At 72.3% G+C, this 55,870-nt stretch carries 52 protein-coding genes, 2 tRNA genes and 1 riboswitch (1 of these 55 running past the window's edge); of the genes, 31 read left to right on the top strand and 23 right to left on the bottom strand.

Annotated elements, in window-relative coordinates; all coding sequences use genetic code 11:
• Positions 1–943 carry the 5' portion of a hypothetical protein gene (locus ACGFNF_RS18535; protein WP_393169255.1) on the bottom strand. It extends 527 nt beyond the left edge of the window, so only the first 943 of its 1,470 coding nucleotides appear in the window; the start codon lies at positions 941–943; its stop codon lies beyond the left edge, outside the window.
• A 124-nt stretch (positions 944–1,067) separates the two neighbouring features.
• Here ACGFNF_RS18535 and ACGFNF_RS18530 point away from each other — a divergent pair, with 124 nt between their 5' ends.
• Together ACGFNF_RS18530 and ACGFNF_RS18525 are read left to right on the top strand one after the other, a co-directional pair.
• Positions 1,068–1,742, top strand: coding sequence for a PASTA domain-containing protein (locus tag ACGFNF_RS18530; RefSeq protein WP_393169253.1), 675 nt, complete (start codon positions 1,068–1,070; stop codon positions 1,740–1,742).
• Between the two features lie 179 nt (positions 1,743–1,921).
• Positions 1,922–2,710 (top strand): PASTA domain-containing protein, encoded by a 789-nt coding sequence (locus ACGFNF_RS18525; protein WP_393169251.1) that lies wholly within the window; start codon positions 1,922–1,924, stop codon positions 2,708–2,710.
• A 22-nt stretch (positions 2,711–2,732) separates the two neighbouring features.
• Here the strand turns inward: ACGFNF_RS18525 and ACGFNF_RS18520 are convergent, their stop codons facing one another.
• Complete coding sequence (locus tag ACGFNF_RS18520; protein ID WP_393169249.1) at positions 2,733–3,185, bottom strand: hypothetical protein; 453 nt, start codon at positions 3,183–3,185, stop codon at positions 2,733–2,735.
• Positions 3,186–3,285: 100 nt separating this feature from the next.
• The gene (locus ACGFNF_RS18515; protein ID WP_132235361.1) at positions 3,286–3,573 is read right to left on the bottom strand and encodes a hypothetical protein; all 288 of its coding nucleotides are present in this window, start codon (positions 3,571–3,573) and stop codon (positions 3,286–3,288) included.
• 625 nt (positions 3,574–4,198) lie between these two features.
• Here ACGFNF_RS18515 and ACGFNF_RS18510 point away from each other — a divergent pair.
• From ACGFNF_RS18510 to ACGFNF_RS18500, 3 genes are all read left to right on the top strand, one after another.
• On the top strand, positions 4,199–5,080 hold the full coding sequence (locus tag ACGFNF_RS18510) for a helix-turn-helix domain-containing protein (RefSeq protein WP_393169246.1): 882 nt from the start codon (positions 4,199–4,201) through the stop codon (positions 5,078–5,080).
• A complete protein-coding gene (locus ACGFNF_RS18505; RefSeq protein ID WP_393169244.1) occupies positions 5,071–5,271 on the top strand; it encodes a DUF397 domain-containing protein in 201 nt (66 codons plus the stop codon). The genes ACGFNF_RS18510 and ACGFNF_RS18505 overlap by 10 nt, the downstream gene beginning before the upstream one ends.
• Positions 5,272–5,471: 200 nt before the next feature.
• Complete coding sequence (locus tag ACGFNF_RS18500) at positions 5,472–5,879, top strand: hypothetical protein (protein WP_311410018.1); 408 nt, start codon at positions 5,472–5,474, stop codon at positions 5,877–5,879.
• Here ACGFNF_RS18500 and ACGFNF_RS18495 read toward each other — a convergent pair.
• Positions 5,847–6,446: a hypothetical protein gene (locus ACGFNF_RS18495; RefSeq protein ID WP_393169242.1), complete on the bottom strand. Its 600-nt coding sequence runs from the start codon at positions 6,444–6,446 to the stop codon at positions 5,847–5,849. The two genes, ACGFNF_RS18500 and ACGFNF_RS18495, sit on opposite strands and share 33 nt — an antisense overlap.
• A 218-nt stretch (positions 6,447–6,664) precedes the next feature.
• Between ACGFNF_RS18495 and ACGFNF_RS18490 the strand changes: the two genes are divergently transcribed.
• On the top strand, positions 6,665–8,527 hold the full coding sequence (locus tag ACGFNF_RS18490) for a S8 family serine peptidase (protein ID WP_393169240.1): 1,863 nt from the start codon (positions 6,665–6,667) through the stop codon (positions 8,525–8,527).
• 73 nt (positions 8,528–8,600) lie between these two features.
• On the opposite strand, the gene ACGFNF_RS18485 is transcribed toward ACGFNF_RS18490, so the two are convergent.
• The 3 genes from ACGFNF_RS18485 to ACGFNF_RS18475 form a co-directional block, all read right to left on the bottom strand.
• Entirely contained in the window at positions 8,601–9,407 is an 807-nt protein-coding gene (locus ACGFNF_RS18485; protein ID WP_311410021.1) for a WecB/TagA/CpsF family glycosyltransferase, read from the bottom strand.
• Complete coding sequence (locus tag ACGFNF_RS18480) at positions 9,404–10,519, bottom strand: NAD-dependent epimerase/dehydratase family protein (protein ID WP_207914176.1); 1,116 nt, start codon at positions 10,517–10,519, stop codon at positions 9,404–9,406. Before ACGFNF_RS18480 ends, ACGFNF_RS18485 begins: the two co-directional genes overlap by 4 nt.
• A 67-nt stretch (positions 10,520–10,586) precedes the next feature.
• Positions 10,587–10,672 (bottom strand) — tRNA-Leu (locus ACGFNF_RS18475).
• A gap of 226 nt (positions 10,673–10,898) precedes the next feature.
• On the opposite strand from ACGFNF_RS18475, the gene ACGFNF_RS18470 reads away from it, so the two are divergent.
• Genes ACGFNF_RS18470 through ACGFNF_RS18435 form a run of 8 tightly spaced genes read left to right on the top strand, consistent with a single transcriptional unit; the run spans position 10,899 to position 20,685 of the window.
• Positions 10,899–11,687 (top strand): DUF3662 and FHA domain-containing protein, encoded by a 789-nt coding sequence (locus tag ACGFNF_RS18470; RefSeq protein WP_088996759.1) that lies wholly within the window; start codon positions 10,899–10,901, stop codon positions 11,685–11,687.
• A 6-nt stretch (positions 11,688–11,693) separates the two neighbouring features.
• Positions 11,694–12,179: an FHA domain-containing protein gene (locus ACGFNF_RS18465; protein WP_121397334.1), complete on the top strand. Its 486-nt coding sequence runs from the start codon at positions 11,694–11,696 to the stop codon at positions 12,177–12,179.
• Positions 12,176–13,618 (top strand): PP2C family serine/threonine-protein phosphatase, encoded by a 1,443-nt coding sequence (locus ACGFNF_RS18460; protein ID WP_357577011.1) that lies wholly within the window; start codon positions 12,176–12,178, stop codon positions 13,616–13,618. Before ACGFNF_RS18465 ends, ACGFNF_RS18460 begins: the two co-directional genes overlap by 4 nt.
• Positions 13,619–13,643: 25 nt before the next feature.
• The gene (locus ACGFNF_RS18455) at positions 13,644–15,137 is read left to right on the top strand and encodes an FtsW/RodA/SpoVE family cell cycle protein (RefSeq protein ID WP_393169237.1); all 1,494 of its coding nucleotides are present in this window, start codon (positions 13,644–13,646) and stop codon (positions 15,135–15,137) included.
• Positions 15,134–16,639, top strand: coding sequence for a penicillin-binding protein 2 (locus ACGFNF_RS18450; RefSeq protein ID WP_151455328.1), 1,506 nt, complete (start codon positions 15,134–15,136; stop codon positions 16,637–16,639). The genes ACGFNF_RS18455 and ACGFNF_RS18450 overlap by 4 nt, the downstream gene beginning before the upstream one ends.
• Position 16,640: 1 nt before the next feature.
• Positions 16,641–18,059, top strand: coding sequence for a protein kinase (locus ACGFNF_RS18445; protein ID WP_393169235.1), 1,419 nt, complete (start codon positions 16,641–16,643; stop codon positions 18,057–18,059).
• Positions 18,056–19,861: a Stk1 family PASTA domain-containing Ser/Thr kinase gene (gene pknB, locus ACGFNF_RS18440; protein WP_393169233.1), complete on the top strand. Its 1,806-nt coding sequence runs from the start codon at positions 18,056–18,058 to the stop codon at positions 19,859–19,861. The genes ACGFNF_RS18445 and pknB overlap by 4 nt, the downstream gene beginning before the upstream one ends.
• An 8-nt stretch (positions 19,862–19,869) precedes the next feature.
• Positions 19,870–20,685 carry a vancomycin high temperature exclusion protein gene (locus tag ACGFNF_RS18435; RefSeq protein WP_393169231.1) on the top strand — a complete coding sequence of 272 codons (816 nt, stop codon included), beginning with the start codon at positions 19,870–19,872 and terminating at the stop codon, positions 20,683–20,685.
• A gap of 815 nt (positions 20,686–21,500) precedes the next feature.
• Here ACGFNF_RS18435 and ACGFNF_RS18430 read toward each other — a convergent pair.
• The 4 genes from ACGFNF_RS18430 to ACGFNF_RS18415 form a co-directional block, all read right to left on the bottom strand.
• Entirely contained in the window at positions 21,501–22,151 is a 651-nt protein-coding gene (locus tag ACGFNF_RS18430) for an aminodeoxychorismate/anthranilate synthase component II (protein ID WP_393169229.1), read from the bottom strand.
• Positions 22,152–22,159: 8 nt separating this feature from the next.
• A complete protein-coding gene (locus tag ACGFNF_RS18425) occupies positions 22,160–22,447 on the bottom strand; it encodes a hypothetical protein (protein WP_151455324.1) in 288 nt (95 codons plus the stop codon).
• 2 nt (positions 22,448–22,449) lie between these two features.
• Positions 22,450–24,000, bottom strand: a complete 1,551-nt coding sequence (locus tag ACGFNF_RS18420; RefSeq protein WP_393169227.1) for a class E sortase — start codon at positions 23,998–24,000, stop codon at positions 22,450–22,452.
• Positions 24,001–24,704: 704 nt separating this feature from the next.
• Complete coding sequence (locus ACGFNF_RS18415; RefSeq protein WP_393169225.1) at positions 24,705–25,511, bottom strand: DUF881 domain-containing protein; 807 nt, start codon at positions 25,509–25,511, stop codon at positions 24,705–24,707.
• A gap of 227 nt (positions 25,512–25,738) precedes the next feature.
• On the opposite strand from ACGFNF_RS18415, the gene ACGFNF_RS18410 reads away from it, so the two are divergent.
• Both ACGFNF_RS18410 and ACGFNF_RS18405 read left to right on the top strand, forming a co-directional pair.
• Complete coding sequence (locus ACGFNF_RS18410; RefSeq protein ID WP_151454344.1) at positions 25,739–26,002, top strand: cell division protein CrgA; 264 nt, start codon at positions 25,739–25,741, stop codon at positions 26,000–26,002.
• A gap of 407 nt (positions 26,003–26,409) precedes the next feature.
• Positions 26,410–28,629 (top strand): (Fe-S)-binding protein, encoded by a 2,220-nt coding sequence (locus ACGFNF_RS18405; protein WP_393169223.1) that lies wholly within the window; start codon positions 26,410–26,412, stop codon positions 28,627–28,629.
• Between the two features lie 60 nt (positions 28,630–28,689).
• On the opposite strand, the gene ACGFNF_RS18400 is transcribed toward ACGFNF_RS18405, so the two are convergent.
• Positions 28,690–29,367 (bottom strand): GPP34 family phosphoprotein, encoded by a 678-nt coding sequence (locus ACGFNF_RS18400; protein WP_393169221.1) that lies wholly within the window; start codon positions 29,365–29,367, stop codon positions 28,690–28,692.
• Positions 29,368–29,489: 122 nt separating this feature from the next.
• Here ACGFNF_RS18400 and ACGFNF_RS18395 point away from each other — a divergent pair, with 122 nt between their 5' ends.
• The 3 genes from ACGFNF_RS18395 to ACGFNF_RS18385 all read left to right on the top strand — a co-directional run bounded on the left by ACGFNF_RS18395 (position 29,490) and on the right by ACGFNF_RS18385 (position 32,979).
• On the top strand, positions 29,490–30,803 hold the full coding sequence (locus ACGFNF_RS18395; protein ID WP_393169336.1) for a hemolysin family protein: 1,314 nt from the start codon (positions 29,490–29,492) through the stop codon (positions 30,801–30,803).
• On the top strand, positions 30,796–31,839 hold the full coding sequence (locus tag ACGFNF_RS18390; RefSeq protein WP_357577001.1) for a hemolysin family protein: 1,044 nt from the start codon (positions 30,796–30,798) through the stop codon (positions 31,837–31,839). Before ACGFNF_RS18395 ends, ACGFNF_RS18390 begins: the two co-directional genes overlap by 8 nt.
• Positions 31,840–31,983: 144 nt before the next feature.
• Entirely contained in the window at positions 31,984–32,979 is a 996-nt protein-coding gene (locus ACGFNF_RS18385; protein WP_393169219.1) for an NlpC/P60 family protein, read from the top strand.
• 78 nt (positions 32,980–33,057) lie between these two features.
• Here ACGFNF_RS18385 and ACGFNF_RS18380 read toward each other — a convergent pair whose 3' ends face one another.
• A complete protein-coding gene (locus ACGFNF_RS18380) occupies positions 33,058–35,082 on the bottom strand; it encodes an N-acetylmuramoyl-L-alanine amidase (protein WP_393169217.1) in 2,025 nt (674 codons plus the stop codon).
• Positions 35,083–35,320: 238 nt separating this feature from the next.
• Positions 35,321–35,454: riboswitch (cyclic di-AMP (ydaO/yuaA leader) on the top strand.
• A 12-nt stretch (positions 35,455–35,466) separates the two neighbouring features.
• On the opposite strand from ACGFNF_RS18380, the gene ACGFNF_RS18375 reads away from it, so the two are divergent.
• On the top strand, positions 35,467–36,507 hold the full coding sequence (locus ACGFNF_RS18375) for an NlpC/P60 family protein (RefSeq protein WP_357576998.1): 1,041 nt from the start codon (positions 35,467–35,469) through the stop codon (positions 36,505–36,507).
• A 54-nt stretch (positions 36,508–36,561) separates the two neighbouring features.
• Here ACGFNF_RS18375 and dcd read toward each other — a convergent pair whose 3' ends face one another.
• A complete protein-coding gene (gene dcd / locus ACGFNF_RS18370) occupies positions 36,562–37,140 on the bottom strand; it encodes a dCTP deaminase (RefSeq protein WP_393169214.1) in 579 nt (192 codons plus the stop codon).
• Between the two features lie 78 nt (positions 37,141–37,218).
• Between dcd and ACGFNF_RS18365 the strand changes: the two genes are divergently transcribed.
• Positions 37,219–37,770, top strand: coding sequence for a pyridoxamine 5'-phosphate oxidase family protein (locus ACGFNF_RS18365; RefSeq protein ID WP_132235313.1), 552 nt, complete (start codon positions 37,219–37,221; stop codon positions 37,768–37,770).
• A gap of 140 nt (positions 37,771–37,910) precedes the next feature.
• On the opposite strand, the gene ACGFNF_RS18360 is transcribed toward ACGFNF_RS18365, so the two are convergent.
• Positions 37,911–38,897: a zinc metalloprotease gene (locus tag ACGFNF_RS18360; protein ID WP_393169212.1), complete on the bottom strand. Its 987-nt coding sequence runs from the start codon at positions 38,895–38,897 to the stop codon at positions 37,911–37,913.
• Positions 38,898–39,234: 337 nt separating this feature from the next.
• Here ACGFNF_RS18360 and ACGFNF_RS18355 point away from each other — a divergent pair.
• Positions 39,235–39,308: transfer RNA gene (locus ACGFNF_RS18355), tRNA-Gly, on the top strand.
• A 207-nt stretch (positions 39,309–39,515) separates the two neighbouring features.
• Here ACGFNF_RS18355 and ACGFNF_RS18350 read toward each other — a convergent pair.
• Both ACGFNF_RS18350 and ACGFNF_RS18345 read right to left on the bottom strand, forming a co-directional pair.
• Positions 39,516–40,718 (bottom strand): MFS transporter, encoded by a 1,203-nt coding sequence (locus tag ACGFNF_RS18350; protein WP_393169210.1) that lies wholly within the window; start codon positions 40,716–40,718, stop codon positions 39,516–39,518.
• A gap of 250 nt (positions 40,719–40,968) precedes the next feature.
• Complete coding sequence (locus ACGFNF_RS18345) at positions 40,969–41,463, bottom strand: DUF1062 domain-containing protein (protein ID WP_393169208.1); 495 nt, start codon at positions 41,461–41,463, stop codon at positions 40,969–40,971.
• Positions 41,464–42,122: 659 nt separating this feature from the next.
• On the opposite strand from ACGFNF_RS18345, the gene ACGFNF_RS18340 reads away from it, so the two are divergent.
• Together ACGFNF_RS18340 and ACGFNF_RS18335 are read left to right on the top strand one after the other, a co-directional pair.
• Positions 42,123–42,419 (top strand): hypothetical protein, encoded by a 297-nt coding sequence (locus ACGFNF_RS18340; RefSeq protein ID WP_393169206.1) that lies wholly within the window; start codon positions 42,123–42,125, stop codon positions 42,417–42,419.
• A 331-nt stretch (positions 42,420–42,750) separates the two neighbouring features.
• Positions 42,751–43,461 (top strand): methyltransferase domain-containing protein, encoded by a 711-nt coding sequence (locus ACGFNF_RS18335; RefSeq protein ID WP_393169204.1) that lies wholly within the window; start codon positions 42,751–42,753, stop codon positions 43,459–43,461.
• Between the two features lie 170 nt (positions 43,462–43,631).
• On the opposite strand, the gene ACGFNF_RS18330 is transcribed toward ACGFNF_RS18335, so the two are convergent.
• Positions 43,632–44,147: a nucleotidyltransferase domain-containing protein gene (locus tag ACGFNF_RS18330; protein ID WP_393169202.1), complete on the bottom strand. Its 516-nt coding sequence runs from the start codon at positions 44,145–44,147 to the stop codon at positions 43,632–43,634.
• 261 nt (positions 44,148–44,408) lie between these two features.
• Between ACGFNF_RS18330 and ACGFNF_RS18325 the strand changes: the two genes are divergently transcribed.
• Positions 44,409–45,188 carry a DUF4253 domain-containing protein gene (locus ACGFNF_RS18325; protein ID WP_393169200.1) on the top strand — a complete coding sequence of 260 codons (780 nt, stop codon included), beginning with the start codon at positions 44,409–44,411 and terminating at the stop codon, positions 45,186–45,188.
• Between the two features lie 32 nt (positions 45,189–45,220).
• Here the strand turns inward: ACGFNF_RS18325 and ACGFNF_RS18320 are convergent, their stop codons facing one another.
• Positions 45,221–46,318: a hypothetical protein gene (locus tag ACGFNF_RS18320; RefSeq protein WP_393169198.1), complete on the bottom strand. Its 1,098-nt coding sequence runs from the start codon at positions 46,316–46,318 to the stop codon at positions 45,221–45,223.
• A gap of 72 nt (positions 46,319–46,390) precedes the next feature.
• Positions 46,391–46,711, bottom strand: coding sequence for a PadR family transcriptional regulator (locus ACGFNF_RS18315; RefSeq protein ID WP_132235558.1), 321 nt, complete (start codon positions 46,709–46,711; stop codon positions 46,391–46,393).
• A 111-nt stretch (positions 46,712–46,822) separates the two neighbouring features.
• On the opposite strand from ACGFNF_RS18315, the gene ACGFNF_RS18310 reads away from it, so the two are divergent.
• On the top strand, positions 46,823–47,704 hold the full coding sequence (locus ACGFNF_RS18310) for an LLM class flavin-dependent oxidoreductase (protein ID WP_393169196.1): 882 nt from the start codon (positions 46,823–46,825) through the stop codon (positions 47,702–47,704).
• Positions 47,705–47,765: 61 nt separating this feature from the next.
• On the opposite strand, the gene ACGFNF_RS18305 is transcribed toward ACGFNF_RS18310, so the two are convergent.
• On the bottom strand, positions 47,766–48,197 hold the full coding sequence (locus ACGFNF_RS18305) for an ASCH domain-containing protein (RefSeq protein ID WP_393169194.1): 432 nt from the start codon (positions 48,195–48,197) through the stop codon (positions 47,766–47,768).
• Between the two features lie 104 nt (positions 48,198–48,301).
• On the opposite strand from ACGFNF_RS18305, the gene ACGFNF_RS18300 reads away from it, so the two are divergent.
• Positions 48,302–48,838 carry an alpha/beta hydrolase gene (locus tag ACGFNF_RS18300; RefSeq protein ID WP_393169192.1) on the top strand — a complete coding sequence of 179 codons (537 nt, stop codon included), beginning with the start codon at positions 48,302–48,304 and terminating at the stop codon, positions 48,836–48,838.
• Here ACGFNF_RS18300 and ACGFNF_RS18295 read toward each other — a convergent pair.
• A complete protein-coding gene (locus ACGFNF_RS18295) occupies positions 48,826–50,034 on the bottom strand; it encodes a hypothetical protein (protein ID WP_393169190.1) in 1,209 nt (402 codons plus the stop codon). The two genes, ACGFNF_RS18300 and ACGFNF_RS18295, sit on opposite strands and share 13 nt — an antisense overlap.
• A 33-nt stretch (positions 50,035–50,067) precedes the next feature.
• Positions 50,068–50,619, bottom strand: coding sequence for a phosphoribosyltransferase (locus ACGFNF_RS18290; protein ID WP_327030105.1), 552 nt, complete (start codon positions 50,617–50,619; stop codon positions 50,068–50,070).
• Between the two features lie 231 nt (positions 50,620–50,850).
• On the opposite strand from ACGFNF_RS18290, the gene ACGFNF_RS18285 reads away from it, so the two are divergent.
• From ACGFNF_RS18285 to ACGFNF_RS18270, 4 genes are all read left to right on the top strand, one after another.
• A complete protein-coding gene (locus tag ACGFNF_RS18285) occupies positions 50,851–51,492 on the top strand; it encodes a septal ring lytic transglycosylase RlpA family protein (RefSeq protein ID WP_393169188.1) in 642 nt (213 codons plus the stop codon).
• 100 nt (positions 51,493–51,592) lie between these two features.
• Positions 51,593–52,720 (top strand): PP2C family protein-serine/threonine phosphatase, encoded by a 1,128-nt coding sequence (locus tag ACGFNF_RS18280; protein ID WP_132235288.1) that lies wholly within the window; start codon positions 51,593–51,595, stop codon positions 52,718–52,720.
• A gap of 151 nt (positions 52,721–52,871) precedes the next feature.
• Positions 52,872–54,728 (top strand): acyl-CoA dehydrogenase, encoded by a 1,857-nt coding sequence (locus tag ACGFNF_RS18275; RefSeq protein ID WP_327030106.1) that lies wholly within the window; start codon positions 52,872–52,874, stop codon positions 54,726–54,728.
• 772 nt (positions 54,729–55,500) lie between these two features.
• Complete coding sequence (locus ACGFNF_RS18270; protein WP_013730795.1) at positions 55,501–55,770, top strand: DUF6458 family protein; 270 nt, start codon at positions 55,501–55,503, stop codon at positions 55,768–55,770.
• The last annotated feature ends 100 nt before the right edge of the window (positions 55,771–55,870 follow it).

Genomic DNA, 55,870 nt, shown 5'->3' with positions numbered 1-55,870 from the left:
CCCGCACGGGCCCCCGGGCCGCGGCCCGTCTGGCGGCCCGCTGGGCGAGGACGGTGACCAGGACGGCGCCGCCGACCCCGACGATCACCGCGTACGGCGCGATCAGGTGTGCCGACACCTGCTCCGGGCTGATCGCGGTCAGCCTCGGCACCGCCAGGAAGTACGCGGTCGCGACGAGCAGCGGCCCGGCCGCACCCGAGGCGGCCGCCCCGACCCGGTGGTCGGGGTCCCGGGCGTCCCGGCGGGCCGCGAGGGCACCGATCACCAGCGCGGAACCGAGGGACAGCAGCGCGCCAGGCCAGTAGAAGTAGTCGCGGATCCAGTACCTCCCGTCGTCGGGGCCGAGCTGCCAGATGCCGAGCTGGGCGCTGGTCAGGCCGCGCCCGGCCAGCACACCGTCCACGACGGCGATCACGGCGAGCAGCCAGAGCCAGCCGACGGTGGCGAGCACGTTGTTCGCGGCGGCCCGCGAGCGCAGCGCCCAGGCCGCCGTCAGCACGCCGACCAGCACGCCGACCGCCGCGTAGGCGGCCGCGACGTTCCGGGGTGAACCGGTGTCGGCCACCGCCACCGCCTGCCGCGCCGGTACGGCCACCAGCAGCACGGTGATCAGCGCGCCCACCCCGGCGGCCACGGCGAGCGCGGCGGAGCCGAGGACGCCGCCACCCGGTCCGGCCGGAGTCGCGTCGGCGGGACCGGTGTCCGGTTCCGGGGCGCGGTCGCGCAGCCGCTGCGCGCAGACCGCGCCGAAGACCGTCGAGGTGGCCGCGATCCAGGTGGCCCAGATCAGGCCCGCCACCCAGGCGGTCGCGCTGGCGGTCGCGTCCGCCGGCGCCCAGTTGATGATGCCCAGCCCGTAGCCGAAGCCCAGTTGGGCCGCGCCCGCGCCGGCAGCGACGCCGACCGCGATCGCGATCGATCCTCCCCAGCCTCGTCTGGCCATGCCGGGGAGCGTAACGTCCCGTGGTCGGCGCGGCGAGTCGTGGCGGTCCGGCCCGGGCAACCGCGATGACGCAGGCGTTGACGGGAGCGGGTACGGTCGCCGGTGATCGAGGCGGGGTGGGCGTATGACGGACGGGGACACGGGCGCGCGGGACGGCGCCGGGCCGGACCGGTCGGCGTTGCTGCTCAGGGGCGGGCTGGCCGTCGTGCTGCTCGCTGCCGTCGGCGCGACCGGCGGCTGGCTCCTGGCCGGCGAGGACGACCCGTCGGCCCCGCCGCCGGCGGCGTCGGAGGGCCTGCCCGCCACCAGCGTGCCCGCCGCGACCCGATCGACCCCGGGCCGGTCCGCGCCGGCGGCGGCTCCCCGGACGACCGCACCTAGCCGCTCCGCCGGGCTGACGATCCCGCCGCTCGTCGGCGAGGAGTTCACGGACGCCCGCGAGGAGCTCCGCGACAAGCGGCTGGGCTGGCGGCTCGTCTTCGGCCGTGGCACCGGGACGACCGTGGAGCGCACCTCCCCGGAGGTGGGCGCCGAGGTGCAGCCCGGGCGCACCGTGACGCTCTACGTGAGCGGTCCGGCGCCGGCCGCCACCGTGCCGGACGTGGTGGGCGACGACTGCGACGACGCGGCGGACGAGCTCGTCGACGAGGGCTTCTACCCGCAGTACCGGACGGGCAGGACCGGCAAGGTCAGCCGCCAGGATCCGCCCGGCGACGGTGCGGGCCGGTGGAACGACCAGGTGTCGATCTGGTGCGGCGACGCGCCGGAGGACGGCGATTCGCCCTCCCCGACGCCGTGACGGAGCGTCCGACACGCTGATCCCGGCCGATGGCCTCCGGGACCGCTAGGTTGGCGGTCAGGGCCCGCGACGCCCGCCCGGGCCGGGAGAGGACGCGCCATGAGTGAGCGTCAGCGAGCGAATCATCGGCACCGTGCGGTGGTGCCTCATGTCGGCACGCAGCGGAGCGGAGTGCAGGCATGAGCGACGACCGCCGGGAGCCGCCCGCCGGGGAACACGACGACCGGACCCGCCCGCTGCCTCCGTCGGGCGATCCCCCGGCCGGGCCGGAACCCGACCGTACGCAGCCGCTGCCCCGCCCCGACCGGAGCGCCCCGGACGCCGGCGACGGCACCCGACCGGTGCCCGGCGATACCGCCCCGCTGGACCGTACGGCCGCCGTGCCGCCGGAGCGGTCCGGGCCGGCGGCGTGGTCCGGCCGGGCGGAGGTGCGGCCCGGCGGCCCGGCCGACCAGCCGGAGGCCGAGTGGTACGCCGAGGAGCAGGACTCGCGGCGCTGGTGGCTGCCGATCCTGTGGGGCGTGATCGTGCTGCTGCTGCTCGGCCTGCTCGGCGCCGGGCTTTGGCTGGCCCTCCAGTCAACGGACGACGATCCGAGCGGGCCGGAGCCGTCGCCGTCGCCGTCGGTGCCCCGCGCGTCGCCGACCACCGCCGCGCCGACCTCGGCGGCCCCCACCAGTTCGTCGCCCTCGGCGTCCCCGACGCCCTCGGCGCCGGCCGAACTGCCGATGCCGCCGGTGGTGAACCTGCCGCTGGAGACGGCGCAGGCCATCCTGGACGACGTCGGGCTGGACCACCGGGTCGAGTACGAGACGTCGGACCGTCCGGCCGGCACGGTGATCCGCACCGAACCGGCGGCGGGGGAACTGGTGCCGGCGGACGAGGAGGTCACGCTGGTGGTGGCCCGCGAGGCCGCCTCGCCGACCGGCGGGGTCACACCGTCGGTCGAACCGACCGCCACCCGGTGAGCCGCCGGCCCGCGCCGCCGCGTCACCACATGCGTCGTCTCGTTCCGACCATGCCGAGCCCGGCCAGCGAGATGGCCAGTCCGAAGATGCCGGACCAGAAGAGGGAACGGTGGACGTCGTCGGGCGCGGGGCGGGCGGCGTGTGCCGCACCGTCCGGGGAGCCCGTGGGAACCCCGGCCCCGGCGGCGGGCCCGGAGTCGCCCGCGGCGCCGAGCGCGTCCGGTTCGTCCGGCCCGGTCAGCGCGTACGGGGGGTCGAGGGCGTCCGGCACGTCGTCGTAGGGCGGGTCCTCGTCCACCACGGTGATCTCCGGTGCCGGGACCGGGGTGGTCAGCCGCGTGGTGGACGAGAGGGCGGGATCGCGGACCACGACCACCAGTGTGGTGGCGGCGCCGATCAGCGCCAGTAGTCCGAAGGCGTAGGCGATACGGGAGCGGTGGTGCCGCCGCGCGGCGGGCTGATTGACCATGGCCATCCCAGGTTCGGGGTCCTGGACGCGCGGGGTGGAAACGTGCCGGGGTGGGCGTACCTCATCCTATGGCGACGGCACGCCCCTCGGCTGCCGATCGCGCAGGTCAGCCCACCCGGACCGGGGTGCGGGCGGCGGGCCGGCGCGGCGCGCGCACGGTGTGCGGACGCGGCTCGGGGGCCGAGCGCAGGTGGCGCAGCCCCTCCCGCTGGACGAAGATCGACCGCCGGCTGACCGCGTCCCCCGATGCGTTCAACTCGTAGCCTTCGAGCCAGATCCAGCCGTCGTAGGTCGGCCAGTCCAGCACCCGGATGACCCGGAACATGATGGGCCTGAGGAACTGGACACTCGCCGCGCGAGTCACGTGCACTACGTCACCGGAGCGGGGAAGCACATGGGCTCCTGGGAAGGGTCGGCCGGCCGACGGGCCGGCGGTGGGGTCGGGGGACGTCGATGGCCCGGTGGCGGGGTCGTGCCTCGTGGACCGGTCTTGCGGGCGGTGGTGGTCGGGCCGTATCCGCTGGTGGCGAACCGCCACCCGACCAACACTCGGCTACTCCGGGTACCGCTCCCGCCGCCGCAGCCAACTGGCGTGCAGCGGCGAGGTCATCAACCCGGGGCAGGTCTGGTTGTCGACTGCCGGGCGCTCCCACCGCCGCGCGTCCCGCGGTCCGTGGGGTCACCACGGCGAGGAAGCGGACGGAGACGGTGAGTAACCCGTGCCATACGGACAGAGTGCATCAGCGACGTGCTTCATGCAAGTTGCACGTCGACTTTTGCCGATACGTGAGCGGCTCGTGCAAAGCTGCGCTTGAAGCCATTCACGTATGCCCGGCACACTGGGAGCGGTTTCGCCCGTCGCGGCCGGCCGATGACCGGCACCACCCCACGCCGCGAACGACGCCCGCCGTACGACGGTCGCGCCCCTGGCGGGTGACGACAGTGGCGCACGGCGAGGCGGAGGTGGACCGGGTGAGGCCTGACAGGCGGTGGTTCCGACCAGCGGGCGGGGTCGTGTCGTGAGCGAGCGGCGCAGCCCCACCATCCGGCGGCGTCGCCTCGGCGCCGAACTGCGCCGGCAGCGGGAGGGGGCCGGCATCACCATCGAGGCGGTCGCCGAGCAGCTGGAGTGCTCGGCGTCGAAGGTCTCGCGGATCGAGACCGGCCACACCACGGCGACGCCACGCGACGTGCGGGACATGCTGCGGATCTACGGCGTGGTGGGTGCCGAGAGCGACGAGCTGGTGCAGATCGCCCGCGAGGCGCGGCAGAAGGGCTGGTGGCACCCCTACAGCACGGTGCTGGTCGGCGCGTACGTCGGGCTGGAGGCGGCGGCCGGTTCGATCCGGGCGTACGAGCAGCAGGTGGTGCCCGGGCTGCTGGAGACCGAGGACTACGCGGGCGCGATGATCCGGGCCGCCCGGCCCGACTTCACTCCCGAACAGGTGCGGCAACGGGTGCGTGTCCGTCTGGGCCGTCAGTCGTTGTTGACGCAGGATGATCCGGTCGATCTGTGGGTGGTGCTCGATGAAGCGGTGGTGAGTCGTCCGGTGGGCGGGGACGAGGTAATGCGTGACCAGCTGAAACACCTGGTCGAGGTGGCGGAACTGCCGAACGTGACGCTCCAGATCCTGCCTTTCGCGGTAGGGGCGCACGCCGGCATGGACGGCACCTTCACGATCCTCAGCTTCCCTGAGCCCGGTGATCCGGATGTCGTGTACGCGGAGAATGCCACGGGTGGGCTCTTCCTGGAGAAGAGTGACGAACTGCAGAAGTACAGCTTCATCTTCGATCACATCCGAGCGGCGGCCATTCGTCCTGAGGAGTCCATCGCACACATCGCGAAACTGGCAGAGGAGCCGATGTGGAAAGGGCGACCAAAAGGTTCCCCGTGGACCTGACGCAGGCGACGTGGTTCAAGAGCTCGAAGAGCGGGCCGAACTGCGACAACTGCGTGGAGGTGGCGTACGTGACGGGGGCGGTCGGTGTGCGGGACTCGAAGGACAAGACGGGCCCGGCCCTGGTCTTCTCCCCGGGTGGCTGGCACGCCTTCGTCGCCGGCGCCAGGGGCGGTGTGTTCGACAAGGGCTGACGGGACCGGAACGTGACGGGATGCCTCCGCCCGGCAGTGGAGCCGGGCGGGGGCATCGTCGTGCCCGCGTCCGGACCGGTCGCGAAGTCGTCCCGCCGTCGGCGTCGCCACATCGGGTCCCGTGTCGTTGTACCCCTCGGCACGGCGGTGGTCGACGAGCCGCCGCCGGGATCGGCAACCGAGCGAGGCAGGCGAGACGGATGACGACGATCGGTTCGGACAACCTCACCAACGGGCCGGGCAAGCCGGAACGGTTCGGGGGCAAGTACCGGGGGGCACGGCGGGACACCGTCCTCACCGAGGTGGTGTCGACCGACACCGAGATGGGTGGCCGGGAGAGCCCGGCCGCGCCGCCGGAGCAGCCCGGTCCGCCGCTCTCCCTGCCCTCGCTGGACCCCAACCCGCTGACCGAGCCGTCGTTCCCGCCCGGCAACTGGTCGGTGGAGCCGCCCGAGTCGCTGGTCGACCATCCGCTGCTGCGCGGGCTGCTGATGGAGCTGCCCCCGAAGGGCAGCGTCCCGCCGCCCGGCTGGCTCGACCGCTGGTTCGAGGCGACCCGGGCGATCCTGGAACTGCTATACGTGCAGGGCCCCGGCCGCTCGCGGTGACGCGGGCCGCACCGGCACGGCCCGCTCCACGAGCCGGCTGTGCCGCAGGGCGTGGCGTACGCCGATGGCGGCGACGCCCAGCACGCCCAGGGTGACCGCCGGCCCGGCCACACCGGGTCCGGAGAGCAGGTCCGGGGCGCTCGCCGCAGCCACCGCGGGCAGGATCACCAGCCCGGTGACCTGCACCGGGAGCCCGATCAGCGGGTGCGCGGCGGAGGCCCGCAGGCCGTGCGGCGCCGGGGTGCCCGGGGCCGACGAGAGCGCGCCCGCGCCCGCCCGCAGCCGGCGTACCCGGCGCACCGTGCAGGCCGCGACCACGAGCGCGGGGGCAACGGCGAGGGTGAGGCCGGCGGCCGCCCGGTCCGCAGGGGTCGCGCCGGCGCTGGAGAGCCCCGCGCCCAGCACGGCGGCCGTCAGGCCCAGGCCGGTCAGCGTCAGGGCGAGCACCCATCCGGTACGCCGGCGCAGGGCCCGGGCGTGGTCCAGCCGGGGCAGCCCGTCCGCGAGCCAGCCGGCGACGAGCCAGACGGCGGCCAGCGACAGCAGCACGGTCAGGTGAATCTCCATGACAGACAGCCTTGCCCGTTTTCGACGACCGTGAATCCGGGCAGGTCCCCGGTTCGTCCCGCAGCCGCCGCCCCTAGGGGGTCATCCCTCCGGTGGTATGGGGAAGTCGACATGTTTGAATTCCCGTTTGCGCCCCCCTACCCTCAGCTTGATCGGCATTCATCGATTCACTCGTCTCGAACAGTTGGACGGTCGGTGCCGGTCGGAGGGAGTAGAAGATGGGTCTTCCACGCAGGTCCGTACTCGTCGGGGTGGCCGCGCTGGCCATGGTGGCCACCGCCACGCCCGCCATGGCCGCCGAACCGGTGGGCACGATCCGCGCCGCTGGCGGCGCCACCGCCGTGGCCGACAGCTACATCGTCGTCTTCAAGGACAGCTCGGTCGCCCGCAGCAGCGTCGGTGACACCGCGCAGCGGCTGGTCGGCCGGCACGGCGGCGCGGTCGCCCGCACCTACGGCGCCGCCCTGCGCGGCTTCGAGGTCCGAGTCGACGCCAGGGCCGCCGCCCGCATCGCCGCGGACCCCGCCGTGGCGTACGTCGAGCAGAACCACACGGTCTCCATCGCCGGCACCCAGACCAACCCGCCCTCCTGGGGCCTGGACCGGATCGACCAGCGCGCCCTGCCGCTGAACAGCTCCTACACGTACCCGAACACGGCGAGCAACGTGCACGCCTACATCATCGACACCGGCATCCGGTTCAGCCACAGCGACTTCGGCGGCCGGGCGGTCTCCGGCTACGACGCCGTCGACGGCGGCTCGGCCGACGACTGCAACGGGCACGGCACGCACGTCGCCGGCACCGTCGGCGGTTCGGCGTACGGCGTCGCCAAGGGCGTCCAGCTCGTCGGCGTACGCGTGCTGAACTGCCAGGGCAGCGGCACGAACGCCGGCGTCATCGGCGGCGTCGACTGGGTGACCGCCAACGCGGTCAAGCCGGCCGTGGCCAACATGAGCCTCGGCGGCGGCGCGAACACCTCGCTCGACACCGCCGTGCGCAACTCCATCAACTCCGGCGTGAGCTACGGCCTCGCGGCCGGCAACGACTCCGGCGGCAACGCCTGCAACACCTCGCCCGCCCGGACCGCCGAGGGCATCACCGTCGGCTCCACGACCAACACCGACGCCCGGTCGTCGTTCTCCAACATCGGCACCTGCCTGGACATCTTCGCGCCCGGCTCGTCGATAACCTCGGCGTGGCACACCAACGACACCGCCACCAACACGATCAGCGGCACCTCGATGGCGACCCCGCACGTGGTCGGCGTCGCGGCCCTGGTGGCCAGCGCCAACCCGACCTGGACGCCGCAGCAGGTCCGCGACTACCTGGTGAACAACGCCACCAGCAACGTGGTGACCAACCCGGGCACCGGTTCGCCGAACAAGCTGCTCTACGTCGTCAACGGCGACACCCCGCCGCCGACCAACGACTTCTCCGTCTCGGTCTCGCCGACGGCCGGCTCGACCGCGCCGGGTGGCTCGGTGACCGCCACGGTCGCCACCGCCACGACCAACGGCTCCGCCCAGTCGGTGAGCCTCTCGGCGAGCGGGCTGCCGTCCGGGGCGACCGCCTCGTTCAGCCCGGCCACCGTCACCTCGGGTGGCTCGTCGGCGCTGACCATCAGCACCTCGGCGAGCACGCCGGCCGGCACCTACTCCGTGACCGTGACGGGCACCGCGGCCTCGGGCAGCAGGACCGCCACCTACTCGCTGACGGTCACCGGCACCGGCGGCGGCTGCTCCGGCACCAACGGCACCGACCTCGCGATCCCGGACACGAACGTCGCGGTGAGCAGCTCGATCGTGATCGCCGGCTGCGCCCGGAACGCCTCGTCGGCCTCCACCGTCGCGGTGAACATCGTGCACACCTACCGCGGTGACGTCGTCATCGACCTGGTCGCGCCGGACGGCTCGGCCTACCGGCTGAAGAACAGCAGCTTCTTCGACGGCGCGGACAACATCAACGCCACCTACACGGCGAACCTGTCGAGCGAGGCGGCGAACGGCACCTGGCAGCTGCGGGTGCGCGACGTCTACTCGGGCGACACCGGCTACCTGAACACCTGGACCCTCACCCTCTGATTTGAGTGCAGGGAAGGGCCCCTTCCTATCGCCTACGCGATAGGAAGGGGCCCTTCCTTACGTCTTGGCGGCGTCAGACCGAAAAGCTGGCGGGGCGCTCCGTGGCCGGGGCCGGCGGCTTCGCCTTCCACAGCCCCGTCTTCTGGCCGGCGAGCCGGGTCAGGTAGGCCGGGTTGAGGATCACGTAGCGCTTCCAGAGCCGCTTGGGCTCCAGACCGAGACGCCAGAACCACTCCAGGCCCGCCCGCTGCATCCACGGCGGGGGCTGGCGCAGCAGGCCGGCGTGGTAGTCGAAGGCCGCCCCGACCGCCATCAGCGGCATGTCCAGCAGCGGCCGCATGGCGTACGTGAATACCTCCTGGCGCGGGCAGCCCAGCCCGACCAGCACGAGCCGGGCCCCGCTGGACCGGATCCGGTCGGCGATCTCCACGTCCTCGCCCGGCTGCACCGCCCGGAACTTGGACGGCTCCACCCCGGCGATCTTCAGCGCCGGGAACATCCGCTCCAGCGCCGGGATCAGCCTGGCCAGGGTCTCCTCGGTCGACCCGTAGAGGTAGACCGGCAGCCCCTCGTCGGCGAAGCGGGCGAGCACGTGCAGGGTCAGGTTCGGGCCGTAGACCCGGTCGGTCAGCCCCGCGCCGTGCAGCAGGTTGAGCGCCCAGCGCACCGGCTGGCCGTCGGGGGTGACCACGTCGAAGGAGTTCAGCCGGGCGTTGTGTGCCGGGTCGAGCACCCCGGTCATCACGCCGTGCACGGCCAGTGCCGTCAGCGCCAGCGGCCGGCGTTCCTGCGCGGCGGCCACCACCTGCTCGGTCGCCTCGGCGTAGTCGGTGGCGTCGACCAGGACCCCGAGGACGTTCCGCTTGCCTCTGCCGGTCATGCGCCCGGCACCCACTTGTCCACGTTGGCCTCGTAGATCTCGCGCATGATCATGGGCACGTCGTAGACCTGCTTCCACTCGGGGTAGTCGGCCTGGAAGGCCTCGTTCGAGCCGATCCACCACTTGTGGTCGCCGATCCGGTTGGCCTCGACGTACTCGGTGACCATCTCCTGGCCGGTGATCTGCTCGGCGAGCGCGAACGCCTCGCGGTTGGAGGTGTTCGAGTGCCGGCCGCCGCCGAGGTTGTAGACCGCCGCCGAGCGCGGGTTGCGGAAGAACGCCTCGAAGGCGCTGACCACGTCCGAGCTGTGGATGGCGTCGCGGACCTGCTTGCCCTGGTAGCCGAAGATCTTGTAGGTGCGGCGCTCCATGTTGGCGCGCATCACGTAGCCGAGGAAGCCGTGCAGCTCCGTCGCGGAGTGCGCCGGGCCGGTCAGCGTCCCGCCCCGGAAGCAGGCCGTCCGCATGTCGAAGTAGCGGCCGTACTCCTGCACCATGACGTCGGCCGCCACCTTGGAGGCGCCGAAGATCGAGTGCAGGCAGGCGTCGATGGACATGTCCTCGCGGATGCCCTGCTCGTACGGGTGCCCGGGCTCGATCTCCCAGCGGGTCTCCAGCTCGACCAGGGGCAGGCTGTTCGGCCGGTCCCCGTAGACCTTGTTCGTGGAGCAGTGGATGAGCGGCGCCTCGACGCAGTGCTCCCGCACGTTCTGCAGGACGTTGAGCGTGCCGGCGGCGTTCACGTCGAAGTCGGTGAACGGGTCGCGCACCGCCCAGTCGTGCGACGGCTGGGCGGCGGTGTGGATCACCACGGCGACGTCGGTGCCGTACCGCTTGAACAGCTTGGCCAGCGCGGCCCGGTCGCGGATGTCGATGCTGTGGTGCGAGTACGCGGACCCCAGCTCGTCGGTCAGCCGGCGGACGTTCCACGCGGTGGACGCCTCCGCGCCGAAGAACTCCTGCCGCATGTCGTTGTCGATGCCGACGACCTCGAGACCGAGGCCGGCGAAGTGCCGGACCGCCTCGGAGCCGATAAGACCGCCCGACCCGGTCACGAACGCGACACTCACACGCCACTCCTGGTCCATCGGAGGCAGAAACCATCGGAGCATAGCGTGACGTACGGCACGCCCCGATACGGCGCGAGGGCCCCGCATCGCTGCGGAGCCCTCGCGTATTTGGTGGGGAAGGGGGGAGTTGAACCCCCACGCCCTTTCGGGCACACGGACCTGAACCGTGCGCGTCTGCCATTCCGCCACTTCCCCGTGGCTTGACCTCGAACACTGTAGTCTGTGCCGGACCTGCTGTCTCCAGCGGGCCCCGGACATTCTAGCCGGTCCGTGGTCGTTGCGACGATCGGTTACCGTCCGAGGAGCGGTTACCGTTCGTGGCGGACGAAAGAGTAGCACGGCATTATCGGCCCGTCCGAACGGGCCGCCGTCAGACGGCCGAGCGGCGTGTGAGCTGCGCGCGCGCCGGCCGGATACCATCATGTCCTCGGGACCCGAGGAGGAGCCGGTGAGCGTGCTGCAACGCTTCGAGAAGCGTCTGGAAGGCCTGGTCGAGGGGGCCTTCGCCAAGGTCTTCAAAGGGGTGGTCCACCCCGTGGAGATCCTCAACGCCATGCAGCGGGAGGCCGAGGCGCACAAGGCGATCCTGGCCGGTGGGCGCACGTTGGTGCCCAACCGCTACGTGATCGATCTCTCGCCCTACGACCACAGTCGTCTGGCGCCGTACGCCGCCGCGCTGGCCCAGGAGCTGGCCCAGTCGCAGGCGGAGTTCATCGGCGAGCAGGCCTGGACGGTCTACGGCGACGTGATCGTCGAGATCGAACGCGGCGAGGGGCTGGACACCGGGATGTTCCGGGTCACCGCCGAGGTCTACACCGGCGGCGAGGTCGCCCCGGTCTCGGCGCCCGGCTACGACGCGGGCCCGCCCGCCTACCCGGCCTACGACCAGGGCGGCGGCTACGGTCCTCCGCCCGGCCACGGCGGCGGCCGCAACGTGCGGCTGGTCTCCGGCGACGGGCGCACCTACCCCCTCCAGATGGGCTCGACCGTGATCGGCCGCGGCGACCAGGCCAACCTGCGCCTGCCCGACGTCGGGATCTCGCGGCGACACGCCCGGCTGGACTTCGACGGTGGTCAGGTCGTGCTGACGGACCTGGGGTCGACCAACGGCACCATGGTCAACGGCCAGCGGGTGTCCGCCGTCGCGCTCAATCCCGGCGACATGATCCAGCTCGGCACCACGACGCTGACCTTCCGCGTGGACGGCTGACCCGCCTTGCCGGAGCTCGTCATCACCGTCGCCCGGTTCGGGTTCCTCATCCTGCTGTGGATCTTCGTGTTCACGGTGGTCGGCGTGATCCGCCGGGACCTGTTCGCGGGCGCCAGGTCGGGCCGGCTGGTGGCCGCCCCCCGGGCCGTCGGCGCCTCGCTCGGGCAGGCGGCGAAACCGACGAAGGCGAAGCGGGGCAGGGCGGCCCACCAGCTCGTGGTAACCGCCGGTCAACTTGCCGGGACCCGGATCACCCTCGGCGAAGCGCAGATCACCATCGGCCGGGCGGAGGATTCCACCCTCGTCATCACCGACGACTACGCCTCGGCGCGGCACGCCCGTCTGGTGCCACGCGACGGCCAGTGGTTCGTCGAGGACCTCGGCTCGACTAACGGCACGTACCTGGATCGCGCTAAGGTCACCGGACCAACCCCCGTCCCCCTCGGCGTGCCGATCCGGATCGGCCGCACTTCTCTCGAATTACGGCCATGACTCTGACCCTGCGCTATGCGGCCCACAGCGACCGCGGTCTGATCCGAGACGGTAACCAGGATTCCGTCTACGCCGGGCCGCGGCTTCTCGCCGTCGCCGACGGCATGGGCGGCATGGCCGCCGGTGACGTCGCCAGCAACATCGTCATCGGTGCCATGGCGCCGCTCGACGAGGACGTCCCAGGTGACGCCCTCGTCGACGCGTTGCGTTCGGCCGTGGGCACCGCCAACCAGCAGCTCCGCGACACCGTGGACGCCAACCCCCAGCTGGAGGGGATGGGCACCACGCTCACCGCGACCCTCTTCTCCGGCAGCAAGCTGGGCATGGTCCACATCGGTGACTCGCGGGCCTATCTCCTGCGCAACGGTGAGTTCGCGCAGATCACCAAGGACGACACGTACGTCCAGATGCTCGTCGACGAGGGCCGGATCAGCGCCGAGGAGGCGAGCAGCCACCCCCAGCGTTCGCTGCTCACCCGGGCGCTCGACGGCCGCGACATCGACCCGGAATACAGCGTCCGTCAGGTGCTCCCCGGCGACCGCTACCTGATCTGCAGCGACGGCCTCTCGGGTGTGGTCAGCGCCGACACCATCGGCGAGACGATGCGCGAGTACACCGACCCGCAGCAGTGCGTCGAGCGGCTGGTGCAGCTCGCCCTGCGCGGCGGCGGCCCGGACAACATCACGGTGATCATCGCCGACGCCACCGACCAGGACATCGTCGAGGCGAGCCCGATCGTGGGCGGCGCCGCCGCCCGGGACCGGGGCATGGCGACCTCCGCCGACGTGTCCACGCCGGCCGCCCGCGCATCCGCCCTCTCCGCGCCGCGCCCGCCCGTTCCCGAGGAACCGACGGCCGGTGCCGACGACGAGTCGGAGCGCCCGAGGCGTCGGCCGGTGCGGGCCGCCGCGATCTCGGTGGCGTTGCTGGTCCTCGTCGGCGGCGCGGTCTTCGGCGGCTGGAGCTACACCCAGCGGCAGTACTACGTCGGCGCGACCGAGAACGGCCAGGTCGCGGTGTTCCGGGGCATCCAGGGCGAGATCGCCGGGATGAACCTGTCGACCGTGCACTCCAAGAGCCCGGCGGACCTGGAGGACCTGACGCTGGCCGCCCAGGAGCAGGTCAAGCAGGGCATCCCGGCCAAAAGCGAGCCCGACGCCGAGCGTCGACTGGCCGAGCTGACCAGTGACGACCCGATGAACCCGAACCTGAAGCCCATCTGCCCGCCGAGCCCGAGTCCGAGCGCCGCGGCCGTCACCACCGTCCCGACGCCGACCTCCGTCCCGGTGTCGCCCGCTCCGACCGTCAGCGCGAGTGCGAGCGCCCCGGTCAGCGGCCGGCCGAGCATGCCGGCCGCGCCGACCACCACGCCCGACGCCCCGCCCTCCGACACCGACTCGCCGGCGCTCGACCCCGCCGCGTGCCGGTCGCCGGAGTAGGCGCGGCTCGATCCGAGGACGTTCCGTGACCGCAGCGGCCATTCCGGCATCCTCGCCCGCCACCACGGGCGAGCAGCCCGGCGTACGCCTGGCCCGGTCCCGGCGCAACGCCGAGCTGTCGTTGCTGCTGGTCGCCATGGTGCTGGTGGCCGCGTACGGGGCGATGGTCGAGGCGAAGGTGCTCGACACCGTCACGGCCGACTTCTGGATGCCGGCCGCCGCGCTCACCGCCGTGTTCCTCGGCCTGCACCTGGTGATCCGGTTCCTGGCGCCCTTCGCCGACCCGGCCCTGCTGCCGGCGGTCGCCCTGCTCAACGGGATCGGGGTGGGCTTCCTGCGCCGGATCGACCTGGGTAAGGCGGCACCGGCCGAGCGGGAGGACCTGGCCATCTTCGCCGGCACGGGCGGCCGGCAGCTCGCCTGGACGCTCGTCTCGGTCATCCTCGCCGCCGGGTTGCTCACCATCATGCGGGACCACCGCTCGGTGTCGCGCTACGCGTACACGCTGGGGCTGGCCGGCATCGTGCTGGTGATGATCCCGGCGGTGCTGCCCAGCCGGTTCTCCGAGATCAACGGCGCGAAGCTGTGGATCAAGTTCGGCGACAGCTTCTCCATCCAGCCGGGCGAGTTCGCGAAGCTGGCCCTGCTGGTCTTCTTCGCCTACTACCTGGTGCGCAAGCGCGAGGTGCTGTCGCTGGCGAGCCGCCGGTTCCTCGGCATCGACTTCCCGCGCGGGCGGGACCTCGGCCCGGTGGTCGCGGTCTGGCTGGTCAGCGTCCTGGTCCTCGTCTTCGAGAAGGACCTGGGCACCTCGCTGCTCTACTTCGGCATGTTCGTGGTGACGCTCTACATCGCCACGGAGCGGGTCAGTTGGCTGCTCATCGGTCTGGTGCTGTTCTTCGGCGGCGTCTACCTGGCGTACGTGCTCGGCGACGTGGTCGGCGGGCCGTTCGCCAACTTCTACCTGCGGGCGCAGATCTGGCTGGACCCGTTCGCCGACCCGTACAACGACGGCTACCAGCTCGTGCAGGGCCTGCTCGCGCTCGGCACGGGCGGCCTGTTCGGCGCGGGTCCCGGTGGTGGCCAGCCCGGCCTGCTGCCCGAGGTGCAGAACGACTTCATCTTCGCGGGCATCGGCGAGGAGATCGGCCTCTTCGGGCTCTCCGCCCTGCTCGTGGTCTACCTGCTGATCGTCGAGCGGGGGCTGCGCGCGGCGCTGGCGGTCCGGGACTCGTTCGGCAAGCTGCTGGCCGGCGGCCTGGCCTTCACCCTCGGGCTCCAGGTCTTCGTGATCGTCGGCGGGATCAGCAAGCTCATCCCGTTGACCGGTCAGACCACCCCGTTCCTCTCCGCCGGCGGTTCCTCGCTGATGGCGAACTGGCTGCTCATCGCGGCCCTGCTCCGGATCTCCGACGGTGCCCGCCGCCCCGTCGCCGGCGCTGGCGGCAAGGCGGCCCGACCGTCCGGCGGTCCGCCGGAGCAGCTGCACGGTGCCCCCACGGAGGTGATCAGGCCGTGAACGCACCCCTGCGCCGCGTCGGCGTCGTCGTCATGGTCCTCTTCGGCCTGCTCTTCGCGAACCTGAACTGGATCCAGGCCTACAAGGCCGACGAGTACCGCACCAGCGACTACAACGGTCGGGTCCAGGTCGCCGAGTACGAGCGCAAGCGCGGCAACATCGAGGCCGGCGGCACCGCCTTCGCGCTCAGCAAGGAGACCGACGGCGAGCTGAAGTTCCAGCGCAGCTACCCCGGCGGGGCGAGGTACGCCCACATCCTCGGCTACAAGCCGGTCAATCTCGCCGAGACCGGCATCGAGAAGTTCGAGAACGACTTCCTGGCCGGCACCAGCGACGCGCTGATCGCCAACCGGGTCAAGGACATGTTCACCGGTGACCAGTCCGGCGGCGGCAACGTCCTGCTGACGGTCTCCAAGGGCGCCCAGAACACCGCGTTCGAGCAGTTGCGGAACAACCGGGTCGACGCCGCCAAGGGCGCGGCGATCGCCGTCGACCCGCGTACGGGGGCGGTGCAGGCGCTGGTCTCGATGCCCAGCTTCGACCCGAACCCGCTGGTCAGCCACAGCACCAACGAGGCCACGGCCGCGTACAACAAGCTGGAGCAGGACCCGGCGGGTCCGCTGAAGAACCGCGCCCTCGGCGAGGTACTGCCCCCGGGCTCCACCTTCAAGATCGTGGTGGCCGCGGCGGCGCTGGAGAGCGGCGTGGGTCAGCAGACGAGGATCCCGGCCGGGGCCAGCTGGACCCCGCCGACCTCGGGCACGCCGATCCGCAACGCGGCCCCGTCGATCTGCCCTGAGGACGAGGTCACCCTGATCAACGCGGTGACCGAGTCGTGCAACACGGGCTTCGCGCAGATGGGCGTCCGGCTCGGCGCCGACAAGATCAAGGAGAAGGCCCGGCAGTTCGGCTTCGAGCAGGAGGACCTCACCGTCGGCCACCTCAACGAGGCCGGCCACCCGGTGGCGGCGAGCCGGACCGGCAGCATGGAGAACGCCGACGGCGGGGCCGACCCGGCCGCGCTGGCCCAGTCCTCCATCGGGCAGCGCGACGTGCGGATGACCCCGCTCCAGGGCGCCCTGATCGCCGCGTCCGTCGCCAACGGCGGCAGCCAGATGCGGCCGTACCTGGTCCGCCAGCTGCTCGCCCCGGACCGCACCACCAGCTACTACACCGCGAAGCCCAGGGAGTTGCGGCAGCCGGTCAGCGGTCAGGTCGCCAAGGACCTGCGGGACATGATGGTCAGCGTGGTCGAGAACGGCTCCGGCACGAACGCGCAGCTCAGGGGCTACACGGTCGGCGGCAAGACCGGCACCGCCCAGTCGGCGCCCGATCGACCCGACCACGGCTGGTTCATCGGCTTCGCCCTGGACAAGAACGGCACGCCGGTCTCGGCGGTCTGCGTGATGCTGGAGCAGGCCGGCCCCGGCGGCAGCGCCGAGGCGGCCCGGATCGCCGGGCAGATCATGCGCGCCGCCATCGCCGACCCGGGGGGCCGCTGACATGCTGAGCCCCGGGGTGCAGCTCGGCAACCGTTACCGCCTGGACGAGCGGATCGCCAGCGGTGGCATGGGCGACGTCTGGCGCGGCACCGACCAGGTGCTCGGTCGTACGGTCGCCGTCAAGAGCCTGCTCCCCGCGCTGCTTGACGACCCCGACTTCGCCGAGCGCTTCCGGGGCGAGGCCCGCACCATGGCCACGATCAACCACCCCGGCGTGGTCGACGTCTACGACTTCGGCAACGACCAGCAGATCGCCTTCCTGGTCATGGAGTACGTCGAGGGCGACGCCCTGTCGGCCACCCTGGCCCGGGTCGGCCGGCTCACCCCGGCCCGCACGATGGCGCTCGTCGCCCAGGCGGCCGACGCGCTGCACGCGGCGCACGTGAAGGGCATCGTGCACCGGGACGTGAAGCCCGGAAACCTGCTGGTCCGGCCCAACGGCACCCTGGTGCTCACCGACTTCGGCATCGCCCGGTCGGAGCTGGTCGCCCAGCTCACCGCAGCCGGTTCGGTGCTCGGCACCGCCTCGTACATCTCCCCGGAGCAGGCCACCGGCGGGGTCGCCACGCCCGCGTCCGACGTCTACGCGCTCGGCGTGGTGGCCTACCAGTGCCTCGCTGGCCGACGCCCCTTCGAGGGCGACAATCCCCTCGACATCGCCATGCGGCACGTGCGGGAGACGCCCCGTCCGCTGCCGGCGGACATTCCGCCGCAGGTCCGGGCGGTGGTCGAGCGGGCCCTGGCGAAGGACCCGGCGGCACGCTGGCCGAGCGCCGCCACGCTGGCCGGGGTCGCCCGTCAGCTCAAGGCCCAGCTCTCCCAGCAGGCCCGGGCGGCAGGTCAGCCCATCTCCGCCGCCCCGGCGTCGCCGGCCGGCCCGCCCGGCCGTGCCCAGGTGCCGCCGCCGCGTCCGCCGGTGTCGCCGCCGCATCGGCAGCCGAACGTCGCCGCGCAGCCGCCGCGTCCGCCCATGGCGGCGCACCGGCCCCCCGTGGCGAACACCCGGCCGGCCGCCGCGCCGCACCGTCCCACCTCGGTCGCGCCCGCCGCGCCCGTCCAGCACCCGCAGATGGCGCCGACGGGCTATCCGCGCGGCGCGGCGCCGGTGCCGCAGGCCCGGCCGATGCCGTACGCGGGACACGCCGTCCCGCCGGCGCACCAGCCGGGTGGGCAGCGGTCCCGGCCCGGGATGGTGTTCCTCGCCATCATCGTGGCCGTGCTGGTCCTCGTCTGCTCCGGCGTGATTTCCTACCACCTGCGGGAAGGCACGAATTCGAGCGCGGGCACTCCGCCGACGGTGACGTCCGGCGCGCTGTGGCCCGACGGACGCGACGATCCGACCGGAACGTCGTACCGTCGACAGGAACTGCCCCGGTCGGGCAGCGACGAGACGACGAGCGAAGGACGACAGACGCGATGACAGCGCAGGCCCGCCTGCTCGGTGGCAGGTACCAGGTCGGCGAGCTGCTCGGCTACGGCGGCATGGCCGAGGTGCACCGCGGTCGTGATCTCCGGCTCGGTCGGGACGTCGCGATCAAGATGCTCCGGACCGACCTCGCCCGGGACGCGACCTTCCAGATGCGGTTCCGCCGGGAGGCGCAGAACGCGGCGTCCCTCAACCACCCGGCGATCGTCGCCGTCTACGACACCGGCGAGGAGACCGCGCCGACCGGCGAGACGCTGCCGTTCATCGTGATGGAGTTCGTCAACGGGCGGACCCTCAAGGAGGTGCTGGGCGTCGAGGGGCGGCTCCAGCCGCGCCGGGCGCTGGAGATCTGCGCCGACATGTGCGCGGCCCTGGAGTTCAGCCACCGGCACGGCATCATCCACCGCGACATCAAGCCCGGCAACGTGATGCTCACCCAGACCGGCCAGGTCAAGGTGATGGACTTCGGCATCGCGCGGGCGCTGGCCAGCGGCGCCACCACCATGACCCAGACGAGCGCGGTCATCGGTACGGCGCAGTACCTCTCGCCGGAGCAGGCCCGCGGCGAGGCGGTCGACGCCCGCTCCGACGTCTACGCTGGCGGCTGCGTCCTCTTCGAGTTGGTCTGCGGGCATCCCCCGTTCGTCGGCGACAGCCCGGTCAGTGTGGCGTACCAGCACGTGCGGGAGACGCCCCCGACCCCGAGCGACATCAACCCGGACGTGAACCCCGCGGTCGACGCGATCGTGCTCAAGGCGCTGTCGAAGAACCCCCTCAACCGCTACCAGAGCGCCGGCGAGATGCGGGCCGACCTGCTCCGCGCGGCCGCCGGCCGCCCGGTGATGGCGACCCCGGTGCTGCCGCAGGAGGAGACGACGCAGCTCGCTCCGGCCGCCGCCGGCTACGCGGGCGCCCCCGGCGCCCCGCAGACCCGGCAGATGCCGGCCCGGGTCGGCGACCCGCGCCGTCGGAAGGCGTCCTCCTGGCTGATCGCGACGTTCGCGGCGGTGGGCGTCCTCGCGGTGATCGCCCTCGCCGCCGCCCTGCTGAGCCAGCGAGACGGCGACGACCTGGCCACGGTCCCCACGGTGACCGGCCTGACCCAGCAGGAGGCGTTCGCCCGGATCGAGCAGGCCAACCTGGTGCCCAAGGAGGGCGACCAGGTCTTCGGCACCTGCCAGAAGGGCCAGGTCGTCGACCAGGACCCGCCTGCCAACTCATCCCTGGAGGCGAACCGCGATGTCGTCGTCCGGGTCTGCGGCGGCGTGGAGATGAAGGCCATCCCGACGGACCTCGTCGGTTCCACCTACGAGGGCGCGAAGAACCGGCTGGAGGCGGCCGGCTTCAAGGTGGACAAGAAGGAGAAGGACAACGCCGAGAAGGAGGGCATCGTCCTCGAGGTGTCGCCCGAGGAGGGCAAGCAGGTCGCCGCGAAGAGCACGGTCACCCTCACCGTCTCCAGGGGCAACGTCGGCAAGGTGCCCAACGTGGTCGGCTCCAGCGAGGACGACGCCGAGGAGGAGCTGGACGAGGCGGGCTACCGGGTCGACGTCAAGCGGGGCCGCGAGGTGCCGCCGGAGGAGGCCGGCCAGGTCACTAAGCAGGACCCGCCGGCGGGGAGCAACCTCGCCAGGGGCAAGACCGTGACGATCGTGGTCACCGTGCCGCAGGCCGAGCCGACGCCCACCGACTCCGCGAGCCCGACGCCCAGCGCCACGCCGACCACCCCCGGTGACGGCGGCGGCGGGGGCTTCCCGCTGCCGACCACCCCGCCGATCCGCCTGCCCGAGCGCTGACCCCGCTCGTGAGCGCGGGGGACCCTGCTGGGCGGCGCCCTGCGGACGCCGCCGGGCAGGGCCCTGTCGAGGCCGCCGGGCAGCAGCCCTCCGATGCCGCCGGGCAGCGGCCTCCGCCGGTCGACGACGGGCGGCCGGCGACCGGTGCGGCGGACCGTTCGAGCCGGTGGCGGCGACGCCTGATCCGCGCGGCGGTCCTGGGCCTGGCGGCGCTGCTCCTGGCCAGCCTCCCCTGGCTCTGGACGACGACCGCCGCCCGCGGCCACCTGTACGGCGAGGCCGACGCGCCCGCCGCCGACGTCGTGATCGTCCTGGGTACGGCGGTGGCGGCGGACCGCCGTCAGCCGGGCGACCGCCTCGCCGGCCGCCTGCAGACCGCCGCCGCGCTCGTGAAGAGTGGGCGGGCCCGGGTGGTCCTCGTGTCGGGCGACGGGGGCGGCACGTCCGGCGACGAGCCGGCGGCGATGACCGCCCACCTGACCGAGCGGCTCGGCGTCGATCCTCGTCGCGTCGTGGCCGACCCGTTCGGCCTGGACACCTACGACACCTGCGCCCGGGCACGCGACGTGTACGGCGTCGAGCGGGCCCTGATCGTGACCCAGTCCTACCACCTGTCCCGCGCGGTGACGCTGTGCCGGCACCTCGGCCTCGACGTCGACGGGGTGACCGCCCGCTGTGCCGGCTGCGGACCCGTCCTGCTCGTCGGCAAGGCCGTCCGCGACTACTTCGCCAGCGGCAAGGCGGCCTGGGACGCGGTCCGGGGCAGACCGCCCGCGGTCAGCTCACCCGCCGACCCGATGGTCCGGGAAGCACTCAAGGACTGATCCTCCACAACCGTGGTTCTCAGAGCAGCCTAAATTGGATCATGCAGCACCGACGCTTCCCGCGACGAGATTGCTTCGATGATTAGCCCGGATGGTCAGTGGATCAATCGATGCTCGACATGGCTTGTGTGGTGACAATAAGTCGTCGTATGATCGAGGCCAAGCGTTCGGGTGTCGTTTTAGTAATCAACTCACCTGGATGCATCTAACGGCAGCATGAAAGGTGTAAGATGCGGTTCAAGGCGAGGGTGGCGGCTTTTTCTATGGCGGCAATTACGGGCGCTGTGTCGGCGATTAGCGCGCCCTCGCCCGCGCAGGCAGCGCTATGTCAGGCTACCGCCCTAGTTTATAAGTACTATACCGGTCCGGTCACGGTTGGGACTTGGACGAGGTCGTGCAGCGGTACTTACAGTATAAACTCCCGAGCATTTACTCTCGATCCAGGACCCTGGTCGGGCAGAATTACTTTTGCTGACGGCTGGTCGCAGCAATTTTGCGACTACCAGGCGTGGAGCTTCAGCGAGACTCTTCTCCCAAATGCCACGCAGATCTACATGAGCCCTACCAAGATGAGCGGATGTTGATAATTGGGTTGCCGCTGTAGCGGAAACCTTTCTATTATTGGCGATCAATGGCGAAGGTTTGTGTTAACCAAACCTTCGCCATTGCTAATCATCGTTGCGCCCGGTCCGCTGTCTGTAGCGCTTACAACGGCATGAGGGTGTGGTTGGCGGGCGTCGCCCTCGCGATTGATCATGGCCTATTGTCCGGGGCTGCGGTGTTGGCTGCCCCGAACATCAGTTGAAGTAGAGGGCTCAGGCGGTGGCGAAGGCGGCGCGGCGGCGCGCGTCCACCTCGGCGGCCAGCGCCGGGGCCCGCTCCAGCGCCTCCGGGTGACCGCAGGCGGCGAGCCAGTTCGCCAGCATCAGGTGACCGCCCTCGGTCAGCACCGACTCCGGGTGGAACTGGACGCCCTCGATCGGCAGCGTACGGTGGCGCATCGCCATCACCACCCCGGAACCCGTCCAGCCGGTGACCTCCAGCTCCTCGGGCAGCGTCTCGGGCAGCACGGCGAGCGAGTGGTAACGGGTTGCGGTGAACGGGTCCGGCAGGCCGGCGAGCACCCCGACGCCGTGGTGGCGCACCTCGGAGGTCTTGCCGTGCAGCAGTTCGGGGGCGCGGGTCACCGTGGCGCCGAAGGCCTCACCGATCGCCTGGTGACCCAGGCAGACGCCGAAGATCGGCAGCTCGCCCGCGTACGCGCGGATGACGTCGAGGCAGATGCCGGCGCGGTCGGGGCTGCCGGGGCCGGGCGAGAGCAGGACGCCGGCCGCGCCGACTTTGCCCACCTCGGCGACCTCGATCTCGTCGTTGCGCCGGACGTCGCAGTCCACGCCGAGCTGGCCCAGGTACTGCACGATGTTGAAGACGAACGAGTCGTAGTTGTCGATCACCAGGACACGCATTCGGGGGCTCACTCGTCCGGGGAGGCAGGCGGGGTGTTGTTCTGGTCGGTGTCGTACGGCAACTCGTGCTCGTCGCCGGGCGGGGCGTCGCCGCTCTCCCCGCCGCCCGGCACCGAGTCGCCGCCGGGATCGCCGGCGTCCTGGGTGACCTGCACGTCGTCGAAGGGCAGCAGGGGCTCGGCCCACGGGAACACCACGTACCAGAGCAGGGCCACCATCGCGCTGGTGATCAGCAGGCTGCCGACGAGCTTGCCGGGCAACCCGAAGGGCAGCTTGCGCCAGATCCAGCCGTACACCGTCAGGCCCCCAGTTCCGCCGGGCGCCCCGCCGACTTCGGCTGGCTGCGCGCCAGCTCGGCGTGGATGATCAGGCGTTGGTAGTTGTCGAACTTCGGGTTGCAGGTGGTCAGGGTGAGCATCGACCTGGTCGGCTTCTGCCCGGGCTTGCCCGGCACGGGCGCCACGACCTCGACCTGGGTGGGCTTGACGATCCGACTCTGGGTCACCTTGTAGACGTGCCAGTCGGTCTTGCCCTCCACCACGATGGCGTCCCCGTCGTTCAGCTCGTCGAGCCGCCAGAAGGTGGCCCGGTTGCGGTGCCCGGCGACGGAGAAGTTGCCGACCTGGCCCGGCAGGGCGCTGGAGGGGTAGTGGCCCGGCGCGTACCGGATGTCCTTCTGGGTGACGCCCTCGACGACGACCCAGTTCTTGTCGAGCTTGGGGATGTAGAGCCCGGCGATGGGCTTGCCCTGCACGGGCGGCTTCGGCTTGGTGGACGCGCTGGCCGACGGCGCCACAGTCGGGTCGCCCTCGGGGCCCCACGCCTGCGCCAGTTGCTGGCTGAGGTCGTTCTGGTGGGCGTCGACGATCGCCGACTTGCCCCACACCTCGTAGCCGGCGAAGAGCAGCACCACCAGGCCGAAGGTGATCAGCAGTTCGCCGCTGACCCGGATGCCGGTACGCAGCCGGGAGCCCAGCGACGGCCGGGTGAGCTCCGAGTAGACGCTCTTGTAGCCCTCACCGGTCTGCTCCGGGCGGAGCTGGACCACCCGCTCACCCCGGCGTGGCCGAGGCTGCTCGGCGGGAGTGTCGGAGCCCTCCGGCTCGTCCGTCTTCGGAGGACGCGGCACCGCGCCCATCAGGGCGGTCGACTCGACGAGCGCGGCCGGGGCGGCCGGCGTACGCCCGGAGACGGCCGGGATCAGGGCGGTGGCCCCAGGATCGACGTCGCGGCCCGGGCCGGCCGGGGAGACCGGGGTCGACGGGCCGTTGGCCGACGCGCCCATCTTCGGGATGAAGGCGGTCGGCGCGTCGCCGGCCGGCCGGCCATCCCTGGCGGCGGCCCGATCGACCGGCGGACGGACGGAGCGCTCGCCGCCGGGACCGGTGGCGCCTGGCAGCCGGAGATCGTCGGACGGCGACGCGGGGTGCGGTGGGGCGGCCGGCCGGACCGGGCCGGCACCGGGCCACGGCGGCGACCCGCCGGCACCCGCCCGGCCGGACGGGCCGGGATCGGCCGGGCTGGCATGGCGGAGGTCGGCGGGCTCCGGCCGACGGTCGGCGGGCTCCGGCCGACCGAAGCCCGCAGGGCCGGGCCGGTCGAAGTCGCCGCCTCCGCGCCGGTCGAAGTCGGCGGGCCGGGAGTGGTCGAGGTCGGCGGGCAGGGAGCGATCGGCTTCGGCGGGCCGCGGCCGACCGAAGCCGGCAGGACCGGGCTGGTCGAAGTCGCCGCCTCCGCGCCGGTCGAAGTCGGCGGGCCGGGAGTGGTCGAGGTCGGCGGGCCGGGAACGATCGGCATCGGCGGGCCGGGAGTGGTCGAGGTCGGCGAGCCGGTCGTAGCGCGAAGGCACTGGGCGGCCGAGATCGCCGGACCCGCGCCGGTCGAAGCCGGACCCATGCTGGTCGAAGCCGGACCCGCGCCGGTCAAATTCGGCGGGCCCAGGGCGGCCGAAGTCCCTGGTCTCCTCGCGGCCGAAGTCGGCAGGACCAGAGCGACCGGGCTCGGCAGGACCAGAGCGACCGGGCTCGGCAGGACCAGAGCGACCGGGCTCGGCAGAGCCAGAGCGACCGGGTTCGACAGGACCAGAGCGACCGGGTCCGGCAGGGCCTCGTCGATCGGAGTCGGCGGAGCCGGGCCGGCCGAAGTTGGCGGGCCAGGGGCGGCCGTGTTCCGCCGGACCGGGACGGCCGGGCTCGGTGGGCCGGGCGGGGCTGCCGGCGGAGCGGGTCTGGTCGGCGTTCGGCGGGAAATGGCCGAAGTTCGCGGGGCGGCCGGGCTCCGGTGCCGGGCGGGTCGGGTCGGGCGCGGCGCGCGACCATCCGGCGGAGGGGCCGGCAGACGTGCGAGCGTCACCGGCGGCCGGGTCGGGCCCGTGGGGCGGACGGGGAGCCGGGGAGCGGGGCGGGAGCGTGGGCTCCGGCCAGGCGCCGGCCGGGGCCGGGCGGGCCGGAGCGGGCCCGGGCCGGTCGACCTTGGGTAGGAAGGCGGTCGGCCCGTCGTCCTGGTCGCGGTGACGGCCGTCGCGGTCCTCGGGCCGGTCGTCCGGTACGCGGTTCACCTGGGCACCGTCGCCGAGCGCAACGTGGTCGAGTCCTCGAACGCCGGCACGGTCACCGAGGAGACGGTCTCCTTGTAACCGAGCTTGTAGTCGTCGACCAGGTCCCTGAACAACCGGACTCCCTGTGAGTCGGCGAGGGCCTGCTGCAGGGCAGCGGGATCGCCGATTGCTACGATCTTGAATGGTGGGGAGTACACCCGCCCGTGCAGCAGCAGGGTGTTACCCACGCAGCGTACCGCGCTGGTCGACAGCACGCGGACGTTCATGATGGACATGGCCTCGGCGCCACCCGCCCAGAGGGCGTTCACCACCGCCTGCACGTCTCCCTGGTGGACGACCAGGTCGTCGTTGGTGGCCCCGGCGGGCAGCGTGCCGTCGTTGCGCCGGGGCGCGTCGTCGAGTTCCACCGTCACCCCGGTGCCGGCGAGCGCGGTGAAACCGGCGTCCGCCCGGCTGGCAGTGGCCCGGTCCTGCTGTTCCTTGATCGGTCCGTCGGAGCTGGCCAGGGCGCTGGTGCGGCCCTCGACCTCGGCGCGCAGGTCGGACGCCCGCCGCTCGCTGGCCGCCACTTCCGCGCGCCGGTCCTCGATCAACTGGTTGAGCTGGGGCCGGCGGTCCTCGCGCAGGGCGGTGCCGCCCGCGGTGGTCGCCGTGGTGGTGAAGAGCAGCCCGGCTGCGGCGGCGATCAGCGGCACCCCGATCGACCAGCCCGGTCGTCGCTGCCGTGGGCGTCGAGGCAGCAGCCCGGCGACCGCCCGCCGGAGCACCTTCTGCCAGGAGGCCGCGCCGGATGTGTACTCCACCGAGCGTTCCTTCCCCGTCGTCTGGTTCAGCCCGCGGAGGCGCGAGCCGCCGCGGCGACCCGAACAGTCCCGCCTATTTCGGTCACTCCGTGCACTGGCCTCGCCCCATTCGTGGATTGGACGGGCCTTCGGGACTACGCTAGCTGTCGAACATTATTGGCCATGGACCGTCGCCCCCGCGCCCGGTTGTCAGGCCGGACGAGGTCGTAACCCCTCTGGAGAGCGTCGTGCCCAAGTCTCAGGTTCGCAAGAAGAAGGTGTACACCCCGCCGACGGACGTCCGTCCGACGGCGACGGCGGCGACGCGCAAGCCTAGCCCGGTGTGGCTCCCGGTCTCGGCGGTCGCCCTCATCGTCTTCGGCATCGGCTGGCTGGTGATCTACTACCTCTCCGAGCAGGAGTACCCGGTCATGTCGTGGGGTTACTGGAACCTCGCGGTGGGCTTCGGCGCGATGGTCGCCTCCCTGATCCTGCTCTCCCGCTGGCGCTGAGCGTCCCGCCCACCCGCTGGCGCTGAGCGTCCTGCTCTCCCGCCGGCGCTGAGCGCCGCACCCCGCCGCCGGACCGGCGGCGGGGTCGTCCGGGCGCGGTCAGCCCTGCCGTCGGCGCCGCCGGCTCCGGGCCGGTGGCGTGGCAATCCATGTCACTCGGTGGAGCCCCTACCCGGCGGTGGGGGTGTCTTCGCCCTAAGGTGTGCGCAGGGCGGCGCGGCCCGGTGCGAGATGACTCACGTTACTCCTGGGTAACCTTGCGCGTAGGCTGCACTGCATGACCGAGCGGAGCGAGGTCATCGACCGGTCCGGTCGAGGGTGCGGCAGCTGTTGCTCGCCGGTCGTGCCCTGACCCGGGCCCCGGTCGCCGAGCCGCTCGACAGGCAGCAGACCGGGAGGCCAACTCGATGGGCAGCGTCCAGATCGGCACCACGATCCTCGCGTTCGCCATCACCGCCGTGGCGGTGTGGCTTGCGGTACGCGCGGTCATGAAGATGGTGGCCGTCATCCGGCTGGGTCAGCCGGACCCGACCCGCTTCGGCGACACGGGCACCCGCGCGAAGACGATGCTGGCCGAGACCGCCGGCCACACCCGCATGCTCCGCTGGAGCGTGGTGGGTGCGGCGCACTGGTTCGTGATGGTCGGCTTCATCGTGCTGTCGCTGCTGGTGCTGGAGGCGTACTTCGAGGTCGTCTCCCCGACCGGCGGGCTGCCGCTGGTGGGCAACTGGGCGATCTACGGGCTGGTCACCGAGTGGCTCGCGATCCTGGGCATCGTCAGCATCCTGGTGCTGATCGCGATCCGGCTCCGCAACCGGCCCACCCGACCAGGCGGCAAGTCCCGGTTCACCGGCTCGACCATGTGGCAGGGCTACTTCGTCGAGGGCATCATCCTCGCCGTACTGATCATGGGCTTCGTCATCCGGGGCTTCAAGGTCGCCACCGACCACTTCGAGTATCCGGTCTGGGCCGCCCCGCTCAGCCACGCCGTCGGCGGGGTGCTGCCGAACTGGGCGGCCGGCGTCAGCGTCGCCGCGCTGATCAAGATCGTCATCTCGATGACCTGGCTCATCGTGATCTCGCTGAACGTCACCATGGGCGTCGCCTGGCACCGCTTCCTGGCCTTCTTCAACATCTTCTTCAAGCGCGACCCGGGCGCCAACGTCTCCGGCCTCGGCGCGCTGCGCCCCATGACGAGCCAGGGCAAGCCGCTGGACTTCGAGGAGGCCGACCCCGAGAAGGACCAGTTCGGGGTCGCCCAGGTCGAGCAGTTCACCTGGAAGGGCCTGCTGGACTTCAGCACCTGCACCGAGTGCGGCCGCTGCCAGTCGCAGTGCCCGGCCTGGAACACCGGCAAGCCGCTGTCGCCGAAGCTGCTGGTGCTCAGCCTGCGCGACCACGCGTACGCGAAGGCGCCGTACCTGCTGGCCGGCGGCGGCAAGGACCTGACCGGCGAGGAGAAGGCCACCGCCGCCCAGCTCGCCCACATGGACGTGCTGGCCCTGGCCGAGGCCGAGAAGCCGCTGATCGGCACCGCCGAGGAAGGCGGCATCATCGACCCGGACGTGCTCTGGTCCTGCACCACCTGCGGCGCCTGCGTCGAGCAGTGCCCGGTCGACATCGAGCACGTCGACCACATCGTCGACATGCGCCGCTACCAGGTGCTCATCGAGTCGAGCTTCCCGTCGGAGGCCGGCGTGATGCTGCGCAACCTGGAGAACAAGGGCAACCCGTGGGGCGCCCCGCAGAACACCCGCGAGGACTGGACCAAGGGCCTGGACTTCGAGGTGCCGCGGGTCGGCGAGGTCGACGACTTCGAGTACCTCTTCTGGGTCGGCTGCGCCGGCGCGTTCGAGGACCGGGCCAAGAAGACGACCCGGGCGGTCGCCACGCTGCTCAACGAGGCGGGCGTGAAGTTCGCCATCCTCGGCGAGGGCGAGACCTGCTCCGGCGACCCGGCCCGCCGCATCGGCAACGAGTTCGTCTTCCAGATGCTCGCCCAGCAGAACGTCGAGACCCTCAACGAGGCGTTCGAGGGCCGGGAGAAGAGCAAGCGGAAGATCGTCGCGACCTGCCCGCACTGCTTCAACACCCTCGGCAACGAGTACGGCCAGCTCGGCGGCGAGTTCGAGGTGGTCCACCACACCCAGCTCCTGGCGCACCTGGTCGCCACCGGCAAGCTCACCCCGGTGCAGCCGGTCGACGGCGGCGTGACCTACCACGACCCCTGCTACCTGGGCCGGCACAACCGGGTCTTCGCCCCGCCGCGTGAGGTGCTCGGCAGCGCCATCGCCGGCGGGGACGGCGCGAGCGGCGACGGCGGCCTCATCGAGATGCCGCGCAACAGCGAGCGCTCCTTCTGCTGCGGCGCCGGCGGCGCCCGGATGTGGATGGAGGAGAAGATCGGCAAGCGGATCAACGTGGACCGGGTCGAGGAGGCCATGTCCACCGGGGCGAAGACGGTCGCCGTCGGCTGCCCGTTCTGCTCGACGATGCTCAACGACGGGGTGAACGGCAAGGGCGCCGGCGAGCAGGTCGAGGTCGTCGACGTGGCCAGCGTGCTGCTCCGCTCCGTCAAGCCCGAGCAGGCGCCGGGCGACACCGAGCGGGCGCCGGTGGCCGGCTGACGCGTACCCCCTGCGACGCCTTAAGGCGGCGGCACCCCCGGGTGCCGCCGCCGTCGTCGTTCAGGAGGCCGTGGTGATGATCGTGGTGGTGACGGCCGTGGTGGTCGCGATCAGGATGACCGCCTGGATCTCCTCGATCGCCTTCCTCGTGGCGGCGGACGCCCAGTCCCCGGCGGCGATCTCGGTCAGCCGGTGCTTGACGTGCTCCTTCGGCAGCTCCGCGAAGAGCTTGCGGTCCAGGCCGACGGCCCGGGCGAGGCCGATGAGCGCGGCCGTCCGCCCGTCCACCGGGCCGTCCGCGGCCACGGCGGCGACCATCCGCTGCCGGGCCTGCGTCTCCACCGCCGGCTCCGCGCCGGTGGTGGACGGATAGCGGGTACGCGGAAAGACCCACAGCACCTTGTCCGAGTCGCGGCGCAGCACGCCGGCGGTGACCAGCCCGTCCAGCACCTGCTCGGGCAGGTCCTTGGCGAGCCGGCTGACCCAGTCCTTCGGCTTGCGCCGCTTCGGCTCGGTGGCGATCCGGGTCAGCGCGTCGTCGAGCTGCCGCTGCCCGACGGGGGTCGGGTCGGTCACCACGAGCCGGTCGTCGGCGATCTCGACCCGACCGGCGAGCGTCAGCTCCAACAGCAGGGCGCCGGCCAGGCCGTAGTCGAGCGTGGGCCGGCCGAGCTGGTTGACGCCCGCGTCGTCGTAGCCGAGCAGGGCGAGTTCGTGGGCGAGCGTGAGCGGGGCCATGCACCCGACGGTAGCCGGGGCCGGCGAGCCCGGCAGATCTTCGCCCGTGACCGGGGCCGCCGCCCGTGCGAGAATTTCGCCGAGGTGAGACGACCATCGATGGCCTGCTGCTGACCACGCTGCTGCCCCTGGTCGGCTTCGTGCTGCTGACCGGCGGCAACGCGTTCTTCGTCGCGGCCGAGTTCGCCCTGGTCACGGTGGATCGTCCCGAGATCGAGCGGCGGGCGACCGCGGGTGACGGCCGGGCCGCGACCGTACGCTGGGCGCTGCGGGAGCTCTCCTTCCAGCTCTCCGGGGCGCAGCTCGGCATCACCCTCACCGCGCTGCTCACGGGCTACCTGGCCGAGCCCGCCCTGGCCCGCCTCTTCACCCCGCTGCTGCGGCCGGTCGCCGGGGACGCCGCCGGCCGGTTCACCCCGTTCCTCGCCCTGGCCCTGGCCACCCTGCTCTCCATGCTCTTCGGCGAACTGGTGCCGAAGAACCTCGCGCTGGCCCGGCCGATGCCCACCGCCCTCGCGACCGCCGGCCCGATGCGCGCCTTCTCCCGCGCCTTCGGCTGGCTGATCCGGGCGCTGAACGACTCGGCGAACCGCCTGGTCCGGCTGCTGGGCGTCGAGCCGCAGGAGGAGCTGGCCAGCGCCCGCTCGCCGGAGGAGCTGGGGCTGCTGGCGGCCATCTCGGCGCGCGCCGGGGCGCTGCCGCCCGACACCGCCATGCTGCTGCGCCGGACCATCCGGTTCGGCGACAAGCGGGCCGCCGAGGCGATGACCCCGCGGGTCGACGTGGTCGCGCTGCGGGCCACCGCCACCGTGGCGGAGCTGCTGGCGCTGTCGCGCCAAACTGGGCGGACCCGGTTCCCGGTGTACGAGGAGACCCTCGACCTGGTGACCGGCGTCGCCGGGGTGCCGGACGCGCTGGGCGTGCCGCTGGCCCTGCGCGGCTCGACCACGGTCGGGTCGGTAGCCCGCGAACCGGTGTACGTGCCGGAGAGCCTGGACCTCGACGGCGTACTGGCCGCGCTCGGCAGCGCGGGTGCCGACCTCGCCATCGTCGTCGACGAGTACGGCGGCACCGACGGCGTGGTCACCACGGAGGACCTCGTGGAGGAGCTGGTCGGGGAGATCGCCGACGAGTTCGACCCGGCCGCGGTGGACGACGTCGGCGCGGTCGGGCTGAGGGTGCCGGGCGGGGAGCGGACGGTCCTCGTCGACGGGGTGCTGCGCTCCGACGAGCTGGCGGAGCAGACCGGCTTCCGGCTGCCCGAGGGGCCGTACGAGACGCTCGCCGGGTTCCTGATGGCCCGGCTGGGGCACATCCCGCTCGCGGGCGAGACGGTCGACGAGTCGGGCTTCGAGTTCACCGTCGTGGAGGTCGAGCGGCACCGGATCGAGCAGGTCCGGGTGCTCCGTCCCGAGGAGCCGGACGGCGATGCCTGAGCTGCTGGTCACCGTCGCGCTGCTGCTCGGCAACGCGTTCTTCGTGGGCAGCGAGTTCGCGCTGATCGCGTCCCGGCGCACGGTGGTCGAGCCGTTGGCGGCCGGCTCGAAGCGGGCCCGCTGGGCGTTGTCGGCGATGAACCAGATCCCGCTGATGATCGCCGGGGCGCAGCTCGGCATCACCGTCTGTTCGCTGGGGTTGGGCGCGATCGCCGAGCCCGCCCTCGCGCACCTGCTGGAGCCGGCGTTCCGCGCGGCGCGGCTGCCGGAGGGGGTGGTCCACCCGGTGGCCTTCGTGCTCGCCCTCGGGGTGGTGGTCTTCCTGCACACCGTGGTGGGCGAGATGGTGCCGAAGAACATCACCCTGGCCGGGCCGGAGCCGTCGGCACTCTGGTTGGGGCCGGCGATGCTGGCGTTCTGCCTGGCCACCAAGCCGCTGCTGGTGGCGATGAAGTGGGCGTCGCGCCGGGTGCTGGGACTGTGGCGGGTCGAGGCGACCGAGGCCGTGAAGACGGTCTTCACCGCCGAGGAGCTGGCCGGGCTGGTGTCGCAGGCGCGTACGGAGGGGCTGCTCGACGCGGAGGAGCACGCCCGGATCACGGGTGCGCTCGCCCTGCACAGCCGGACGGCCGCCGACGCCCTGCAACCGTGGTCCACGGTGACCACGGTGGCCGAGGACGTCTCGCCCGCCTCGCTGGAGGTGCTGGCCACCCTGACGGGGCGGTCCCGCTTCCCGGTGGTGCAGCGACACACCCGCCGGGTGCTCGGCTTCGTGCACGTCAAGGACGTGCTCGGGTACGCGGGCGCGAGCCGGCGGGCCCCCGTGCCGGCGGACGTGTACCGACCGTTGGCGGTGGTGCCGCCGGACCGTACGCTCGCCGACCTGTTGCTGTCGATGCGCCGGGAGCGGCGGCACATGGTGCTGGTCAGCGACGGTCGCCGCCCCCTCGGGGTGGTCACGCTCGACGACGTATTGACTGCGATCGTTGGCAGGCGGGCCGATACCCTTGGTACGCAAGCGGTTGCGCAGGCGTGAAGTGGCCCTCGATCGCCTTGATTCCGCTGCCGGCCTTCCCTAATGTTGGGCACCGGCCGCTGTGGGTCGTCTGTCTCGCCCCTCTTCCCTCGCGCGAGGCGCCAAGCGGCCGGGTTGCAAAAGGAGTCGGTGCCGGTGGCAACCATGCCCCCTCATCGTCACGCACCGGGACGGTCTGCTCGTCGGGGTGGCCTGCGCAGGGTCGCCCACCGTCTGCTCACCCTGGTCGCCGCGGCGGCGGTCGGCGCCGGCATGCTGGCCGCGCCCGCCCACGCCGAGCCCTCGGTCGACGAGATCGAGGCCGCGATCGACCAGAAGTGGCGGCAGCTCGAGCCCACCATCGAGCAGTACAACAAGGTGCGGGCGCAGGTGAAGGTCAACCGCAAGAAGTCGGAGGACCTGCAGAAGAAGATCCAGCCGTTGGCGCTGGAGAGCGAGCTGGCGATGGACCGGGTCGGCGATCTCGCCTCCCGTTACTACATCTCCGGCCCGTCCCACGACATCGGCGCGCTGCTGGTCAGCGCCAAGCCCGACACGCTGACCGAGCAGCTGACGCTGCTGGACCGGCTGGCCGCGCAGGAGCGCAAGCAGCTCGAGGGTGTGACCCGGGTCCGCCAGAAGTACGACGCGGAGAAGCAGAAGCTCGACACGCTGATCGTCTCGCAGACGAAGCAGCAGAACGAGCTGGCGGCGAAGAAGAAGCAGATCGACGCCGACATCAAGAAGCTCGAGGCGTCGATGCCAGTGACGACCGTCAAGACGGAGAAGTGCCCGACCATCAACGGCGTGGTCAGCGAGAAGGCCCGCACCGCGATCCGGACCGCCTGCGCGCAGGTCGGCGACCCGTACGTCTGGGGTGCCACCGGCCCGAACTCGTTCGACTGCTCCGGCCTCACCCAGTACGCCTACAAGGCGGCGGGGGTCCACCTGACGCACTTCACGGGCGCGCAGTGGAACGAGGGCAAGGCCATCCCGCGCTCCGAGGCGCGCCCGGGTGACCTGGTCTTCTTCTTCAGCGACCTGCACCATGTCGGCCTCTACCTCGGCAACGACAAGATGGTGCACGCGCCACGGGCCGGCAAACCGGTGAACGTCTCCAGCATCAACACGATGCCGGTGGCCGGGTTCCGCCGGCCCTGACGGGTCCGCTCGTCCCGCACCCGCAACGACACGAGGCCCCCGGTCGGATCGACCGGGGGCCCTCGTCGTGCGGTGGGATCAGCGGGGCGCGCCCAGCGGGGACGGCACCAGGTTCACGTCGTCCAGGTTGACGTACATGATCCGGTGACCGAACTGGACCTGCACGTACCTGTTGTCGCCCCGGACGACCGTCTGGTCGTGGGGGGCGGAGCCGTCGAACGTGGTGGCCCGGTAGTACTCGCCAGCGAGCAGGTTGCCGACGGCGTACCGCTGGCCGGCCGAGAGCGTGTACTGCAGTGGCGAGATCGCCTGGTACGGCACGCCCTCCGGGTACGCGGCCTGCTCCGGGTAGGCCCGGCCGTACACCGGGATGGTGGCCTTACCGGCCTTCGGGGTCACCACGAACCCGACGGTCCACTTCGCCGTCGGCTTGGCGGCGGGGTTGTGGAACCACCCCTTCTGGCCGAGGTACCAGATGGCGGTCCAGTCGCCCTGCACCTCGGCAAGCGCGTACGTCTGGCCGGCCGAGACGCGGGCGCCGTGGTCGGAGACGTACGTGGTGTTCGGGGTGCCGTCGGGCCGCAGCGCGATGTCGTTGACCAGCGGCGCGTCGTGGCTCGGCGCGTTGTGCAGGAACAGCGCGGAGGAGCCGCGCAGCGGGCAGGGGGCCGTCGCCGGGGGCGGGTTCGGCACGCCCGGAGGCTGCCGGTTGCAGCCGGTGAACGGCGGCTGGTTGGTGGCGAAGTCCGGGTCGATGGTGACCAGCCCGGTCCGGTGCGTGCCGGTCGACTTGAACGGCGCCTTGAGCAGGTCGAAGTAGTGCGACCAGTTCCAGTACGGTCCCGGGTCCCAGTGCATGCCGCGTACGTTCGCGGCGACGGTGCCGGGGACGTTGTCGTGCCCGATGATGTGGTTGCGGTCCAGCGGGATGTTGTACTGCCGCGCCAGGTGGCGGACCAGCTTGGCGGAGGTGCGGTACATCGCCTCGGTGTACCAGGTGCCGTGCCCGGCGAAGCCCTCGTGTTCGAGGCCGATGGACTTGGCGTTCACGTACCAGTTGCCGGCGTGCCAGCCGACGTTCTTGGTCTTGATGTGCTGGGCGATGTGCCCGTCCACCGAGCGCAGGGTGTAGTGCCAACCCACCCGCTTCGGGTCCTTGACCAGGTTGACGCTGGGACCGAAGTAGCCCTCGGTGTCGTGGATGACGATGTACTCGATCTTCTGCTGGGTGGGACGGTTCCCCAGGTCGTGGTTGCCGTAGTCGCCAAGGGTGGGGCCGTAGTTCTCGTACGGCGCCGGGATCCACTCGCAGGAGATGTCGTCCGGGCACTCCAGCCCGTCCGGCCGGGCGAGCTTGCGCAGGTTCAGCCGGTCCAGCCAGGAGCGGTTCGGCTGGACCGCCTGGCCGGCCAGCGTGACCCGCTGCCCGTCGTCGGTCACCCGGCTGTCGCCCGTGGCGATGGTGGCGTACACCTCGTTGGCGAAGGCCGCCGCGGCGTCGGCGCTGTCCGCGCCGGAGTACCGGGCCACCGCGCCGTACCAGGCCGCCGGGTCGGTGCCGGCGCCGACCGGGGCGCCGATCTCCTTCTGGTACGCGGCCAGCAGCGCCGCGCCGCCCCGGATGTTCGCCGTGACGTCCGTCCGCAGCGACTCCTCGCTGGCGCCGGTCAGCCCGGCGGCGGCGTCAACGGTCCGCAGCGCGGCCTCGGCGGGAGGCGTGGCGGCTGGCGGCTCGCCGGCCTCGGCCAGGGACGGGCGGGACTCGTCGCCGCGCGGGTCCTCGGTGCCCTCGTCGTGGTGCGTGCCGCCGGCGAGGGCGGCGACGTGCTCGGCGTCGGTGAGGTGCATCGGTCCGTAGCCGCCGCTGGTGCTCGGCGTGCCGGCGTTGGTGTCCCAGCGGGACTGCAGGTAGGAGACCCCGAGCAGGACGCTCTCCGGTACGCCGTACTCGGCGGCCGCGGCGGCGTACTGCTGCTGCCGGTCGTTCACCGGCGCTGCCGCGGCGGCGGACCCGGCGGCGGTGAGCGGCGTCGTCGCCATGGCGGCGGCCACGGCGGCGGCCAGCAGGACGCGTCTGCTCCTCGATGTCGCTGACAGGTGCATCAGACCCCCAGTTCGGACGGGCAAAGGTGGGGTCACCTTCGCCCCGCCCGCCGCCTCTGGTCAATACTTTCCCGCCAGACACTTCAGAAGGAAGGAAATCTTCGTCGCCCGGGTTGCGGATCCGCCCGATCCGGGTGGGTACGGAGTGTCACCGCCCGTAGGGTTGCGGATCGATAACGGTCGTCTCTACTCTGGTCCTTCGTCGGCCGGTGACATTCCGTCCAACCAGGGCGGTGACGGTCCGACACCGCCGAGTCGCTCCCGAGCGAGCCGGGGACCCAGGTTCCCCGGGGTGAATCCGCAGTCCTGCGGTAGGGCGCCCCTTCCCGCCCGAACCCGTCAGCTAACCCGGTAGGCGGTACGGAAGAAGGAGTACGAAGCCCGGTGGCACACCATGCCCCGCGGCCACCGTCGGCCCGGTCGGCCCTCGCCGACCCGGTGACGGCTGCGCCGCGCCCACGCTGGTACCGCTGCACCACCGCCCTCGCCGCCCTGGCCGCGTTCGCCGTCGTCCTGACCGGCGGCGCCACGGCGGCCCACGCCGAACCGACTGTCGCCGAGATCGAGCGGCAGATCGACGAGGACTGGAACAAGCTCGAACCGATCATCGAACGGCACAACGCCACCCGACAGGACCTGGCCGCCAGGCGGAAGCAGGCCGACGCGCTCGCCGCGCAGATCGGGCCGCTGGAGAAGCAGGTCGACCAGGCGATGGAGAAGGTCGGCGCGTTGGCGGCCCGCGCCTACAAGGGCGAGAACGTCTCCGCCGTCAACGCCCTGCTGGGCAGCCGCTCACCGAGCGAGATGATCGGGCAGCTCGAACTGCTCGACCAGTTCGCCCAGCACCAGCAGCAGGACGTGCGGCAGGTCGCCGAGCTGCGCGACCGGCTGGCCGCCAAGAAGGCGCCGCTGGACGAGATGGTCGTCCAGCTCGGCCGCACCGAGGCTCAGCTCGCGGCGAAGAAGAAGCAGATCAACGCCGAGATCGACCGGTTGCAGAAGCTTCGGCTGCGGGTCTACGGCAACGGCGGCGGTGGGCCGCTGCGTCCCGCCCCCTGCCCGGCCGGCTATCCCGGCGGCCCGGCCGGCACCGCCGTGAAGTTCGCCTGCGCGCAGATCGGCAAGCCCTACGTCTGGGGTGCCGAGGGGCCGAACTCGTACGACTGCTCCGGCCTGATGCTCGCCGCCTGGGCGAAGGCGGGGGTGTCGCTGCCGCACAACGCCGCACAGCAGCGCCGGGCCACCGCGTCCGTCAGCCGGGGCGAGCTGCGCCCGGGTGACCTCGTCTTCTACTACAGCGACCTGCACCACGTCGGCATGTACGTCGGCGGGGGCTGGGTGGTGCACGCCTCCCGCGCCGGGGTGCCGATCAAGATGAAGAAGGTCGACGACGGCCCGATCCACAGCTACGGCCGCCCCGGCTGAGACGCGCGGAGGGCCTCTGCCCGGCGGGGGTCCTCCGCACGCCCGCGGGTCGGGTCAGCTGGTCGGCCAGGTGCGCCACTGCTGCCACGAGCGGCTCGGGGTCGGGCCGCGCTGCCCCTGGTAGCGCGAGCCGTAGACGGCCGAGCCGTACGGGTGCCGCGCCGGCGACGAGAGCCGGAAGATGCAGAGCTGGCCGATCTTCATGCCCGGCCAGAGGGTGATCGGCAGGTTGGCCACGTTGGACAGTTCGAGGGTCACGTGACCGGAGAAGCCCGGGTCGATGAAGCCCGCCGTGGAGTGGGTGAGCAGGCCCAGTCGGCCCAGTGAGCTCTTCCCCTCCAGCCGGCCGGCGAGCTGGTCGCCGAGCGTGATCACCTCCAGCGTCGAGGCGAGCACGAACTCGCCCGGATGCAGCACGTACGGCTCGCCCTCCGGCACCTCGACCATCGACGTGAGGTCGTCCTGCTGCTGCGCGGGGTCGATGTGGGTGTAGAGGTGGTTGTTGAAGACCCGGAAGAGCTTGTCCAGGCGTACGTCGATGCTGGACGGTTGCACCAGCGCGGGCTCGAACGGCTCCAGCGCGAGCGTTCCCGCCTCGATCTCGGAGGCCAGGTCGCGATCGGAGAGCAGCATCCGCACACCTTAGCGACCGACACGCGTGACCTGCGTGTCGGAGTGCATCTTCGTACAATTGTTCGATAGAATGCCGGCATGGCTTCCTGGTCCGAATTCGCCGCCGACGAGCCCCGCCTCGCCGACGGGATCCGCCTCCTCATGCAGCAGTACGGGCCGGGCTTCGGCTACCTGGCCACCGTCCGCGCCGACGGCGGCCCCCGGGTGCACCCGGTCTCCCCGGTGATCACCGACGAGGGGCTCTTCTGCTTCGTCGTCGACTCGCCCAAGCGGCGCGACCTGGAGCGCGACGGCCGCTACGCGCTGCATTCGTTCCCGCCGGAGGAGAGCGACGACGAAGCCTACGTCGCCGGCCACGCCCGGCCGGTGACCGACCCGGCCCGGGTCGCCCGGCTGGCCCGCAGCCACCGGGCCGCGCCGCAGGTCGACTGGCGGGTCTTCGAGTTCACCGTCGACGTGGCGATGCTGGCCCGCCGCGAGTCCGGCGTCGCGGGCGGCGCCAGCGAGTGGCACGGCCGGCCCGCCGTCCAGGTGTGGCTCGACCCCCGCGCGGCCGCCGCCGGCACCGCGCTGGTGCCCGAAACCCGGTCGGGGCGCGTCGGCGACCACGCCGCCCGCCCCGCCGCCTGAGACGCGGTGCGGCGCCCCGGGCCGTCCCCCTCCGGGGCGCCGCACCGTGACCACCGCCCGACCCCCGCGTGCCCGGCCGCACAGACGCCGGTGCCGGCCCCGTCGAGCGAGGCCGGCACCGGTGCAGTCGTACGGCGTGACTACGCCGCGCGGTACGCGTTCCAGGCGGTCAGCATGCGGCTGGCCTGTCCGGCGGTGAACTGGTACATGCAGGAGTCGTAGCTGTAGTCCATGAAGTTGGTGATCGGGTCGACGCCGGGGGCGGTGCAGGTGTTCCGCCCGGTCGGGCAGCCGGAGGCCGGCGACGCCTCGGCAGCGGTGTCGCTGACGCTGTCGCCCGAGCCGGAGCAGCCGCCCTGGAAGGTGTGGTAGAGGTTCAGCCAGTGGCCGACCTCGTGGGTGCCCGTGTCGCCCTGGTTGTAGTTGGTGGCGGTGCCGCCCGGCAGCGACTCGCTCAGCACGACGACGCCGTCCATGCTGCTGAGGTTGCGGGTCGGGAAGGTCGCCCAGCCGAGCAGGCCGTTGCTCAGCTCGCCCAGGTAGATGTTGAGGGTGTTCTTGCCGCCCGTACGCAGCGAGGTCTTCATCGACCGCTCCGCCGAGGAGCCCGACACGATCGGGTACCAGGACGGGTTCGTCACCCGGTTGATCTTCTGAAGCTGGAAGCTGAACGCGGTGGACGCGCCGCCGGTCGCCCCGCTGAACGACTGGTTCAGCACGTTGATCTGCGAGTTGACCATCGAGTCGGGGATGTTGCCGCCGGCCCGGGTGCTGTTCTCCTGGATCACGTGCACCACCACCGGGATAGAGACGGTGGCGGCCATCGTGGAGGCCCCGGCACCGGCACGGAACCGGGCCCGCTCGCGCAGCGCGGCGGCCATGTCGGCCTCGCGCTCGCGGGTCTCCGCGAGGGTCAGCTCGTTCGGCTCGTGCTTGGCGCCGCTGCCCGGCTTGACGCGGGCGTCCGAGTGGACGTCGGCCGGCTCGACGCAGACCTCGGTCGGGGCGGCGGAGAAGGCCGAAGCGGCCGGTACGACACCCACGGCGGCGGTGCTGAGCAGCAGCGCGAGGGTCGTCGACGCGACGCCGGCCGTACGCCGGGTCAGCAGGTTGGGACGGAGTCCCATGGGCCCACCTCTTTCTGGCGGCGCGACAGGGGGTATGTCACGCCGTGACTGGAACGTTGGGCAGACGTTACAACCCATCGAAGGATTTGAGAACGCCCATATGTTGCCGCGGTGGAAATTTCCCTGGCAGCGGCCGGGAAGCGGTGGCGCGGGCGGGTGGTGATGGGGCTGAGGATGGCCCGACTGGGGTGGCGGCGTGGCGGGCGGCGGCGCGGAGCGATCTTGGTAGGTTCAGGCCCCTCCGGGGGCCGTTAGCTGCCAAGATCGCGGCGCCGGGTGGTGTCGGAGGGGTACCTGGGTGCAGCGTCGTGACGACTCAGGTACAGTGGTGCCGCCTGCGGGTGTAGTTCAATGGCAGAACATCAGCTTCCCAAGCTGACAGTGCGGGTTCGATTCCCGTCACCCGCTCCACGCGAAAGGCCCTGGTCAGGACACAGATCCCGACCGGGGCCTTCGACGTTCCCCGAGTGCACGACTTCACCGCTGAGGACGCGGCGACCCACCTGCTGAAGCTGGTGCGACGCAGCCCGTGATCAGGCCACGGGCCGCTATCGGCGTCGGCTACTCTGCGGCCATGCCGTCGTCCGGGTCATCGGGCTGCTTCGGCCCGCCTTTCCGTCACGGCGAAGCGATCACGAGTGGGCCCCGACGTCCCAGCTCCCACACGGTGAGCGCGAAGCAGCAGAGCACCGCTCCCGCGATCGTGACCGCTGTCCAGCCGCCTGCGGACCAGAGCGTGGTCGCGGCGGCGGAGCCGATAGCAGCACCGATGAAGTTGCCGGTGGCCAGCGCCGTGTTGAGCCGGCTGCGGGCCTCGTGGGACAGGGCGAACAGCCGCGCCCGGTTGAGGAGAGCCTGCGTCTGTAGGGCGACATCGATCATGATGATCGCGATGATGATGAGTACGACGGAGCGGCCGGCGAACGCCGCGACGACGAAAGCGCCGAGGGCCAGTGCCCAGGCCGTGCCGGTGGCCGCGAGCGACCAGCCGCGGTCGTGCAGACGACCGCCGTGCAGACCGGAAAGGACACCAGCGAGGCCGGCCAACCCGAACAACCCGATCACCGCTACCGGGTACCGGAACGGTGGGCCGCTGAGCAGGAACGTCAGCGCCGTCCAGAACAGCGAGAACGTGGCGAACCCTGTGGCGGCCAGGACCAGCGTCCATCGGGCTGCCCGCTCCCGCATGACCACCGCGCCGATCGAGGCGATGAGCTGCGGGTACGGCATGCGCGTCCGCGGTGCCAGCGGTGGAGTCGCGCGGTAGAGCACGACCGCGAGCAGGACGGCGACGACCGCGGCGAGGACGAAGATCGTACGCCACCCGGCGGTGCCGGCGACGAACCCGCTGATCGTGCGGGAGGCCAGGATCCCGGTGAGGGTCCCGGACCCGACGACGCCGACGATCCGACCGCGGTGGGCGTCGCCGGCCAGGTCCCCGGCGAGCGGTGTGAGGACCTGCCCGGAAATCGTCGTCACGCCGAGCACGCCCAGTGCGAGGAGGAGCAGGCCGATCGACGGCGCCAGCGCGCACAGCAGCAGCGCGGCGGCCGAGGCCAACAGCATCACCGGGACGAACCGGCGGCGGTCCAGGACGTCACCGAGCGGTACGAGCAGCAGCACGCCGACGGCGTACCCGATCTGCGTCGCGGTGACGAGCCAGCCGGCTGTCGCGGTCGCGGCGCGCAGGTCGCCTGCAATGAAGCCGAGTAGCGGCTGCGCCCAGTACAGGTTGCCGATGGCCACTCCCGCCGCCAACGCGAACAGGAACGTCAACCGACGGCTCATCTCCGACGGCGGTGCCCTGCGGGGTGCTGCCACCCTGCAACGCTAAGGCGCGGGATCAGGGCGCGGGGACCCAGCGAGGGCCTGAGCGTGGCAAGGCTGTGCACCCGCCGGAATGCCCACTCATTTCCCGGCACCATCAAGCCAGGATTGCAGTAGACGGCAACGAGCGGATGTTGTCAGAAGTGGGGACAAGGGCGAGCCGGCCCATGTCCCCACTTCTGATTCCCGCTATATGCGTGTGTGGCGTGGTAGCGGCTGTGACTCGGACCGCTGGGAGTGCAGATCAGTTCATCGAGTCCCTCATCATCACGACGAAAGTGAATCCGGTGCTCGTCGGACGACGCAGGGAGATGTCACACTTGATCCGGCGCAGTACCTCGTTTCTGCTGAGGCGGAGCCCTTGCGCGATGAGCCGCTCCGGGCGGACCGGCACCGGATCCTCGAAGTCGACCTCCACCTGCAGGGGCCACGCCTCGTCGAGCTGTGCCGGCGGGGTGTCCAGACGCCAGGCCCCCTGCCAGTCCAGGGTGTACCGGTTGCGCCGGGCGAGCAGCGGATCCAGCAGCGTGGCCGCCACGAGCTCCGGATCGTTGGCGTGGTAGCCGTCGAGTAACGCCGGATCGAGGGATCTGACCGACGCCCGCTCGTGCACGGTAAGTTTGCTCGTCCGATTGCAGGACACGCAACGGACCAACAGCCACACGTCCAGCAGCTTGCCGTTGGCGTTGACGCGGAACCTGCCCTCGCCGGTGGTGGCCGACTCCGACCGGCAGTCCACGCACCGTAACGACAGCAGAGGAAGCCTGGTCCGGCGAACGATCCAGGGCAGCACAGTATGAGGTTGTGAAGACATGATGATCTCTCTGAAGACCTGACACGAGGCCGATTGCGCGCGGCCTCAAGCGCTGCATGAACGGGCGCACGCGGGCAGCCCGACAGAACCGACGGGAGGGTCGGCCTGTAGATGCGCGGAGGAAGGCGTCAGGTCTAAAGAGCGGGCGGGGTCACGCGGTCTGTCCTCTGTCCTCGCTGTGACGGGGCATCGGCAACCTACGGAACGCGGAAGGAGGGCTCAAACGGTTTTCCGGCTCGGAGAGCGATCCGCATGCGGGGATGTCGCTATCAGCGGTCCGCCGACGCCCCCCGACCCGGCGACAACATGTCGGCTGCACGCTCATGCCGCGATCAGCGCGCCCGGGGGTGTGACAGATCAGTTTGCGGACGTCTGTCGTATATCAGTCGGCGGAGGGCATTCGCGCGTGCTGCCGCGTCCGCATTGGCCAGAGACCGGCGATCGGGACCAGGCTGTGGCGACCGCGTGCCATCAGCCCCGGGAATTGCCGGCGCCGGCGACCTCCGGTCGGCATCGGACAGCCCACGACTGCCCGGCGAGGAGATCCGCTAGCTCTCACCGCCAGCGTCCTCGATACTCACGGCGTGATCGACAAAGACCCTCAGGCCCCATGGCTGCCTCGCGTTCCCCACCCGGCTGACAGCCCGGCGCTGCCGATCTACATGATCATCTTCTTCTTTCTGGGCCTGGCCGGATTTGCCGTACATGGGCTGTCCGACGGCAGGGAAGGTCTCATCATTGCGAGCATCGTCTCGGGGGTGTTCTTCACGTGCTTCCTGATCCTGTTCGCGATCTACTGGACCGGGTACCTGCTGAAGGGACACGCCAACTGGCAAGCCGAGCGCCAGGCTGATTTCGAGGGGCCATCCGCGGATCGGTAGCCAGAGAGCTGAGCGGGCTTGCCGCCGGCGGGAAAGGTGGAGGCCCGCCGGGTACGACGGTGCTGCCACAGCACTCCGCCGAGGAACGGGCTCCCAGCCACAGCTTCGGTCAGATGCTCCCTTCCAGCGCGAACGCGCGGATGCTCCTCGGCCCTCCTCGGGTCTGACATGATCACGCCGTGCCCGACTCCGAGCCGCCGAGGTCAGTTCGCCCGCTCCGCGGTTCCGGGCCCTTCGGCGTCCCCGGTGGGCGTTTGCCGACCAGGACGGGAGCCCCGACCGTCGATTCCGACGCCCCTCGGGCACGGGCCCACTGTCGTACCGTGTGCCGGTGAACAGCCAGGATCGCAGTACCTACCTGGCCGCTGCCGCGGCCAACCTGACCTTCAACTCGCCGCTCGGCGGGGATCGGGTGGCGGACCTGGTCCGGCGGTTGACCCCCACCGGGCCGGGCTGGCGGGCACTGGACCTGGGCTGCGGCAACGGTGAGCTGCTCCTGCGGCTGTGCGAGGCTCACGGCATCGCCGGCGACGGCGTCGAACGCCACGCCGTCGACTGTGAACGGGCCCGGCGACGCGCGACGGAGCGGGGAGCCGCCGAGCGGGTCACGTTCCACGGCGCGAATGCGGCCACCTGGGACCGGCCCGCCCACCTCGTCGTCAACGTCGGGGCCGGCCAGATCTGGGGCGACGCCGCGCGAGCCCTCGCCGCGCTGCACCGGCTCACCCTGCCCGGCGGCAGGCTGCTGTTCGCTGACGGCTTCTACCAGGCCAGCCCCGACGCGCAGGTCCGCGAGGTCTTCGGCGACATGCCCGACCTGGCTGGCCTGGCCCAGGTCGCCGTGGACGCCGGGTTCCGACCGCTGCACGTCGCCGTGTCCACCCTCGCCGAGTGGGACGACTTCGAGTCCGACTGGCGTGCGGGCATCGAGCGCCTCGGCACGCCGGAGGCGCGCGCGTTCGCCGACGAGCGGCGCGTCGAATACCTCACCGGCTACCGCGACGTCGTCGGCTTCGGCTGGCTGATCCTGACCCCGGCCTGACCGCCGGACCGCCGGACCGCCTGACCGCTGCACAGTGTGGATGGTGCCCGGGCGTGAGGCGGCGTCCGGGCTGAAGCCGGCCAGCCCGACGACGGGGCCCGGCAGGTAGAGCCGCCGATGGACCAGTCCGGACGGTTCCGGCGAAGCCCAGGTCCGCAGGGACCGCCAGCTCAGGGGCTCCGCTCGTCGCCGGGCGCCGGGCGCGTGGCGAGGCGGTGCAACCAGGCGAGGTCGGCGCGGTCCACGTCGCGCGGTTCGTAGCCGCTGTGGAACAGCAGTTGCTGGGTGACCGAGATGCAGTCGACCCGGCGACCGGCGATGGTGCCGGTGGTGAAGCAGTCCTTCGGCCAGCGGAAGGTGCCGCCGTCGAGGCCGGCCTGGTGGCCGTCGCCGGCCTCGTCGAACGTCAGCGGATGCAGGTCGACCCGCCCCCGCCCGTCGGCGACGACCTCGACGCGGACCGGCCGCCAGTCGGTCTCGACGACGTAGCCGAGCCGGCCGAGAGCCCTCAACGCCGCGGCCTCCTGCTCGGCGGCGATGGCCAGGTCCAGGTCGCGGTGCGCACGGGTCTGATGTCCGACGAGCGCGTCGACGCCCCAGCCGCCGCCGATCCAGGCCCGGCAGCCGGCGGCGGTGAGAGCGGCCAGGACGGCGTGGACCTCGTCGGCGTCCATGTCGACGGTCACGACCACCGTTCTAGCCTCTGCGGGCAGGGCTCGGCCACCGAAATCCACCGCCCGCCCGCCCGCCCGGCCGGACGGCGGCGAGATCGCTACCCGGGGGCCCAGCGGCGCGGCGGCACAACCCCGGTGGACGTACCAGGCGTTCACGCCGAGCATCGACGGCGACCCCGCGCGCCGCGGCACGACGGGCGGTTCGAGGCCCCGTAGGCCCGGGGCGTCGCAGGCGGACCGGGATTGGTCGTACGGGCCGCCTACGCTCCCGCCGTGATTGCAGACCTGAACCGGTTGCTGAGTTCGCTACCGCCCGCGACGCTGCCGCCCGGCCGCACCGTCGAGCCGGAGGACGGTGGACCGCCGCCGTACTGGCTGAGCGACGCTTCGGCCGATCCGGGACTGTGGGCGCGGATGCGGTCGCGGCATCCGGAGTCCGGGCTGTGGCCGCTGCTGCTGAGCGGGTTGTCGAGCGACGAGAGCCGCCCGTGGGCCGACGGCGAGGTCCGTCCGGCCGACATGTCGTCGCCAGAACAACACGACGTGACGGAGCTGCTGGCCCGATGGTGGGCCAGCTGCACGACGGTCGACGAAGACGAGACGTCGGCCGCCAGGGCCCCGTTCGGCCGCAACTGGCCCGGTCTCGCCAGGCCCGGCGACCTGGCGGAGGCGCCCGATGTCCTCGCCGACGAGTGCGTGGAGTTCCTCGTGGACGGGCGGACGCGTCTCGGGCTCGTGCCGGCAGCCCGCAGCGCGGACACGCTCGCCGTGGTGGGTTGGTCCGGCCCGACGAACCACACCGGCGACGCCGGGGAGATCTCGGCGGTGCTGCGCAGCTGGGAGGACCGGTTCGGTGTACGGGTGGTCGGCGTCGGGTTCGCCACCCTGAACCTCAGCGTCGCCGCGCCACCGACGTCGACCGGGCACGCCCTGGCGGTCGCGGCCGAGCACTTCGCCTTCTGCCCGGACAACGTCTGGCAGGGCGCCGGATCCCTGACCGCCTACGCCGAGCAGATCCTCGGCATGCACGCCTGGTCGTTCTGGTGGGACTGACGACGTCGTCCCGCCGCCCGATGCCCCGGCGGTCAGCCGACGGCGGCCGTCGGCTGCGGGCTGCGCCGGGGTACGGCGGCCAGCGCCAGCCCCAGCAGCGCGCTCGCCGCGCCCACCACGAACAGCAGCGAGCCCGCCGGCTGACCCAGCCACTCCCACAGCGGGTGCCACGTCGGGTGCGGCTCGGCGCGGTGATGCCGCAGCAGGCTGGGGACGGTCAGCAGTACGGGCGTCCACCAGAGGAACAGGGTGATCGCGAGCAGGACGCTTACCGCTCCCCGGGCCGGATGTCCCGCCTCGGTGCGCCGGCTGGCCCAGCCGAAGACCAGCCAGCCGAGGGCCGCTCCCAGCAGGCCACCGGCGACGCCGGCCGGCAGCACGGCAGGTGGAGCCGTCCGGCTCAGCGCCAGCGACAGGTTGCTGCCGTCGGGCGGGGGCGGGGCGGCCACCTGGAGCTGGAGGACCGTGTCGCCGCGCCGGGCGAGCACGGTGGTGTCGGTGATCGTGAGGACCTGGGCGCACGTCTTGTCGACACAGCCGGGGTTGCTGCTGACCTCCGGCTCGTACACCTGCCAGCCGGTCTCGCGCAGGCGCCGCTGCGCCAGGGCGAGCGTCTCGTCGGCGGGCATCGGGGGTGTGCCGGCCGCGCCGGCCACGACGGCGCTCTGCTGGTATTCGCCGCCGTCCCCGAGCAGCAGGTTGTCCAGCGCGCGGACGGTGAGCGGCTGGCTGTAGAAGGTGAAGAACGCCGGCGCCAGGTCGACGTCGCCGAGGTCGTGACCGGGCAGCACGGCGGCGAAGACGGCGGCGGTCTCGGCCCGGTCGGGTTGCGGCGCGGAGGTCTCCCAGGCGGCCCGGGTGGCGAGGGCGGCGGTGAACAGGCCGCAGATGACGGCGGTGAGGGTGGCCCAGACGCCGACCGTGCGGCTGGCCGGTCGTCCGAGCCGGCAGCGCAGGCCGTGCCGGATCAGGTTGGCGGCCTCGCGCGGCGTCGGGCGGGTGCGGTCCGGCGGCGCCGCGTCCAGCAGGACCCCGACCATCTCGTCGGCCCGGGCCTGCCGGTAGGCGCGGGGGTGGCAGAAGAGCAGCCGCCGGTAGCGGCGGGCGAGCGGGTCGCCGGTCGTCGGCATGACTGTCCTTCCGATCGGTACGCACCGGCGGGCCGGTGCGGGTGCGGCAGACGGGGTGCGGGTGCGGGGCGGTCAGGCGGTGCCGGGGCGGAGCGCGCGCAGCCGGCTCTCGGCGGCGGTGGCGAGCTGCCGCAGCCGGGCGGTCTCGACGTCCAGGGCGCGGATCCCGTCGGGGGTGAGGCGGTAGTAGCGGCGGAGCCGGCCGTCGACGGTCTCCTCGCGGTCGGGCGCGACGAGCCCCTGGGCGTGCAGCCGGTCGAGCGCGGCGTAGAGGGTGCCCGGCAGCAGGGTGACGCGCTGCGCGGACAGGGCGGTGACCTCGCGGATGATGCCGTAGCCGTGCCGGGGGCCACCGGCGAGCGCGGTGAGGATCAGGAAGGTCGGCTCTCGCATCGCGGTCACGGGCGACACCATATTCAGATCATCGATATATCGTCAAGGCCCGCCCCGACCGCGACGGCCTGGCCCGCCCCGCTCTCCGTCATGAGGCCTAGGCTGGCGATCATGCGGATTGGCATCGTGATCCTTCCCGACCAGCGTTGGTCCGACTCGCGTCGCCGCTGGTCCCAGGCGGACGAGTGGGGCTTCGACCACGCCTGGACGTACGACCACCTGGGCTGGCGGGACCTGGTCGACGGGCCCTGGTTCGACTCCGTGACCACGCTGACCGCCGCCGCGACGGTGACCTCCCGGATCCGGCTCGGCACGCTGGTCGCCTCGCCGAACTTCCGTCACCCGGCGGCGTTCGCCCGGCAGGTCACCACGCTCGACGACGTCTCCGGCGGGCGGCTGCTGCTCGGCCTCGGCGCGGGCGGCATCGGCTTCGACTCGGCCGTGCTGGGCGGGGAGACGCTGCCGCCGCGCCAGCGGGTGGACCGGTTCGCCGAGTTCACCGAGCTGCTCGACCTCATCCTGCGCGAGGACGGCACGACCTGGCGCGGGGAGTGGTTCACCGCCGTGGACGCGCGGAACAACCCGGGCTGCGTACAGACGCCCCGGGTGCCGTTCGTGATGGCCGCCAACGGGCCCCGGTCGATGCGGCTGGTGGCGCGGTTCGGTCAGGGCTGGGTCACCACCGGCCCCGACGTGGACGACCTGGAGGGCTGGTGGGGCGGGGTGGCCGAGGCCGCCGCCCGGATGGACGCGACGCTCGCCGCCGCCGGCCGCGACCCGGGCACCCTGGACCGCTACCTCTCGCTCGACTCCGCGCCGGTCTTCTCGCTGCGCAGCGCCGAGTTCTTCGCCGACCAGGTCGGCCGGGCCGCCGCCCTCGGCTTCACCGACGTGGTCACCCACTGGCCCCGGGCCAGCAGCTGGTACGCCGGCGACGAGGCCGTCCTGGCGGACGTCGCCACCCGCCTGCTGCCCGAGCTGCGTCGCGCCTGACCGGGCGCCTCCGCCGAGGGCGTCAGCCCAGCCGCCCGGTGGACGCGTCGAGCCGGCGCCCTCAGGTGCCGAGGTCTCCGGTGGTGATGCCGCCGTCGCCGCCGGAGACCAACCGGAACCGGATGCAGACGACCTCGCTGTCGTCGGTGACGGGGGTGCCCACGCGCGCCCAGTAGGCGGCGTGACCGGCGCGCCACTCCTCGATGGAACGGTCCCCCTCCCCTTCGGAGCGGGCGAAGCCCCACGGCACGTCCGCGAAGCGGACCACCTCGACGCCGGTGACCTCCACGACGCCGACCAGCGCGTCCCCGTCGTCGACGAGGGCCAGCCGCTCGCCGGCGTGCTCCAGCTCCTCGCCCTCCTCGGCGTACTCGATGGTCAGGCCGGCGGTCGCCGTCTTCACCCCGGCGAGCACCAGGGTGTTGAGCCGCGTACGCAGCTCACCGGGGGTGCCGAGGGCGAGGGTGCGCAGTCCACCGATCCGAGGCCACATCCTGCCGACCGTACCGTCGCCGTCGATCACCCGTCGTGGCATTTCCGCCCCCACCGTCGGTGCGGCGGGCGCTACGGTGGGTGGGGCGACGATCGGGAGGCGGCATGGCGGACAGGCGCGCGGTGCTCATCCCCGGCCGGGGCTACGACACCCGGTTCCCGCTCTTCGTCTACGCCGGCGAGGCGCTGCGCCGCGTCGGCTACGCCCTGCACGCCCTCTCGTGGGAGGTGCCGGAGCAGTTCGCCCCCGACCGGGACGGGCCGGGGCCGGCCATCGAATGGGTGATCGGGCAGGTCGCCCCGACCCTCGCCGAGCCGACGCACCTGCTGGTCGGCAAGTCGCTCGGCTCGATGGCCACGCCGCTCGCGGCCGATCGCGGGCTGCCGGCCGTCTGGCTCACCCCGCTGCTGCACGTGCCCGCCGTGGTCGACGGCCTGCGCCGCGCCACCGCGCCGTTCCTGCTGGTGGGCGGCACGGCGGACTCGTCCTGGGACGGTTCGCTCGCCCGCCGGCTCACCCCGCATGTGGTGGAGATCGAGCAGGCCGACCACGCGCTGATGGTGCCGGGCCCGCTGGCCCGCTCGGCGGAGGCGCTCGGCCGGGTCTGCACGGCCGTCGAGGACTTCGTTCAGATCAGGTGACCGGCATAGCCGGCGGCGGCGAGCACCTGCTCGTCGCCGCTCGCCGCGTGCGCGTCCAGCACCGCGTCGGCCAGCTTCACCACGTGTGCGTCGCCGTGCCGGGCGGCCCGGGCGAAGACCTCCGCCGGGGCACCGGCAGCCACCGCCGACGGCGTGGCCGGGCGCTCCGGGGCGTACGCCGAGGTCACGGCCGCCGTCGCGGACCAGGCCGCGGCGACGCTCGCCGCCCACAGCGCCGGATCGAGAGCCGGCAGCGTACGCAGCACCGCCGTCGGGGCGGTCACCGCGTGCACCAGCATCACGGGCTCGGCGTGCCCGAAGCGCAGGTAGTCGAGGCTGGCGCCGTGCACCAGCGCGACCAGGTCCCGCTCGGCCCCGGCCGGTGTCCCCGCCGGCCGCAGCGCCGCCACCGCGGCCGGCCACCGCGGTACGGCCGGCAGCCGGCCCAGTCGTTCCCGGATGCCCCCGGTCCGGTCGGCGATGCGGGGCAGCCCGGCCAGCGCGGCGGCGACGTGCGGCGCGACGTCGCCGGCGACCGGGGTGCTCGGGGTCGGCAGGTCTCGTCCGGCCGGGCCGCCCGCGGTCGACGGGTGCCATGCGTCCGGCCGGGCGTGGCCGTCGCCGGGGACAGCGCCTTCCCCGGCCAACGCGGCGTGACCCGGGTCGACCGATCCCGCACCGCTGGGGCGGGCGGCGCCGGGGACCGGCTGCCACCGGGCGGCCCAGTAGGCGAGGGCCTGGCCCAGCTCGGCGAGCCGCTCCGGGCGCTCCGGCGCCTCGCACGGGGCGCTGCCGGGCGGCCGGGCGGGCGTCCGCAGGGCGCGGACGGCGTGACCGACCCGGATGACGCCGTGGGTGGCACCGGCGGCGATGCCCGGCAGCAGCCGGGGCCACCAGGTGCCGAGCACCTCCCGCCAGGGCCGTTCCCGCAGCTCCCGGTCGAAGTGGGCCAGCCAGTCCCCGGCCCGTTTCGGGTCACCGAGCGCCTCGCGCCAGTCCTCGATCGGCCGCAGGCCGCGCGGCAGCTCGTCCAACCGCCCCAGGTACGCGTCCAGCCAGCGGTGCACCACCCCGTCGTGGCCGTGCCGGACCAGCGCCTCCACGGCCATCGGCCCGTGGTTCGAGAGCCAGCCCTCGTACTCGGGGCCGGTGCGGTGCAGCCGTCGGTACGCCTCGTCCAGGATCTCCTCACCCATGCGGCGATCCTCCGACCTCAACCGAGGTTCAGGTCAAGCCGTGAGGTCCGCCCCGTCCACGAGCCCCCGTACGCGCAGCTCGGTGGCGATCGCCGGAGGGCAGTCCAGCACGACCGTGGCGGTGCCGACCGGTTCCGCGCCCCGCGCGGCGCAGATCTCGTAGAGCGCGCGGACCTGCGCCCCGGTGGCCACCCAGTCGTCCACCACCAGCACCCGGTCACCTCCTTGCAGGCCGTGGTCCCGCACGGCCAGGTCGACCCGTCGGCCCCGGAAGTCCGGGGGGCTCTGCGCCCAGGTGAGCGCCCCGGCGGGCAGCCGGCCGTCGCCCGGCTTGTGGGCCGGCACGAAGCCGACGCCGAGCGCCGTCGCGGCGAGCGGACCGAGCAGGTATCCGGTGACCGCCGGCGAGACGACCACCGTCGGCCGGGCGGCCCGGAACGGCTCCACGAGGGCCGGTCCCAGCCGGGCGAGGACCTCCGGGTCCCGCCACCAGCCGGAGACGTCGCTGACCAGGTGGGTGGCGCCGGGGCCGGGATCGATCCACCTGACCAGCGCGGCGAGGCGTCCGCTCAGCTCGGAGGGCATGGACCCATCCTGCGCCACGCAGTCTGGCTGATCGCCGGGTGGGTGAGCCCGACGGGGACCGGGCCGGGCGGTCCGCCCCGCACCCGGGCCGCCCGGCCCACGTCGGATCGGATGATCGGGTACACGTATCACTGCAATTGCGGTCATACCACCATGATCACGTTGACTTCGGATGTGCTTCTCTCGTTACCGTCCGACCCGGTTTGTTCAGATGACGAAAGGACCGGGCCGGTGGCTGGCAGGCACTCCCGTACCCGCATGTTCTCCTCGCCGGCCGGCATCGCGGCCACCGCAGCGGTCGGGGTCGCCCTCGCCGTCGGCGGCACCGTCGGCGCCGTCCAGCTGGCCTCGGACGCGGAGCCCGCCCGGCCGACCGCGGTCGACCTCGCGCCCACCGGCCTGCCGACCAGCGCGGCCCCCAGCACCCCGGCCACCCCGCCGGCCGCCTCGCCGAGCGCCAGCGCGTCGCCGAGCGCGACGGTCGCCCCCAAGGCCAGCCGGTCCGCCCAGGCCCCCTCCCGGAGCAAGCCACGCACCGCCGCGCCGAAGCCCACCGCGACGAAGAAGAGCAGCACCGCCCGCCCGGTCGTCGACAGCGGCTCGTGCGGCGCGTCGTTCTACGCCGAGGGGCAGCTCACCGCCAACGGCGAGAACTTCGATCCGTCCGCGCTGACCGCCGCTCACAAGACCCTGCCGTTCAACACGAAGGTCCGGGTCACCAACCCGGCGAACGGCAAGTCCGTGACGGTGCGCGTCAACGATCGTGGCCCGTTCATCGAGGGGCGTTGCCTGGACCTGTCCCGGGCCGCGTTCGCCCAGATCGCCTCGCTCGACGCCGGCCACGTGGAGGTCCGCTACGAGGTGCTGGGCTGAGCGCCGGCCGGGTGGCGATCGGTCCGGCGACACGGTCCGGGTGGGCAGAACATGCTCGGACGACGGGCCAGGTTCATTCACCCGCTCACGTCCATCAGGCATGCTGTCCCTCGTACGCACGCGACCCTTCCAGTCGGGCCCCGGCCCACTGAGCCCCGGATCCCGCGCCGGCCTCGGCGCGGCCTTCGTCCTGCTCGCGATCGTCTCGGCCGTGGAACTGGCCGACGGCCGTCCGGCGAACTACATCGCGCTCATGGTGGCCGCGCCGTTCCTGACCGCCGCGCTGGCGTCGTGGCGGATCGTGCTCGGCGTGGGCCTGGCCGCCACGGCCCTCGGGGCCGGCTTCGCGCTCTGGGAGGAGACCGTGGCGCTGCCCACCACGGTCGCCGTCGCGGGCATCGCGCTGGGTACCGCCATCGCGGTGGCCACGGCGGCCGTACGGCAGCGGCAGGCCGAGCGGATCGCCGAGCTGTCCCGGTTGGCCTCGGTCGCCCAGCAGGCAGTGCTGCGCCCGCTCGGGCCGCAGGTCGGCACGCTCTCGGTGGCCGCCAGGTACATCTCGTCCACCGCCACCGCCGAGATCGGCGGCGACCTGTACGAGGCGGTCGACACGCCGTACGGGGTGCGGATGATCATCGGCGACGTGCGGGGCAAGGGCCTCGACGCGGTGCGGCTCGCCAGCATCGTGCTGGGTTCGTACCGGCACGTGGCGTACGAGCGGGCGGACCTGCGGGCCGTCGTGACCGACCTGGACCGGGCGGTGGCCCGGAGCGTGGGCGACGAGGACTTCGTCACTGCCGCGCTGGTCGAGGAGCGGGGCGGGACGCTCACCATCGTCAACTGCGGTCACCCGCCGCCGCTGCTGCTGCGCCGGGGCGCCGTCATTCCGCTCGAACCGCCGGCCCCCGCCCCGCCGCTGGGCTTCATGCCGGTGGTACGCCCCCGGGTCGAGCGGCTGGAGCCCGGCGACCGGCTGCTGCTCTTCACCGACGGGCTCGGCGAGGCCCGCCGGGACGGGGAGTTCTTCCCGACCGCCGACCGGGCCTGGCGGCTGCTCGGCCACGGCACCGTCGGCGACGGGCTCGCCTCGCTGGAGACCGCCCTGGTCGAGTGGGTGCACGGCCGGCTCGACGACGACATCGCCCTGGTCCTGATGGAGTACACGGGCTCGCGCGGCGCCGCCACGGTGGCCGTCCCCAGCTGGGAAGTCGGCGCGGCCGAGAGCTGAGCCGGGGCCGCTCGGCGCCCGCTTCCGCAACCCGAACGACAAGTGTGTAATCGCCGTCACTTCGGTGATCGGCTTGTCGCTGCCTACCCATCGGTAATACAGTCTGGAGTTACTGATCGGTAACACCTGTCCGGAAGCGGGGCCAGCGAGCATGACCCACTACAAGAGCAACCTTCGGGACCTCGAGTTCAACCTCTTCGAGGTCTTCGGGGCGGACCAGGCGTTCAGCCAGGAGCCGTACACGGACCTGGACGTCGACACCGCACGCGACATCCTCGCCGAGGTCGACCGCCTCGCCCGTGAGGATCTGGCCGCCAGCTACACGGACAGCGACCGCAACCCGCCGGTCTTCGACCCGGCCACGCACACCGCGCCGCTGCCGGAGTCGTTCAAGAAGTCGTACCGGGCGTTCATGAACTCCGAGTTCTGGCGGCTGGAGCTCCCGACGGAGCTGGACGGCAGCAACGCGCCCCGGGCGCTCGTGTGGTCCCTCGCCGAGCTGATCCTCGGCGCCAACGCCGCAGTCTGGATGTACTCCTCCGGCCCGTCCTTCGCGCACGTGCTGCACGTCGAGGGCACCGAGCAGCAGAAGCGGTGGGCGAAGCTCTTCGCCGACAAGCAGTGGGGCTCCACGATGGTGCTCACCGAGCCGGACGCCGGCTCGGACGTGGGCGCCGGCCGGGCCCGCGCCATCCAGCAGCCCGACGGCTCCTGGCACATCGAGGGCGTGAAGCGCTTCATCACGTCCGCCGAGCACGACCTGAGCGACAACATCATCCACTACGTGCTGGCCCGCCCGGTCGGCGTCGAGGGCGTCGGTGGCCCCGGCACCAAGGGCCTCTCCCTCTTCGTGGTGCCGAAGTACCACTTCGACGAGAACACCGGTGAGCTGGGCGAGCGCAACGGCGTCTTCGCCACCAACGTCGAGCACAAGATGGGCCTCAAGGTCTCCAACACCTGCGAGGTGACCTTCGGCGAGCACGGCGTACCGGCCAAGGGCTGGCTGCTGGGCGAGAAGCACGAGGGCATCCGGCAGATGTTCATGATCATCGAGAACGCCCGGATGATGGTCGGCACCAAGGCCATCGCCACCCTCTCGACCGGTTACCTTAACGCCCTGGAGTACGCCAAGAGCCGGGTGCAGGGCGCCGACCTGACCCAGATGGCGGACAAGACCGCGCCGCGCGTCACGATCACCCACCACCCGGACGTGCGCCGCTCGCTGCTGCTGCAGAAGGCGTACGCCGAGGGCCTGCGCGCCCTGGTCTGCTACACCGCCACCTGGCAGGACAAGGTCGCCATCGCCGAGGCGGCGGGCGACGAGAAGGCGACCAAGCTCGCCAAGCGGGTCAACGACCTGCTCCTCCCGCTGGTCAAGGGCGTCGGCTCGGAGCGGGCGTACGAGCTGCTCGGGCACGAGTCGCTGCAGACCTTCGGTGGCTCCGGCTTCCTCCAGGACTACCCCCTGGAGCAGTACGTCCGGGACGCGAAGATCGACACCCTCTACGAGGGCACGACGGCGATCCAGAGCCTCGACCTGATCTTCCGGAAGATCGTTCGGGACAACGGCAAGGCCCTGATGGCGGTCGCCGGCGAGATCCAGGAGTTCATCGCCACCGAGGCCGGCAACGGTCAGCTCAAGGAGGAGCGGCTGGCGCTGGGCAAGGCGCTCGCCGAGATCCAGAACATGCTGGGCGTCATGACCGGCTGGCTGGGCGAGGCGCAGGGCGGCGACACCCGGGCGCTCTACAAGGTCGGCCTGAGCAGCCGCCGCTTCCTGCTGGCGATCGGCGACCTGGTCGTCGGTTGGCTGCTTCAGAAGCAGGCCGACGTGGCCCTGAAGGCCCTGGCCGGCGAGGTCTCCGCCGCCAACAAGGCGTTCTACACCGGCAAGGTGGCCGCCGCCCGGTTCTTCGCCCGCGAGGTGCTGCCCCGCATCGGCGCCGACCGGCGGATCGTCGAAAGCACCGACCTGGACGTCATGGACCTCCCGGAGGAAGCCTTCTGAGGTACGCCGTAGCGCCCCACGGCGCGGCGGCGGGGCCGGGAACGACCCGGAGATGATCGGCACGACGGCCGGCGGGCAACAGCTCGCCGGCCGTCGTCGTCCACGTCAGGCCGCCGCCCCGCGCTGTCCACCCACCCCGCGCCGCTCCGCCCCGCGCCGCACATGTTGATCATGAAGTTATTGCCTACGGAAAGCGCATTCCAAGGCAATAACCTCATGATCAACACCGAAAAGGGTGCGGAAGCGCGGGCAGGGGCGTGGGCGGGGCTGAGGCGGGGCTGGGCCCAGGCCGGGTCTGGGCGGGGCTGGGTGGAGTGGGTCTGGGGTCAAAGCCGATCACGCAGCGTCATCAATTGGCCGCCTCTCCGACTTGCCCCTCGCCGCCCTTTGCTCTGCATCCACGGAGGCACCAGCAACTCTGGGTGCCTGTTGCGTCCATGGATGCAGAGCAAAGCGTCTGGGGAGGGGTGCCGGTGGGGGCGGCAGGTCGCGTCCAATGGTTAGTAATTAGGCATGATGCCCGTTTTGTGGGCAGTGCTGCCTGGTGGCCGTAGTTACGGCGAGTAGCGGCACGGATTTTGGGGTTGCGATCACCTTGTGTAGTCGTGGCGCGCAACCGGGTCGGTTGGGAAGCGCGGTGGCTGGCCCGCCGATGCGGGTTCCGCCGGCTATTCGCGGACGCCATCCGGGTAGCCGGGCGGTGTGGCGGGTAACCGTCGCGAGGCCACGTCAGAGAACGCCCAGAGCCACCGCACGGGGGAGTGCAGCGCACATGGGCATTGGTAGCGGAATCTTCCTGATCGCCATCGGCGCGATCCTGACCTTCGCCATCAGAGCCAACGTCTGGTGGGTCGACCTGCGCGCGGTCGGCTGGGTGTTCATCCTGGCCGGGCTGGGCGTCCTGCTCACCACGCTCTGGTTCTGGCAGGACCGGCGCAAGCGGGCGCGGACCCTGATCGTCGAGGAGAACCGGCTCTCGCACCCGACCGCGATGATGCCACCGCCGCCCGATCCGCCGCCGCCGACGGCGCCACCGTCCTGAGCCACCGCGTCCGACGGCACCACCGTCCTGAGCCGCCGCGTCCGGCGGCATCACAGGCCTGAACACCGGCGGCGCCATCGCACCGAGCCACCGGCGGCGC

Origin of the sequence: Micromonospora sp. NPDC048868 (genome assembly GCF_043198195.1) — a bacterium.
Taxonomy (GTDB): domain Bacteria; phylum Actinomycetota; class Actinomycetes; order Mycobacteriales; family Micromonosporaceae; genus Micromonospora; species Micromonospora reichwaldensis.
This window is presented reverse-complemented; position numbering and strand designations above follow the sequence as displayed.

Coding starts and splice junctions, on each gene's coding strand:
- ACGFNF_RS18530 (WP_393169253.1), top strand. CDS start 1,068: ATGACGGACGGGGACACGGGCGCGCGGGACGGCGCCGGGCCGGACCGG.
- ACGFNF_RS18525 (WP_393169251.1), top strand. CDS start 1,922: ATGAGCGACGACCGCCGGGAGCCGCCCGCCGGGGAACACGACGACCGG.
- ACGFNF_RS18520 (WP_393169249.1), bottom strand. CDS start 3,185: ATGGCCATGGTCAATCAGCCCGCCGCGCGGCGGCACCACCGCTCCCGT.
- ACGFNF_RS18500 (WP_311410018.1), top strand. CDS start 5,472: ATGACGACGATCGGTTCGGACAACCTCACCAACGGGCCGGGCAAGCCG.
- ACGFNF_RS18495 (WP_393169242.1), bottom strand. CDS start 6,446: ATGGAGATTCACCTGACCGTGCTGCTGTCGCTGGCCGCCGTCTGGCTC.
- ACGFNF_RS18490 (WP_393169240.1), top strand. CDS start 6,665: ATGGGTCTTCCACGCAGGTCCGTACTCGTCGGGGTGGCCGCGCTGGCC.
- ACGFNF_RS18485 (WP_311410021.1), bottom strand. CDS start 9,407: ATGACCGGCAGAGGCAAGCGGAACGTCCTCGGGGTCCTGGTCGACGCC.
- ACGFNF_RS18480 (WP_207914176.1), bottom strand. CDS start 10,519: ATGCTCCGATGGTTTCTGCCTCCGATGGACCAGGAGTGGCGTGTGAGT.
- ACGFNF_RS18470 (WP_088996759.1), top strand. CDS start 10,899: ATGTCCTCGGGACCCGAGGAGGAGCCGGTGAGCGTGCTGCAACGCTTC.
- ACGFNF_RS18460 (WP_357577011.1), top strand. CDS start 12,176: ATGACTCTGACCCTGCGCTATGCGGCCCACAGCGACCGCGGTCTGATC.
- ACGFNF_RS18445 (WP_393169235.1), top strand. CDS start 16,641: ATGCTGAGCCCCGGGGTGCAGCTCGGCAACCGTTACCGCCTGGACGAG.
- pknB (WP_393169233.1), top strand. CDS start 18,056: ATGACAGCGCAGGCCCGCCTGCTCGGTGGCAGGTACCAGGTCGGCGAG.
- ACGFNF_RS18430 (WP_393169229.1), bottom strand. CDS start 22,151: ATGCGTGTCCTGGTGATCGACAACTACGACTCGTTCGTCTTCAACATC.
- ACGFNF_RS18405 (WP_393169223.1), top strand. CDS start 26,410: ATGGGCAGCGTCCAGATCGGCACCACGATCCTCGCGTTCGCCATCACC.
- ACGFNF_RS18400 (WP_393169221.1), bottom strand. CDS start 29,367: ATGGCCCCGCTCACGCTCGCCCACGAACTCGCCCTGCTCGGCTACGAC.
- ACGFNF_RS18390 (WP_357577001.1), top strand. CDS start 30,796: ATGCCTGAGCTGCTGGTCACCGTCGCGCTGCTGCTCGGCAACGCGTTC.
- ACGFNF_RS18385 (WP_393169219.1), top strand. CDS start 31,984: ATGCCCCCTCATCGTCACGCACCGGGACGGTCTGCTCGTCGGGGTGGC.
- ACGFNF_RS18380 (WP_393169217.1), bottom strand. CDS start 35,082: ATGCACCTGTCAGCGACATCGAGGAGCAGACGCGTCCTGCTGGCCGCC.
- dcd (WP_393169214.1), bottom strand. CDS start 37,140: ATGCTGCTCTCCGATCGCGACCTGGCCTCCGAGATCGAGGCGGGAACG.
- ACGFNF_RS18365 (WP_132235313.1), top strand. CDS start 37,219: ATGGCTTCCTGGTCCGAATTCGCCGCCGACGAGCCCCGCCTCGCCGAC.
- ACGFNF_RS18360 (WP_393169212.1), bottom strand. CDS start 38,897: ATGGGACTCCGTCCCAACCTGCTGACCCGGCGTACGGCCGGCGTCGCG.
- ACGFNF_RS18320 (WP_393169198.1), bottom strand. CDS start 46,318: ATGCCGACGACCGGCGACCCGCTCGCCCGCCGCTACCGGCGGCTGCTC.
- ACGFNF_RS18315 (WP_132235558.1), bottom strand. CDS start 46,711: ATGCGAGAGCCGACCTTCCTGATCCTCACCGCGCTCGCCGGTGGCCCC.
- ACGFNF_RS18310 (WP_393169196.1), top strand. CDS start 46,823: ATGCGGATTGGCATCGTGATCCTTCCCGACCAGCGTTGGTCCGACTCG.
- ACGFNF_RS18305 (WP_393169194.1), bottom strand. CDS start 48,197: ATGTGGCCTCGGATCGGTGGACTGCGCACCCTCGCCCTCGGCACCCCC.
- ACGFNF_RS18300 (WP_393169192.1), top strand. CDS start 48,302: ATGGCGGACAGGCGCGCGGTGCTCATCCCCGGCCGGGGCTACGACACC.
- ACGFNF_RS18295 (WP_393169190.1), bottom strand. CDS start 50,034: ATGGGTGAGGAGATCCTGGACGAGGCGTACCGACGGCTGCACCGCACC.
- ACGFNF_RS18290 (WP_327030105.1), bottom strand. CDS start 50,619: ATGCCCTCCGAGCTGAGCGGACGCCTCGCCGCGCTGGTCAGGTGGATC.
- ACGFNF_RS18280 (WP_132235288.1), top strand. CDS start 51,593: ATGCTGTCCCTCGTACGCACGCGACCCTTCCAGTCGGGCCCCGGCCCA.
- ACGFNF_RS18275 (WP_327030106.1), top strand. CDS start 52,872: ATGACCCACTACAAGAGCAACCTTCGGGACCTCGAGTTCAACCTCTTC.
- ACGFNF_RS18270 (WP_013730795.1), top strand. CDS start 55,501: ATGGGCATTGGTAGCGGAATCTTCCTGATCGCCATCGGCGCGATCCTG.